49 protein-coding genes and 1 pseudogene (1 of these 50 running past the window's edge) are annotated in these 57671 nt (G+C 70.8%); 17 read left to right on the top strand and 33 right to left on the bottom strand.

Annotated features, from left to right (window positions below):
• The 3 genes from HD594_RS08865 to HD594_RS08855 all read right to left on the bottom strand — a co-directional run.
• Positions 1-1575, bottom strand: the 5' portion of a protein-coding gene (locus tag HD594_RS08865) for a PhoX family protein (protein ID WP_184752716.1). 462 nt of this gene lie to the left of the window's left edge; 1575 of the gene's 2037 nt are visible here — the first part of the coding sequence; it begins with the start codon at positions 1573-1575; the stop codon falls past the left edge of the window.
• Positions 1576-1796: 221 nt separating this feature from the next.
• Positions 1797-3593 (bottom strand): proline--tRNA ligase, encoded by a 1797-nt coding sequence (locus HD594_RS08860; RefSeq protein ID WP_184750624.1) that lies wholly within the window; start codon positions 3591-3593, stop codon positions 1797-1799.
• Positions 3594-3740: 147 nt separating this feature from the next.
• A complete protein-coding gene (locus tag HD594_RS08855) occupies positions 3741-3917 on the bottom strand; it encodes a hypothetical protein (protein ID WP_184750623.1) in 177 nt (58 codons plus the stop codon).
• 98 nt (positions 3918-4015) lie between these two features.
• On the opposite strand from HD594_RS08855, the gene HD594_RS08850 reads away from it, so the two are divergent.
• From HD594_RS08850 to HD594_RS08840, 3 genes are all read left to right on the top strand, one after another.
• Positions 4016-4702, top strand: coding sequence for a GntR family transcriptional regulator (locus tag HD594_RS08850; RefSeq protein ID WP_184750622.1), 687 nt, complete (start codon positions 4016-4018; stop codon positions 4700-4702).
• Positions 4699-5718, top strand: coding sequence for a 1-aminocyclopropane-1-carboxylate deaminase (locus HD594_RS08845; protein WP_184750621.1), 1020 nt, complete (start codon positions 4699-4701; stop codon positions 5716-5718). Before HD594_RS08850 ends, HD594_RS08845 begins: the two co-directional genes overlap by 4 nt.
• Before the next feature lie 128 nt (positions 5719-5846).
• Positions 5847-7292 (top strand): RNB domain-containing ribonuclease, encoded by a 1446-nt coding sequence (locus HD594_RS08840; RefSeq protein ID WP_184750620.1) that lies wholly within the window; start codon positions 5847-5849, stop codon positions 7290-7292.
• Positions 7293-7437: 145 nt separating this feature from the next.
• Here the strand turns inward: HD594_RS08840 and fucO are convergent, their stop codons facing one another.
• Positions 7438-8577: a lactaldehyde reductase gene (gene fucO / locus HD594_RS08835; RefSeq protein ID WP_246413948.1), complete on the bottom strand. Its 1140-nt coding sequence runs from the start codon at positions 8575-8577 to the stop codon at positions 7438-7440.
• 157 nt (positions 8578-8734) lie between these two features.
• Positions 8735-9874 (bottom strand): hypothetical protein, encoded by a 1140-nt coding sequence (locus tag HD594_RS08830; RefSeq protein ID WP_184750618.1) that lies wholly within the window; start codon positions 9872-9874, stop codon positions 8735-8737.
• A gap of 165 nt (positions 9875-10039) precedes the next feature.
• Between HD594_RS08830 and pcp the strand changes: the two genes are divergently transcribed.
• Entirely contained in the window at positions 10040-10678 is a 639-nt protein-coding gene (gene pcp, locus HD594_RS08825) for a pyroglutamyl-peptidase I (RefSeq protein WP_271171213.1), read from the top strand.
• A gap of 257 nt (positions 10679-10935) precedes the next feature.
• Positions 10936-12531 carry an isocitrate lyase gene (locus tag HD594_RS08820; RefSeq protein ID WP_184750616.1) on the top strand — a complete coding sequence of 532 codons (1596 nt, stop codon included), beginning with the start codon at positions 10936-10938 and terminating at the stop codon, positions 12529-12531.
• Between the two features lie 61 nt (positions 12532-12592).
• Here the strand turns inward: HD594_RS08820 and ispG are convergent, their stop codons facing one another.
• Positions 12593-13744 (bottom strand): flavodoxin-dependent (E)-4-hydroxy-3-methylbut-2-enyl-diphosphate synthase, encoded by a 1152-nt coding sequence (ispG, locus tag HD594_RS08815; protein ID WP_184750615.1) that lies wholly within the window; start codon positions 13742-13744, stop codon positions 12593-12595.
• 73 nt (positions 13745-13817) lie between these two features.
• Between ispG and HD594_RS08810 the strand changes: the two genes are divergently transcribed.
• Together HD594_RS08810 and HD594_RS08805 are read left to right on the top strand one after the other, a co-directional pair.
• Positions 13818-15050, top strand: a complete 1233-nt coding sequence (locus tag HD594_RS08810) for a low temperature requirement protein A (protein WP_221446587.1) — start codon at positions 13818-13820, stop codon at positions 15048-15050.
• A 148-nt stretch (positions 15051-15198) separates the two neighbouring features.
• The gene (locus HD594_RS08805; RefSeq protein WP_184750614.1) at positions 15199-17124 is read left to right on the top strand and encodes an anthranilate synthase family protein; all 1926 of its coding nucleotides are present in this window, start codon (positions 15199-15201) and stop codon (positions 17122-17124) included.
• Positions 17125-17140: 16 nt separating this feature from the next.
• On the opposite strand, the gene HD594_RS08800 is transcribed toward HD594_RS08805, so the two are convergent.
• From HD594_RS08800 to HD594_RS08790, 3 genes are all read right to left on the bottom strand, one after another.
• Positions 17141-18409 (bottom strand): RNA polymerase sigma factor, encoded by a 1269-nt coding sequence (locus HD594_RS08800; protein ID WP_184750613.1) that lies wholly within the window; start codon positions 18407-18409, stop codon positions 17141-17143.
• The gene (locus tag HD594_RS08795) at positions 18406-18774 is read right to left on the bottom strand and encodes a YciI family protein (protein WP_184750612.1); all 369 of its coding nucleotides are present in this window, start codon (positions 18772-18774) and stop codon (positions 18406-18408) included. The genes HD594_RS08800 and HD594_RS08795 overlap by 4 nt, the downstream gene beginning before the upstream one ends.
• An 83-nt stretch (positions 18775-18857) precedes the next feature.
• Positions 18858-20192, bottom strand: a complete 1335-nt coding sequence (locus HD594_RS08790) for a M50 family metallopeptidase (protein ID WP_184750611.1) — start codon at positions 20190-20192, stop codon at positions 18858-18860.
• 96 nt (positions 20193-20288) lie between these two features.
• On the opposite strand from HD594_RS08790, the gene HD594_RS08785 reads away from it, so the two are divergent.
• The 3 genes from HD594_RS08785 (at position 20289) to pflA (ending at position 25365) form a co-directional block, all read left to right on the top strand.
• Positions 20289-21956, top strand: coding sequence for a Mur ligase family protein (locus tag HD594_RS08785; protein WP_184750610.1), 1668 nt, complete (start codon positions 20289-20291; stop codon positions 21954-21956).
• Positions 21957-22168: 212 nt separating this feature from the next.
• Positions 22169-24448, top strand: coding sequence for a formate C-acetyltransferase (pflB, locus tag HD594_RS08780; protein WP_184750609.1), 2280 nt, complete (start codon positions 22169-22171; stop codon positions 24446-24448).
• Positions 24449-24453: 5 nt separating this feature from the next.
• Positions 24454-25365: a pyruvate formate-lyase-activating protein gene (gene pflA, locus HD594_RS08775; RefSeq protein ID WP_184750608.1), complete on the top strand. Its 912-nt coding sequence runs from the start codon at positions 24454-24456 to the stop codon at positions 25363-25365.
• Between the two features lie 12 nt (positions 25366-25377).
• On the opposite strand, the gene dxr is transcribed toward pflA, so the two are convergent.
• Both dxr and HD594_RS17850 read right to left on the bottom strand, forming a co-directional pair.
• Positions 25378-26460, bottom strand: a complete 1083-nt coding sequence (gene dxr / locus HD594_RS08770; protein WP_184750606.1) for a 1-deoxy-D-xylulose-5-phosphate reductoisomerase — start codon at positions 26458-26460, stop codon at positions 25378-25380.
• 42 nt (positions 26461-26502) lie between these two features.
• Entirely contained in the window at positions 26503-27447 is a 945-nt protein-coding gene (locus tag HD594_RS17850; RefSeq protein ID WP_184750604.1) for an FKBP-type peptidyl-prolyl cis-trans isomerase, read from the bottom strand.
• Positions 27448-27562: 115 nt separating this feature from the next.
• On the opposite strand from HD594_RS17850, the gene HD594_RS08760 reads away from it, so the two are divergent.
• Positions 27563-28348, top strand: coding sequence for a lysophospholipid acyltransferase family protein (locus HD594_RS08760; protein WP_373877194.1), 786 nt, complete (start codon positions 27563-27565; stop codon positions 28346-28348).
• 15 nt (positions 28349-28363) lie between these two features.
• On the opposite strand, the gene HD594_RS08755 is transcribed toward HD594_RS08760, so the two are convergent.
• The gene (locus HD594_RS08755) at positions 28364-28840 is read right to left on the bottom strand and encodes an OsmC family protein (protein ID WP_184750602.1); all 477 of its coding nucleotides are present in this window, start codon (positions 28838-28840) and stop codon (positions 28364-28366) included.
• A 52-nt stretch (positions 28841-28892) separates the two neighbouring features.
• Here HD594_RS08755 and HD594_RS08750 point away from each other — a divergent pair, with 52 nt between their 5' ends.
• Both HD594_RS08750 and ald read left to right on the top strand, forming a co-directional pair.
• Positions 28893-29882, top strand: a complete 990-nt coding sequence (locus tag HD594_RS08750) for an asparaginase (protein ID WP_184750600.1) — start codon at positions 28893-28895, stop codon at positions 29880-29882.
• A gap of 34 nt (positions 29883-29916) precedes the next feature.
• On the top strand, positions 29917-31020 hold the full coding sequence (gene ald / locus HD594_RS08745) for an alanine dehydrogenase (protein ID WP_184750598.1): 1104 nt from the start codon (positions 29917-29919) through the stop codon (positions 31018-31020).
• A 10-nt stretch (positions 31021-31030) separates the two neighbouring features.
• Here the strand turns inward: ald and HD594_RS08740 are convergent, their stop codons facing one another.
• The 19 genes and pseudogenes from HD594_RS08740 to prmC all read right to left on the bottom strand — a co-directional run bounded on the left by HD594_RS08740 (position 31031) and on the right by prmC (position 51945).
• Positions 31031-33871: an FtsK/SpoIIIE domain-containing protein gene (locus HD594_RS08740; protein WP_184750596.1), complete on the bottom strand. Its 2841-nt coding sequence runs from the start codon at positions 33869-33871 to the stop codon at positions 31031-31033.
• A 66-nt stretch (positions 33872-33937) separates the two neighbouring features.
• Positions 33938-34885, bottom strand: coding sequence for a PP2C family protein-serine/threonine phosphatase (locus HD594_RS08735; RefSeq protein ID WP_184750594.1), 948 nt, complete (start codon positions 34883-34885; stop codon positions 33938-33940).
• A gap of 71 nt (positions 34886-34956) precedes the next feature.
• Positions 34957-36945, bottom strand: coding sequence for an ABC transporter ATP-binding protein (locus tag HD594_RS08730; protein WP_184750592.1), 1989 nt, complete (start codon positions 36943-36945; stop codon positions 34957-34959).
• A complete protein-coding gene (locus HD594_RS08725) occupies positions 36942-38675 on the bottom strand; it encodes an ABC transporter ATP-binding protein (protein WP_184750590.1) in 1734 nt (577 codons plus the stop codon). Before HD594_RS08725 ends, HD594_RS08730 begins: the two co-directional genes overlap by 4 nt.
• Before the next feature lie 116 nt (positions 38676-38791).
• Positions 38792-39784: an aldo/keto reductase gene (locus HD594_RS08720; protein ID WP_184750588.1), complete on the bottom strand. Its 993-nt coding sequence runs from the start codon at positions 39782-39784 to the stop codon at positions 38792-38794.
• A 70-nt stretch (positions 39785-39854) separates the two neighbouring features.
• Positions 39855-40616: a large exoprotein gene (locus HD594_RS08715; protein ID WP_184750586.1), complete on the bottom strand. Its 762-nt coding sequence runs from the start codon at positions 40614-40616 to the stop codon at positions 39855-39857.
• A gap of 150 nt (positions 40617-40766) precedes the next feature.
• Positions 40767-41516, bottom strand: coding sequence for a YaaA family protein (locus HD594_RS08710; RefSeq protein WP_184752710.1), 750 nt, complete (start codon positions 41514-41516; stop codon positions 40767-40769).
• Between the two features lie 57 nt (positions 41517-41573).
• On the bottom strand, positions 41574-41834 hold the full coding sequence (locus HD594_RS08705) for a F0F1 ATP synthase subunit epsilon (protein ID WP_184750584.1): 261 nt from the start codon (positions 41832-41834) through the stop codon (positions 41574-41576).
• 2 nt (positions 41835-41836) lie between these two features.
• Positions 41837-43285, bottom strand: a complete 1449-nt coding sequence (atpD, locus tag HD594_RS08700; protein WP_184750583.1) for a F0F1 ATP synthase subunit beta — start codon at positions 43283-43285, stop codon at positions 41837-41839.
• Between the two features lie 22 nt (positions 43286-43307).
• On the bottom strand, positions 43308-44201 hold the full coding sequence (locus tag HD594_RS08695) for a F0F1 ATP synthase subunit gamma (protein ID WP_184750582.1): 894 nt from the start codon (positions 44199-44201) through the stop codon (positions 43308-43310).
• A gap of 20 nt (positions 44202-44221) precedes the next feature.
• On the bottom strand, positions 44222-45856 hold the full coding sequence (gene atpA / locus HD594_RS08690) for a F0F1 ATP synthase subunit alpha (RefSeq protein ID WP_184750581.1): 1635 nt from the start codon (positions 45854-45856) through the stop codon (positions 44222-44224).
• A gap of 60 nt (positions 45857-45916) precedes the next feature.
• On the bottom strand, positions 45917-46708 hold the full coding sequence (locus HD594_RS08685) for a F0F1 ATP synthase subunit delta (protein WP_184750580.1): 792 nt from the start codon (positions 46706-46708) through the stop codon (positions 45917-45919).
• Positions 46708-47259 carry a F0F1 ATP synthase subunit B gene (locus HD594_RS08680; RefSeq protein ID WP_184750579.1) on the bottom strand — a complete coding sequence of 184 codons (552 nt, stop codon included), beginning with the start codon at positions 47257-47259 and terminating at the stop codon, positions 46708-46710. The genes HD594_RS08685 and HD594_RS08680 overlap by 1 nt, the downstream gene beginning before the upstream one ends.
• Before the next feature lie 28 nt (positions 47260-47287).
• On the bottom strand, positions 47288-47521 hold the full coding sequence (gene atpE, locus HD594_RS08675; RefSeq protein ID WP_271171269.1) for an ATP synthase F0 subunit C: 234 nt from the start codon (positions 47519-47521) through the stop codon (positions 47288-47290).
• Positions 47522-47571: 50 nt separating this feature from the next.
• Complete coding sequence (atpB, locus tag HD594_RS08670) at positions 47572-48288, bottom strand: F0F1 ATP synthase subunit A (RefSeq protein ID WP_373877200.1); 717 nt, start codon at positions 48286-48288, stop codon at positions 47572-47574.
• Between the two features lie 251 nt (positions 48289-48539).
• On the bottom strand, positions 48540-48998 hold the full coding sequence (locus tag HD594_RS08665; protein WP_184750578.1) for a Cg1360 family ATP-synthase-associated protein: 459 nt from the start codon (positions 48996-48998) through the stop codon (positions 48540-48542).
• Positions 48995-50167 carry an MraY family glycosyltransferase gene (locus HD594_RS08660; RefSeq protein WP_184750577.1) on the bottom strand — a complete coding sequence of 391 codons (1173 nt, stop codon included), beginning with the start codon at positions 50165-50167 and terminating at the stop codon, positions 48995-48997. The genes HD594_RS08665 and HD594_RS08660 overlap by 4 nt, the downstream gene beginning before the upstream one ends.
• Positions 50168-50343: 176 nt before the next feature.
• Positions 50344-51021: pseudogene (locus HD594_RS08655) on the bottom strand (L-threonylcarbamoyladenylate synthase); the annotation flags it as partial.
• A gap of 12 nt (positions 51022-51033) precedes the next feature.
• Positions 51034-51945: a peptide chain release factor N(5)-glutamine methyltransferase gene (gene prmC, locus HD594_RS08650; protein ID WP_184750575.1), complete on the bottom strand. Its 912-nt coding sequence runs from the start codon at positions 51943-51945 to the stop codon at positions 51034-51036.
• A gap of 126 nt (positions 51946-52071) precedes the next feature.
• Here prmC and cysK (HD594_RS08645) point away from each other — a divergent pair, with 126 nt between their 5' ends.
• The 3 genes from cysK (HD594_RS08645) to epsC are packed head-to-tail and all read left to right on the top strand — an operon-like array spanning position 52072 to position 54598.
• Complete coding sequence (cysK, locus tag HD594_RS08645; protein WP_184750574.1) at positions 52072-53010, top strand: cysteine synthase A; 939 nt, start codon at positions 52072-52074, stop codon at positions 53008-53010.
• A 56-nt stretch (positions 53011-53066) separates the two neighbouring features.
• On the top strand, positions 53067-54020 hold the full coding sequence (gene cysK, locus HD594_RS08640) for a cysteine synthase A (RefSeq protein ID WP_184750573.1): 954 nt from the start codon (positions 53067-53069) through the stop codon (positions 54018-54020).
• Entirely contained in the window at positions 54017-54598 is a 582-nt protein-coding gene (gene epsC / locus HD594_RS08635; RefSeq protein WP_184750572.1) for a serine O-acetyltransferase EpsC, read from the top strand. The genes cysK (HD594_RS08640) and epsC overlap by 4 nt, the downstream gene beginning before the upstream one ends.
• Positions 54599-54620: 22 nt before the next feature.
• Here epsC and HD594_RS08630 read toward each other — a convergent pair whose 3' ends face one another.
• Entirely contained in the window at positions 54621-55025 is a 405-nt protein-coding gene (locus tag HD594_RS08630) for a hypothetical protein (RefSeq protein WP_184750571.1), read from the bottom strand.
• A 154-nt stretch (positions 55026-55179) separates the two neighbouring features.
• Here HD594_RS08630 and gad point away from each other — a divergent pair, with 154 nt between their 5' ends.
• The gene (gene gad / locus HD594_RS08625) at positions 55180-56574 is read left to right on the top strand and encodes a glutamate decarboxylase (protein WP_184750570.1); all 1395 of its coding nucleotides are present in this window, start codon (positions 55180-55182) and stop codon (positions 56572-56574) included.
• Positions 56575-56580: 6 nt separating this feature from the next.
• On the opposite strand, the gene prfA is transcribed toward gad, so the two are convergent.
• Positions 56581-57660 carry a peptide chain release factor 1 gene (gene prfA, locus HD594_RS08620; protein ID WP_184750569.1) on the bottom strand — a complete coding sequence of 360 codons (1080 nt, stop codon included), beginning with the start codon at positions 57658-57660 and terminating at the stop codon, positions 56581-56583.
• Positions 57661-57671: the final 11 nt, after the last annotated feature.

Here is a 57671-nt window from a genome sequence, read left to right as displayed (position 1 = left end):
GGTCAGCTCGACCACGTGGCCGTAGCGGTTGCCCGTGATGGGGTTGGCCTCGTCGACCGTCGACGTGCTGCCGCGGCGCGAGTTGTTCGTGAGCGCGACGTAGACCTTGCCGGTCTTCGGGTTCGGCTCGACGTCCTCGGGGCGATCCATCATCGTGGCGCCGACCTTGTCGGCTGCGAGGCGCGTGTAGACGAGCACCTCTTCGGTCGTCATGCCCGACACGACGCTCACGCCGTTCTGCGTCAGCGGCAGCCACTCGCCCGAGCCGTCGAACGCGCCGTCGGCAGGCATGGCGCCGGTGCCGGTGATCTCGGCCGCCGGCGAGTCGCCGGTGAACTTCGCGACGTACAGGTCGCCCTCTTCGAGGAGCGTCATGTTCTTCGCGCGCGTCTTCTTGCTGCTGCCGGGCAGGAAGCGGTTCTTCGACACGAACTTGTAGAGGTAGTCGTTGCGCTCGTCGTCGCCCATGTACGCGACCACACGGCCGTCCTCGCCGACGATGACGTTCGCACCCTCGTGCTTCATGCGGCCCATCGCCGTGTGCTTGCGCGGCGTGGAGGTGGGGTCCTCGGGGTCGATCTCGACGATCCAGCCGAAGCGGTTGGGCTCGTTGACGTAGTCGGGGTTGTGTGCGTTGAACCGCTCGTCGTAGGCGGGCCATCCGGTCGAGGTGGAGGTCGAGGCGCTCGACTGGTAGCGCTTCTGCCCGTCGGTGTCGGCGGCCCACGCGAAGTAGCCGTTGAAGTTCTCCTCGCCCGAGAGGATCGTGCCCCACGGCGTGGTGCCGCCGGCGCAGTTGCCGAGCGTGCCCTTCACCAGCCGGCCGGTGGGGTCGGCATCCGTCTTGAGGAGGTCGCTGCCGGCGGCCGGACCCGTCATCGCGAACTCGCTCTCGACGGTGAGACGCCGGTTGCGGCGGCCGTCGACGACATAGCTCCACGGCGTGCGCTTGCGCTTGCGCTCGATCTCCACGACGGCGAAGCCCTGAGCCATCTTGTAGATCTCGCCGCGGCGCTCGAGCTCGGCGGCATCCGTCGTGGGCTCGAACATGATGTTCGGGTTGACGTACTCGTGGTTGTTGACCAGGACGCCGGTCTTGCCGCCGTTGTCGGCGATGATGTCGAGGTAGTCGCAGTTGTAGCCGAACTGCTGCACCTGCGCCTGGGCGGTCTGGTTGTCGAAGTCGAACGCGGGCGCGCTCGAGAACAGCGGGTCGCCCCAGCGGATGATCGGCTTCCACGCGTAGCCGGTCGGCACCGTGAACCGGTCGACCGTGTTGGCGACGGGCGCGATCGCCGAGAACGGCAGCTGCGGCGGCGTCGAGACGCCGAAGGCGGCGCCCGAGCCGACGGCCCCGGCCGCCGAGACCGGCGCGCCCGAGCGCAGGCCGCCGACGGCGACGGTCACCGCGGCCGCGGCGCCGAGGCCGAGGAGCGCCCGCCGCGACATCGCAGCGGACGCGACATCGCGGAAGTGCTCGTTGCCGGACTGGTTGCACTCGGGGCCGATGCAGGCATTGGCGCACTTGTACTGGCACGTCACGGCCGAGCGCTTGCCTCGGACGTGGTCGGCCATGGGCAGGAAACGACGGGGGGAATCAGAGATGGTCACAGATCTTCCTCACTGTCCGGGGACTCCTCGATCAGCCTGTCGGAGCCCTCGTCGACGCCGCGGGGAACGTTCGGTGAACGCTCCCCGTCCACTCGGAGACGCCGCCGCATGAGGTCTCGCGAGAACAGCAGAGATCCCGCGGAATCGTCTTGATTCCCCGGGATCTCCTGTGCTGGCTATGGCGGCTAGGCCATGAGGGCCGCGACCGCGTCGTCGGCGGCCACCGTCTGGCGGTCGCCGGTGCGGCGGTCCCACACCTCGACCTGGCCGTCGGCGGCGCCGCGGCCGACGATGAGGATCTTCGGCACGCCGATCAGCTCGGCGTCGCCGAACTTCACGCCCGGTGAGACCTTCGGGCGGTCGTCGAACATGACGTCCATGCCGGCCGCCTCGAGGTCGGCCGAGAGCTTCTCGGCGAGCTCGAACGCGACGGCGTCCTTGCCCGTGGCCACGACGTGCACGTCGAACGGCGCGACGGATGCCGGCCACACCAGGCCCTTGGCGTCGTTGTTCAGCTCGGCGATGATCGCGAGGATGCGGGTGACGCCGATGCCGTACGAACCCATCGTGACGGTCACGAGCTTGCCGTTCTCGTCGAGGACCTTGAGGCCCAGCGCCTCAGCGTACTTGCGCCCGAGCTGGAACACGTGGCCGATCTCCATGCCGCGCGCGAGGTGGACCGGACCCGAGCCGTCGGGCGCGGGGTCGCCCTCGACGACGTTCGCGACTTCGACGAACCCGTCGGCGGTGAAGTCGCGCCCGGCGGCGAGCGAGTGGACGTGCTTCTGGTCGATGTTGGCGCCGGTCACCCACGCGGTGCCGTCGACGACGCGGGGGTCGAGCAGATAGCGGATGCCGGTGGCCGACTCCTCGCCGAGGATCGCGCCCTCCTCGGACCACGGGCCGATGTAGCCCTTGACCAGCAGGGGGTGCTTCGCGAAGTCCTCCTCGGTCGCCGCCTCGACCTCGGCCGGCGCGAAGGTCACCTCGGCGCGCTTGTCGTCGACGTCACGATCGCCCGGAATGCCGACGATGACGAGCTCGCGCGTGCCGTCGAGGTGCTTGAGCGCCAGCACCACGTTCTTGAGCGTGTGCGCGGCGTTCCACTCCGTCGCGCCGTCCGTCGCCGGACCCGCGATGCCGGACGCCGGGGCGTCGAGGTGCGCGTTGCAGTGGTCGACCAGCGTCTGGATCGTCGGCGTGTTCGGCGAGTCGAAGAAGACCGGCTCGGGCAGCCCGTCGATGGCGATCGGCGCGGGAGCCGTCGTCTCGTATGCCTCGACGTTCGCGGCGTAACCACCCTCGGACCGCACGAAGGTGTCCTCGCCGACGGCGGTCGGGTGCAGGAACTCCTCGGAGCGCGAGCCGCCCATGGCGCCGGCATCCGCCTGCACGATGACGTACTCCAGGCCCAGGCGCTGGAAGATGCGCTCGTAGGCGTCGCGCTGCGCCATGTAGCTCGCGTCGAGCCCGGCGTCGGTGTAGTCGAAGGAGTATGCGTCCTTCATGGTGAACTCGCGGCCGCGCAGCAGGCCCGCGCGCGGGCGCGCCTCGTCGCGGTACTTGTCCTGGATCTGGTAGATCGACAGCGGCAGGTCCTTGTACGACGAGTAGAGGTCCTTCACCAGCAGCGTGAAGACCTCTTCGTGGGTGGGCGCGAGCAGGTAGTCGGCGCCCTTGCGGTCGTGCAGGCGGAAGATGCCGTCGCCGTACTCCTCCCACCGGCCGGTGGCCTCGTACGGCTCGCGCGGCAGCAGCGCCGGGAAGTGCACCTCGTAGGCGCCGGCGGCCGTCATCTCCTCGCGGATGATCTGCTCGACCTTGCCCTTGACCTTCAGGCCCAGCGGCAGCCACGCGAAGATGCCGGGCGCCTGGCGCCGAATGTAGCCGGCGCGCACGAGCAGCCGGTGGCTCGTGACCTCGGCGTCGGCGGGGTCTTCACGGAGCGTGCGGACGAAGTAGTGCGAAAGACGGGTGACCACGAGGGACAAGTCTAGGCGCGCGGATGCCACCGGACCGGCGATCAGCCGCCGAGGACGGCCGCAGCGAGCCTCTCCACGGGGTCTCCTCGCAGCGGCGACCGTCCCGAGCGGCGATCGCTCTCGGCCCCGCAACTTCCGAACGCGGCCTCAGTCGTCGAGCAGCAGCGGCCCGGTCGATGCTGCCGGGCCCGCCGGCGCGTCGGTCGACACCACGGCCGCCGTCGCCGGCGACGCGGCGGCCGGGCTGGCCTCGGCGGATGCCCAGCCTCCCAGGAGCATGACGGCGATGGCGAGGGCGAAGGGAACACGGGAGCGACGGCGCATGGAGCAGACGCTAGCGCCAGGGCGGACGGGGTCCGCGCGCCCTGTGGATAACTGGCGCGGATTTGACGATCCGCCTTCGGGTGTGTGCAATATATTGCATGCCGGTTCCAATCGAGACTCTCGCTCCCCGTCCGCTCCTGCGCGACGAGGTGTTCGCGCGACTGCGCGACGCGATCGTCGATGGAACGCTCGCGCCCGGCGAGCAACTGCGCGACGGGGACGTCGCGACCTGGCTCGGCGTCAGCCGCACGCCGGTCCGAGAAGCGCTGCTCGAACTCGGCCGAGCCGGCCTCGTGCGCGCCCTTCCCGGCCGTTCGACGGTCGTATCGCCTCTCGAGGAGCGGAGCCTGCGCGACGCGCAGGCGGTCGTCGCCGCGATGCACCGGCTCGTCGTGCAGCAGGCGGTCCCCCTCATGACGCCGGCCGACATCGATCGGATGCGCAACGCGAACGACCGGTTCGCCGACGCGCAGGCGGCCGGCGACGCCGATGCCGCCCTCGCCGCCGACGAGGACTTCCACGCGGTCGCTCTCGACGTCAGCGGCAACGCCGCCGCGCGCGCCGTGATCGCGCAGTACGAGCCGGTCCTGCACCGCGCCGAGCGGCTGCGCTTCGCCTCCGTCGAGGGTCGCGACTCCGTCGCGCGCCACGCGAGGCTCATCGACCTGTGCGCGTCCGGCGACGCGGAGGCCGCGGCATCCGTCGCCGAGCAGACCTGGCAGACCCTCACCGTCGAGGCACCCGGATCCGAAGACCCCGAGCCCCGACCCGAGGAGACCCCGTGAAGCTCGAAGAGTTCCCCCGCCATCCGCTGACGTTCGGGCCCAGTCCCCTGCAGCACCTCAAGCGCCTGACGCAGCGCCTGGGTGGCGCTCAGATCTGGGCCAAGCGCGAAGACGTCTCGAGCGGCCTCGCGTTCGGCGGCAACAAGGTGCGCAAGCTCGAGTACATCGTGCCCGACGTGCTGGCCTCGGGCGCCGACACGCTCGTCTCCATCGGCGGCTACCAGTCCAACCACACGCGTCAGGTGGCCGCCGTCGCCGCGCACCTGGGGCTGAAGGCGCGGCTGGTGCAGGAGAAATGGGTGCCGTGGGACGACCCCACCAACGACAGGGTCGGCAACATCCTGCTCTCGCGCATGATGGGCGCGGACTCGCGTCTGGACGACCACGGTTTCGACATCGGCATCCGCGATTCGTGGAAGGACGCCCTCCGCGAGGTCGAGGAGGCCGGCGGCACGCCGTATCCGATTCCCGCCGGCGCGTCCGAGCACCCGCTGGGCGGGCTCGGCTTCGCCAACTGGGCGTTCGAGGTCGCCGAGCAGGAGACGGCGCTCGGGATCACGTTCGACACGATCGTCGTGTGCACCGTGACCGGCTCGACCCACGCCGGGATGATCGCCGGCTTCGCCGCCCTCGAGGACCTCACGGGCGTCAAGCGCCGCGTGATCGGCATCGACGCGTCGGCGACGCTCGAGAAGACGCGCGATCAGGTCGGCCGCATCGCCCGGAACACGGCACAGCTGATCGAGCTCGGCCGCGACCTGCGCGACGACGAGATCCAGGTGCTTGAAGGCTGGGCGGGCGAGCTCTACGGCATCCCGGTCGACTCGACCATGGAGGCGATGGCCCTCGGCGCGCAGCTCGAGGCCATGATCACCGACCCGGTCTACGAGGGGAAGTCGCTCGCCGGGCTCATCGACCTCGTGAAGAGCCGTGATATCCCCGCGGACTCCAACGTGCTCTACGCGCACCTCGGCGGACAGCCCGCGATCAACGCGTATCACTCGCTGTGGTCGTGAGGGCCGCCGGGGCGGCTGCCATCCGAACGTCGGATCCAGGCGCCCTCCGCGCATGAATCCCGCGGGACGCTGCGAACTCGGCGCGCAAGCCCGAATCCCGCAGCGCCCGCGGCCCCTACACTGACGACGTGCCCGCCCGTCGCCCCCGACTCGTCTCCGTCGCGAGCGAAGAACTCGAGCAGGCGTTCGCCGAGCTCCGCCGCACGCTGTCGCTGCCCGGGGATTACCCGGCCGCCGCCGTGGCCGAGGCCGAGCACGCCGCGCGGACGGTGCCGGTGGACCCGGCAGCCTCGGGACTCGCCGATCTGCGCGACATCGAGTTCCTCACGATCGACCCGGAGGGATCCACGGATCTCGATCAGGCGCTGCACCTCGAGCGATCGCCGGACGGCGGCGCCGTGCTACACTACGCCATCGCCGACATCCCCGCCTTCGTCGAGCCCGACGGCGAGCTGGATGCCGAGACGCGCCGACGCGGCCAGACGCTCTACGCCGCCGACGGCAGCATCCCACTGCATCCGCACGTCCTGGGGCAGGATGCCGCATCGCTGCTGCCCGGGCTCGATCGCCGCGCGTACGTGTGGCGGTTCGCGCTCGACGACGGCGCCCGCCCGCTCGCGACGACGCTGACGCGCGCCGTCATCCGCTCGCGCCGGCAGTGGAGCTACGCCGAGGCGCAGGCGGCGTTCGACGACGGATCGGCGCCGCCCAGCATCACCGAGCTGTCGTGGTTCGGGCACGCCCGCCGCGAGCGCGAGAGTGAGCGCGGCGGCGCGAGTCTGAACATCCCCGAGGTCGAGATCGAGGTCGAGGATGGCGGCTACCGGCTGCGTCACCGCGCCATCCGCCCGATCGAAGCGTGGAACGCCCAGGTGTCGCTGCTGACCGGCATGGCGGCAGCCCGGATCATGCTCGACGGCGGCGTGGGGATCCTGCGCACCATGCCCGCCGCCGACGCCGACGACATCGCCGCGTTCCGCGCGAAGACGATCGCCATCGGCATCCCGTGGCGCTTCGACGTCCCCTACGGCGACTACCTCGGTTCGCTCCCCGGTGCGGATGCCGGAGCCCTCGCGATCAAGGACGCCGCGGGCGCGCTCTTCCGCGGCGCCGGCTACGTCGCATTCGACGGCGAGCCGCCCGCGGACCCGGTCCAGGCCGCGGTCGGGGCACCGTACGCCCACACGACCGCCCCCATCCGCCGTCTCATCGACCGCTGGTCGCTCGTCATCTGCGAGGCGCTCGCGAACGGCCGGGAGGTTCCCGCGTGGGCGAGGGAGAGCCTGCCGCAGCTGCCGAAGCTGATGGGACGCGCGATCGAGCGAGCGAACCGCCTCGAGAACGAGTCGGTCGACCGCGTCGAAGCGGCGGTGCTCAAGGGCCACGAGGGCGAGATCTTCCGCGGCACGGTGCTCCGCGAGCACGGCGACGGGGCGCGCGTGCAGCTCTCGCGCCCGCCGTCGGCGATCACCGTTCCCGGCCTCGAGGCGCCCCCCGGCACGGCCGTGCGCGTGCGGCTCACGTCCGCGGACGTCGGCGCCGGCGAGGTCGCGTTCGCCCCGGTCGGCACCTGACGCACGTCCGCCCGGGCACCGAGCGTCGGGAAATCCCGCGTTCGTCGGAGCATCCGGAGTCAGATCCTCCGGCGGAGCGCGGATTCTCCGACGCACGAGGGCGGCACCCGCGGTCGAGGCCGACTCGCGGATGCCGCCCAGCGCCTCAGTACACCGAGGCGTACAGCTCCTGGATCTGCGCGACGGTGACGTCCCGCGGGTTGCCGCCACAGCACACGTCGTCGAACGCGGCCTGCGCGAGCGCGGCGAGGTCCTCCTCCTTCGCGCCGACCGCGCGCAGCGTCGTCGGGCTGTGCAGGTCCTCGACGAGCTGAGCGACGGCGTCGACGGCCGCGGTGCGCGCCTCTTCGAGCGACAGGGACTGGGCGCCGTCGACCCCGAACGCCTCGGCGATGTTGCGGAACTTCTCCCCCGTCGCCTCGGCGTTGAACGCCATCACCGGCGCCAGCAGGATGCCGTTGGCGACGCCGTGCGGGGCGGAGTAGAAGCCGCCCAGCGGGTGCGCCATGGCGTGCACGAGGCCGAGCCCGACGTTGGAGTAGCCCATGCCGGCGATGTACTGCGCGATCGACATCTCCTCCATCGCTGCGGGGTCGCCGGCGACGGCCTTGCGCAGCGAGCGCGCGATCATCTGGATCGCGGTGAGGTGGAACATGTCCGACATCTGCCACGCCGCGGCGGTCGTGTAGCCCTCGATCGCGTGGGTCAGCGCGTCGAGTCCGGTCGCGGCCTTGAGCGCCACGGGCGCGCCCGCCATCATGTCGGGGTCGACGACGGCGAGCACCGGGATGTCGTGCGCGTCGACACAGACGAACTTGCGGTGGTTCTGGGCATCCGTGATGACGTAGTTGATCGTGGTCTCGGATGCCGTGCCCGCCGTCGTCGGAACGGCGATGATCGGCACCGACGGGTTCTTCGTGGGGGCGACGCCCTCGAGCGACCGCACGTCGGCGAACTCCGGGTTCGCCGTGATGATGCCGATCGCCTTGCAGGTGTCCTGCGGCGAGCCGCCGCCGATGGCGATGAGGACGTCGGAGCCGGACGCCGCGAACGCGGCGACTCCCGCCTGCACGTTCTCGATGGTGGGGTTGGGCACGACGTCGGAGTACACCTCGTAGGCGAACTCCGCGTTGTCGAGCAGCGCCGTGACCTTGTCGACGGTGCCGGTGGAGAGCAGGCCCGGGTCGGTGACCACGAACGCCTTCGCGAAGCCCCGTCGGGCGAGCTCCTCGGGGATGACCGAGATGGCGCCTGCGCCGAAGTAGGCCGTCTGATTCCAAATCATGCGGTTGACCATGGCTTCAGCGTACGACTGTGGTCTGACCACATGCGGTTCTTTGTTGTGGAGCGACTATGGACCTGCCGACAGGCGCCTCCGGATTGGAACGTTTCACCAACGCGCGGCCGGTCCGTCGGACCCAGCCCCGATCAGTCGCGCCCCGCTACAGGAGCAGCAGGATCGCTTCCGCCAGCGGAGCGAGAGCGTCCGGGTCGGGAGACGGTGACGGGGACGGCTCGAGCATCAGCGTGTTCACGCCGTCGGTGACCGCGAGACGCCCCCACGACCCCTCGAAGCGGGCGAGGCCGGGCACCCACGCTGATCCCTCGGCACCGGCCACCGAGACCGACGGTGCGGAGTCGACGGCCTCCGCCGTCCAGAAGGAGACCCCTCCGCCGGGGATGACGGTCACCGCGACGCTCGTGCCGGTCCGTCCCTCACCCTCGCCCGAGGAGAAGGAAAGAGTGCAGAGTCTCGTGCTCGTGCCCGGGATCTGCGCGGGGTGGACGGGCGCCTCGGCAGAAGCGGTTTCATCGGATGCCTCCACCCGCTCGTACCCGTGCACCGCCGGATCGATAGCGGCGGCCAGCACCGTGCAATCGGGCAGCTCCCACCAGTCGTCCTGCGGCGTCATCGCGACGCCGGACGGATACTCCCCCATCTTTTCCGCGGCCAGGGCGAAGAGCCCCTCCACCGCATCCGCTTCGACGTCGGCCCCGTAGGCGCTCACGAAGAGCCAGGTTCCGTCGACGACACCGACCGCGACGCACTCCGTCTCGGGGCGATGCTCCGGCTCGCCCGTGGAGCATCCCGCGGGGTTGGCCTCCATGACGGATACGGGGACGACCGCCTCTGGATAGGCGTACACACGGGTGATCGCCCCCATATAGACGCTCTCCGACACCCATACGCAATCGATGCCGCCCAGCACGGGGTGCCAGCCCGGCTCCCAGGGGAAGTCGGTGCGCACCATCGCGAGGCCCGTCACTGCTTCGACCTCGCTCACGGTCAGGACCTCGGCGCAGGATCCGCTGAACGGCTGCGTCCCCTCGGCGGGAGGCTCGGCGGTGGGCGACGGAGACGGCGACGCGTCGGCCGTCGGCGTGGCGACGCCTGCGGGAGTGGAGACGGCCGTCTCGGGTACCGAGGAGCCGGACGCGAGCACGACCGCGGAGACCCCCGCGACCAGCGTGACGGCCACCGCCGCCGCGACGATCCAGGGCCCGCGCCGCGGCGGACGCGTGGCGGCGGCCGCGTGCTCCGACGCATCGGGTGTGGGGTGCTCCGGCGATTCGTCGCTCATACCGCACCACCGGGCAGCGAGGGAGGGGCAGCCGACGGCGCAGTGCGGAACATGCGGACCATTGTGAGCGAATCTCGACGCGGCGATCACTCGGCGGCACGCGGCCTGTGGAGAACCGGTCGCGGGCACTCAAGCTCCCGGGAGTCTCCGCTCTACGCTGGACGGGTGCGCACCGCCCTCCTCACCGGATTCGAGCCCTTCGGCGGCGACGCCGCCAACCCGTCCGGCGAAGCGGTCCGGATCGTGGGCGCCGGCTGGGACGGCCCCGAGACACTCGTGACCGAGGTTCTGCCGGTCACGTTCGCCGGTGCCCGGGCGCGCCTGCGCGAGCTCATCGACGAGCACGACCCCGAGGTGGTGGTCGCGACCGGTCTCGCCGGCGGCCGCGCGACGGTCACGCCCGAACGCGTCGCCATCAATCTCGCCGACGCCCGCATCCCCGACAACGCCGGAATGCAGCTGCTCGATGAGCCGGTGGTCGCCGGCGGCCCCGCGGCCCACTTCGCGGGACTGCCGGTCAAGGCCATCACGGCGGCGATGGCTGCCGCCGGCATCCCGTCCTCGCTCTCGCATTCGGCGGGCACCTTCGTGTGCAACCACGTGTTCTACATCGCCGCCCATGAGGCCGCGACGCGGCGCGACATGCGCGCCGGCTTCATCCACGTGCCGTGGGCGAGGGGAATGGCACCCGGCGGCGAGCCGGAGCTGCCCCTCGGCGACATCGCGCGCGCGCTGCACATCGCCGTGCGCACGTCGCTGGACACGCGCGTCGACATCCGGGCTGCCGGCGGCGCGATCAGCTGACCCGGCCGGCGACGCTCGCCCGCCCCGACAGCGCAAGCCGGCCCTCTCCTCGCGCCGCGGACGGGGAAGATTCGGCGAAGAACGGGCGTCCCGCCGTCTGCTCGATGCGCCACGGCGGGGCGAGTCCTTCCCTTGCGCAGAAATTCCCGCGATCTTCCACCCTGAAACGGTCAGAAGACGGCGATTCCTTGGCACACAGTGGAGTCAAGCAACCGCCCACACGCCGTGAGCGAGAACCCACGACGGAGGAACCACACATGACTGCCTACCAAGACGACATCGAGGCCATCCAGGCGCTCAAGGAGCAGTACGGCTCGCCCTGGGACGCCGTCAACCCCGAGTACGTCGCCCGCATGCGCGCACAGAACCGCTTCAAGACCGGACTCGAGATCGCCCAGTACACGGCCGACATCATGCGCCGCGACATGGACGAGTACGACGCCGACTCGTCGGTCTACACGCAGTCGCTGGGCGTGTGGCACGGCTTCGTCGGGCAGCAGAAGATGATCTCGATCAAGAAGCACCTGAAGTCGACGAACAAGCGCTACCTCTACCTGTCGGGGTGGATGGTCGCAGCTCTCCGCTCCGAGTTCGGGCCGCTCCCCGACCAGTCGATGCACGAGAAGACGGCGGTCCCCGCCCTCATCGAGGAGCTCTACACGTTCCTGCGCCAGGCCGACGCCCGCGAGCTCGACCTGCTGTTCACGCAGCTCGACAACGCGCGTCTGGCCGGCGACGAGACGGCGGTCGAGTTCATCCAGTCGCAGATCGACACCTACGAGACGCACGTCGTCCCGATCATCGCCGACATCGACGCCGGCTTCGGCAACCCCGAGGCGACGTACCTGCTCGCCAAGAAGATGATCGAGGCGGGCGCCTGCGCCATCCAGATCGAGAACCAGGTCTCGGACGAGAAGCAGTGCGGTCACCAGGACGGCAAGGTGACGGTGCCGCACGAGGACTTCCTCGCCAAGATCGCCGCCGTCCGCTACGCGTTCCTCGAGCTCGGCATCGACAACGGCATCATCGTCGCCCGCACCGACTCGCTCGGCGCCGGCCTGACGCAGAAGCTCGCCGTCACCAGCACGCCCGGCGACCTCGGCGACCAGTACAACGCGTTCCTCGACGTCGAGGAGATCTCGGACGACGACCTCGGCAACGGCGACGTCGTCATCAAGCGCGACGGCAAGCTGATGCGCCCCAAGCGCCTCGCGAGCAACCTCTACCGGTTCCGCGCCGGCACGGGTGAGGCCCGCTGCGTGCTCGACTGCATCACGTCGCTCCAGAACGGCGCTGACCTGCTGTGGATCGAGACCGAGAAGCCGCACGTCGCGCAGATCGCCGGCATGGTCGACGAGATCCGCAAGGAGATCCCGAACGCGAAGCTCGTCTACAACAACAGCCCGTCGTTCAACTGGACGCTGAACTTCCGCCAGCAGGCCTACGACCAGCTCGTGGAGCAGGGTGCGGACGTCTCTGCCTACAAGCGCGACGAGCTCATGAGCGTCGAGTACGACGACACCGAGCTCGGCCGCCTCGCCGACGAGAAGATCCGCTCGTTCCAGAAGGACGGCTCGGCCCGCGCCGGGATCTTCCACCACCTCATCACGCTGCCGACGTACCACACGGCCGCGCTGTCGACCGACGACCTCGCGAAGGGCTACTTCGCCGACGAGGGCATGCTCGCCTACGTCAAGGGCGTGCAGCGCCGCGAGATCCGCGAGGGCATCGCGACCGTGAAGCACCAGAACATGGCAGGGTCCGACATCGGCGACAACCACAAGGAGTACTTCGCCGGTGACGCCGCCCTCAAGGCCGGCGGCAAGGACAACACGATGAACCAGTTCAGCTGAGTCCGCTGCAGCGAAAGGGCCCCCGCTTCGGCGGGGGCCCTTTCGCTGTGCGGGGCCGATGTCAGCTGGTGATGACCTGCGCGGTGCCCACCGCCGCGTCGGGGCCCATCTCGTCTGCGATGCGGTTGGCCTCGTCGATGAGCGTCTGCACGATCTCGGCCTCGGGCACGGTCTTGATGACCTGGCCCTTGACGAAGATCTGGCCCTTGCCGTTGCCGCTCGCGACTCCGAGGTCGGCGTCGCGCGCCTCGCCGGGACCGTTGACGACGCAGCCCATGACCGCGACGCGCAGCGGCACCGTCATGTCCTTGAGGCCCTCGGTGACGTTGTCGGCCAGCGAATAGACGTCGACCTGAGCGCGGCCGCACGACGGGCACGACACGATCTCGAGCTTGCGCTCGCGCAGGTTCAGCGACTGCAGGATCTGGTGGCCGACCTTGACCTCTTCGGCCGGCGGCGCCGACAGCGACACGCGGATCGTGTCGCCGATGCCCTCGGCGAGCAGGATGCCGAACGCCGTCGCGCTCTTGATGGTGCCCTGGAAGGCCGGTCCCGCCTCGGTGACGCCCAGGTGCAGCGGCCAGTCGCCGCGCTCGGCGAGCTGCCGGTAGGCCTTCACCATGACGATGGGGTCGTTGTGCTTGACCGAGATCTTGAAGTCGTGGAAGTCGTGCTCCTCGAACAGCGACGCCTCCCACACGGCGCTCTCGACGAGCGCCTCGGGGGTGGCTTTGCCGTACTTCTCGAGCAGGCGCTTGTCGAGCGACCCGGCGTTCACGCCGATGCGCAGCGAGACTCCCGCCGCCTGCGCCGCCTTCGCGATCGCGCCGACCTGGTCGTCGAACTTGCGGATGTTGCCCGGGTTCACGCGCACGGCGGCGCAGCCGGCGTCGATCGCCTGGAAGACGTACTTCGGCTGGAAGTGGATGTCGGCGATGACCGGGATCTGGCTCTTCTTCGCGATGATGTGGAGGACATCGGCGTCGTCCTGGCTCGGCACCGCGACGCGCACGATCTCGCAGCCGGATGCCGTCAGCTCGGCGATCTGCTGAAGCGTGGCGTTGATGTTCGTCGTCGGCGTCGTCGTCATCGACTGGACGCTGACGGGCGCGTCGCCGCCGACCAGGACCTTGCCGACCTTGATCTGGCGGGACTTCCGGCGCGGAGCGAGGGTTTCGGGGACCTTCGGCATTCCGATGTTCACAGCAGGCACGCCCCCCAGCCTACGCCGACGACGGCCAACCGGCGGTGGAGGCGGCGTGCCCGACACGTGTAGCTTGGCGCGCATGAGTCTCAGCCACCGACTCACCCGCATGACGGGTCGGGACCCGAACGAACCGCACCGCCAGGCAACGCCCCTGGAGCTGCTGTTCGACCTGACGTTCGTCGTGGCCTTCAGCCAGGCCGCGACGCAGACCGCGCACCTGCTCGAGCTGGGGCATGTCGGCCCCGCGCTCATGGGCTTCTCGCTGGCGGTGTTCGGCATCTCGTGGGCGTGGATCAACTACTCGTGGCTGGCCTCGGCCTACGACAACCAGGACATCTTCTTCCGTGTCGCGACGCTCATCGCGATGGTGGGCGTGCTGATCCTCGCGATGGGCATCCCGCCCGCCTTCCACTCCATCGACGAGGGCGCGCACCTCGACAACGGCCTGCTCGTCGTCGGCTACGTCATCATGCGCGTCGCGACGGTCGCCCTGTGGCTGCGCGCGGCGCGCGACGACCCCGAGCGGCGGGCGACGTGCCTGACGTACGCCGGCTGGGTGTCGGCCGCCCAGGTCGGCTGGATCGCGCTGGTGTTCGCCGATCCGCCGCTGATGGCGACCTTCACCATCGCCGCACTGCTGGTGGCCGCCGAGATCATCGGACCCGTCGTCGCCGAGCACCGGTACGGCGGTACGCCGTGGCACGCTCACCACATCGCCGAGCGATATGGACTGCTCGTCATCATCACGCTCGGCGAGGTCGTGCTGGGCACCATCCTCATCATCTCGGCCGTGGTCGAGGACGAAGGGTGGTCGCTCGAGGCCGGCATCCTCGCCCTGTCCGGCACGGCGCTGGCGTTCGGCATGTGGTGGGTCTACTTCATGATCCCGTCCGCACGCGTGCTCCGCGTGCACCGCAATCGCGCCTTCGCGTGGGGATACGGGCACATGATCCTGTTCGGATCGATCGTCGGCGTCGGCGCCGGACTCCATGTCGCGGCCAATGTCATCGCGCACGTCGCGCACGTCGATGCCCTCTTCGCGATGTGGTGCGTGGCCATCCCGGTCGCGATCTTCCTGATCTGCGTCTACGTCCTCTACTCGCTGCTGCTGATGGAGTTCGATCCCTTCCACCTCTGGCTGTTCGCCGGCTCCCTCGTCGTGCTCGTCCTGAGCATCGTCGCCGTGGGGCTGGGCGCGACTCTGGGCGTGGGACTGCTGATCGCCGCGCTCTCCCCCGTCGTCACGATCGTCGGCTACGAGACGGTCGGACACCGGCACCAGGCCGAGGCCCTCGAGCGGGCGATGGCGTGAGCACGGGCCGCGAGGGCTGTGGTAGTTTCGGCGCATGTCCGCGCACCCCACCTGGTGGCTCACCGCATAGGCGGTGGGCACGCGTGACCATGACCGCCTCCGGGCGGTCTTCTTCGTTTTGGTGACCGCCCCATGACGAAAGACCGAGATGACCGGGCCCGCTGACACCCTCTTCGACCTCGCCGCGCGCGGCGTCCCCTTCGCCCTGATCGCGCGCGACGACGCCTCTGTCGAGGTCCTCACCGGCGACGTCGTCGACGTCGAGCTGCTCGCCGACATCCCGCTCGCCGATGCAGCCGGAGCCCCGCGCGAGGTGCTCGCGCTGGTGCCGTACCGGCAGGTGCGCGAGCGCGGCTTCGCGTGCCACGACGACGATGCGCCGCTGCGGTGCCTGGTCGTCGACGAGCACACCGCGCTCCCCCGCGACGCCGTGCTGGCGGCCCTCCCGACCGCGCCGGTCCCGCTGACGGATGCCGGCTTCGACCTGTCCGACGAGGACTACGCCGAGATCGTCCGCGACGTGATCACGAACGAGATCGGACGCGGCGAGGGAGCCAACTTCGTCATCCGGCGCGACTTCGTCGCCGGCGTCGACGCCGATCCCGTCACGGCCGCCTTCACCTGGTTCCGGGCCCTTCTCGAGCACGAGCGCGGCGCCTACTGGACGTTCCTCGTCGTCACGCCGGGACACATCGCCGTGGGCGCCAGCCCCGAGGCGCATGTCAGCGCGCAGGACGGCATCGTGACGATGAACCCCATCTCGGGCACGTTCCGTCACCCGGCGGGAGGCGCGACGGTCGAGACCCTCAGCGAGTTCCTGGAGTCGACCAAGGAGACCGAGGAGCTCTTCATGGTCGTCGACGAAGAGCTGAAGATGATGAGCGCCGTGTGCTCCGACGGCGGCCGCATCACCGGGCCGCACCTCAAGGAGATGTCGCGCCTGACCCACACCGAGTACATGCTGCGGGGGACGAGCCGCCTCGACCCGCGCGACATCCTGCGCGAGACCATGTTCGCCCCCACGGTCACCGGCTCCCCCATGCAGAACGCGTGCACCGTGATCGCCCGGCACGAGCGCGAGCCGCGGGGCTACTACTCCGGTGTCGCGGCGCTGTTCACGCCGCGCACGGACGACGTCCTCCCCGGCGAACCCACCCACGACCTCGATGCGCCGATCCTCATCCGCACGGCGTACCTCGTGGACGGGCGGCTGCGCGTGCCGGTCGGCGCGACGCTCGTGCGCCACTCGGACCCGTACGGCGAGGTCGGCGAGACGCATGGCAAGGCGGCCGGCGTCCTCGGTGCGATCGGCGCGATCCCGCGCGACGCCGCCGCCGAGGCGGCACGCGACGAGATCGACGAGGACGCCCCCGCTCCGGTCTCGCGCAAGCTCGCCGACGACCCGGGCGTCGCTGCGCTGCTGATGTCGCGCAACGCGCGCCTGGCCGACTTCTGGCTCAATCCGCAAGACCCCGGCGAGTCGGGGCCGTTCGCGGGCCGGTCGGCGCTCGTCATCGACGCCGAGGACCGTTTCACCACGATGCTCGCCCACCAGCTGCGGCACCTCGGGCTCGATGCCCGCATCGTCCCGTGGGACGCGGCATCCGACGAAGACATCGACGACGCCGAGCTCGTCGTGGCCGGTCCCGGCCCGGGCGACCCGCGCGATGAGACCAGCGCCCGCATCCGCCGCATGCGCGAGATCGTGGCGCGGCGGCGCGCGTCGGGACGGCCGCTGCTGGCGGTGTGCCTGAGCCACCAGATCCTCGCCGACGGCCTCGGCGTGGGCCTGGGACCGCTCGACGCGCCGCACCAGGGCCTGCAGAAGACCGTCGACGTGTTCGGGCAGCCGGCGTCCATCGGGTTCTACAACACGTTCACGGCTCGGGTCGCGCCGGGCACCACGCGCGTGGACGGCGCGGAGCTGTCGACGGATGCCGCCGGCGACGTGTACGCGCTGCGCGGCGCCGGCTTCGCGTCGGTGCAGGGCCACCTCGAGTCGATCCTGTCGCGCGACGGCATGACGACCCTCGAGCGGCTCATCACGCACGCGCTCACGCCCGTCGGCGCCTAGCCGGATCGGCGCACGCTCAGGATTCGGGCGGGCGACCCAGCCGACGCTCGAGGAGGCGCCGCTCGGCGGCGTTCGCCGTCAGCTCGAGCGCCCGCAGGTCCGCGGCGAGCGCCTCGTCCTCGCGCCCGAGTTCGCGCAGCAGCGACGCGCGCACGGCATGCCACAGGTGGGCGCCGGCGAGCGCGGGCTCGAGGTCGTCCACCTCGGCGAGGGCGACGTCAGGTCCGTCCACGCGCGCCAGCGCCACCGCGCGGTTGAGCCGCACGAGCGGCGAGCGGTCGTAGGCCAGCAGCATGTCGTACAGCGTGAGCACCTGCAGCCAGTCGGTGCCGGCGTCGCCCGTCGCATCCGCGTGGCACGCCGCGATCGCCGCGTGCAGCTGCCAGCGCCCCGGCCGCCGCAGGGCCGCCGCCGCACGCAGCGACGAGTGCGCCGCGATCATGAGCGAACGGTCCCAGCGCGACCGGTCCTGGTCGCCGAGCAGCACCAGATCGCCGTCGACCGCGCGGGCACTCTCCCGCGCGCGGTGGAACAGCAGCAACGCGACCAGTCCGTGCGCTTCGGCCTCGTCCGGCAGCGACGCGGCAACCACGCGCGCCAGCCAGATCGCGTCGTCGGCGAGGTCTCGGTCGGCGGCGGCATCCCGCCCGTCCATCAGATGCGCCTCGCTGTACATGACCGACACGACCGTCAGCACGATGTCCAGCCGCTCGCGGCGGTCGTCGCCCTCGGGGATCTGGAGCGGGATGCCCGCAGCGGCGATCTTGCGCTTCGCGCGCACGATGCGCTGCTGTACCGTCGGCACCGGCTGGAGCGTTGCGCGGGCGATCTGCGCCGTGGTGAGCCCGACGATCGTTCGCAGCGTCAGCGCGAGCTGCGCGTCGGGCGCGAGCGCCGGGTGGCAGCAGCCGAACAGCAGTGGGAGCCGCTCGTCCGGCTCGGCGGCATCCGTCCCCGCCTCCTCGCGCAGCGGCTCGGCGAGCAGCGTGAGCTTGTCGCGGTACACCCGGTCGCGTCGCAGCCGGTCCATGGCGTTGTGGCGCGCCGCCTCGGTCAGCCACGCTCCGGGGCGGGGCGGGATGCCGCGCACGCGCCACTCCCGCACCGCCTCTTCGACGGCGTCGGCGACGGCCTCCTCGGCCACGTCGAAGCTGCCCAGCCTCCGTGTGAGGGCTGCGACGATGCGCCCCGACTCGGCGCGCACGGTCTCGGAGAGGAGGAGATCGGATGCCGCGGCCGCCGGCTCGTCGCCGGAGTCGCGGGCCGCGGCATCCGCCCCCGTCACTGCTCGAACTGGCTGTAGTCGACGACCATGGGACGGATCTCGACCGAGACGCCCGGCGTCTCGAGGGCCGGCCACGTCTTCGTCATCGCGATGGCCGCGTCGAGGTCGGGGACGTCGATGACGGTGAACCCGCCCACGACCTCCTTGGCCTCCGAGAAGGGGCCGTCGACGACCACGGGTCCCGTGTCGCCGTGAGCGACGGTCGTCGCGGTGGACACCGGCTGGAGCTCGGCGCTGATGCCGGCGAACTTGTCGGAGTGCTCGCCGAACCACTCGTAGATGCGGCCGTAGACCTCCTGCGCGCGGGCGGGGTCCACGGCGTCGTCGAGCTCGGGCGTGGACGTGAACATGAGGACGTACTTCACGGTGACGTTCCTTTCGTCAGGGGAACCGTTTCATCCCCACAGCGAACGGACAAGCCCCGGATCGACATGCGCCGGCGAATCCGTCACCCGAGCAGCGAGATCGGGTTCACGAGGTCCGAGATGATCAGCACGGCGCCCATCGCGATCAGGGCGACGACGACGACGAAGGTCGCCGGCACGAGCCGCGTCGCGTCGACCGGCTTCGGAGCCGCGCGCCCGGTCAGCTTCGCCCACGCGCGCTTGATGCCGTCCCACAGCGCCACGGCGATGTGGCCGCCGTCCAGCGGCAGCAGCGGCACCATGTTGAACACGAACAGCGCGATGTTCAGGGATGCGAGCAGCGAGAGGAAGCCGGCGACGCGGTTGAGGATCGGCGCGTCGGCGGCCGCCACTTCGCCGGCGATGAAGCCCGCGCCGACGACGCTCAGCGGGCCGTTGGGGTCGCGCTCCTGCCCGGTGATCGTGTCGACGCCCGTCTCCCACACCTTCACCGGCAGCTGCCAGATGAGGTTCGCGACGGCGCCGACGTTCTGCGCGGCGACGACGGGCGCCTCCCACAGCGGGGCGCGCAGGTAGTCGACCTCCTGCCGGATGCCGACGAAGCCGACCTCCTCGGTCACGGTCTCGCCGTTCTCGTCGACGACGACCTGACCCTGCGCGTCGGTGGCGGCGCGCTCGACCGCGAGCGGCGTCAGGGTGAGCGTCTGTTCGGCGCCGTCGCGCTCGATCACCACCGGGATAGGCTCTCCGGCGGATTCCTGGATGATGGCGGATGCCTCGGCGAACGTCTCCACCGGCTCGCCGTCGACGGCCACCAGCACGTCGCCGGGCTCGATGCCGGCCGCCGCGGCAGGAGCGACGGGATCGTCGGCGGTGCACTCGGTGCGCTCGGCGTCGGCGGGGATGATGCACTGGCTGACGCTCTGGACCGTCGTCGTCGCCGTCTGGAGGCCGATGCCGCTGAGCAGGATCGCGAACAGCACGACGGCCAGCAGCAGGTTCATGAGAGGGCCGCCGAGCATGATGACGACGCGCTTCCACACCGGCAGGCGGTAGAACACGCGGGTGTCGTCGCCCGCCTCGAGGGTCTCGTCGTTGGCGGCGCGGGCGTCCTGCACCATCGTCGCGAAGAAGCCGCCGCCGGCGCGGCCCGACCCGGCTCGCGCGGCCTCCTGGGGAGACGGCGGGTACATCCCCGCCATCGAGATGTAGCCGCCGAGCGGGATCGCCTTGATGCCGTACTCGGTCTCGCCCCGGCGGCGCGACCACAGCGTGGGACCGAAGCCGACCATGTACTGGCCGACGCGCACGCCGAACTTCTTGGCGGGCACGAGGTGCCCGATCTCGTGCAGGGCGATCGAGACGGCGAGCCCCACGATCATGAGGACCAGGCCGATGACGAACGCGATCGCTTCCACACGAACACGGTACCCGCGCCGCGCTTTGAGTTCGCCGCGAAGTCGCTCTGCACATGACCGCGGCGGTGCGTCCGCGGGTGAGAAGATGGTTCCGACATGCCGACAGACGCCCCCTCGAATCTGCCCCCCGTGCTGCGCCCGGAGCACCCGCCCGTCCACGCGCTGAGCGATCTCGCAGCCCGCTTCGGGAGCGAGGTGCGCGGCGACGCCGCGGGCGTCGAGCTCACCGGCATCACGCTGGCGACCGCCGATCTGCGGCCCGGTGAAGCCTTCGTCGCGATCCGCGGCGGCACGCGCCACGGCGCCGAGTTCGCGGCCGCCGCCGCCGAGAAGGGGGCCGTCGCGGTCATCACCGACGCCGCCGGCGCCGATCTCGCCGATTCCGCGGGCCTGCCGATCGTCGTGGTGGAGCACCCCCGCGCGCTGCTGGGCGATCTGTCGGCCTGGGTGTACGGCACGGGCCCCGGCGACGACATCCCGCTGCTGTTCGGCACGACGGGCACGAACGGCAAGACGAGCGTGTCGCATCTGCTCGAGGGCATCCTCGAGCAGCTCGGCGTCGTCACCGGCCTGTCGTCGACCGCCGAGCGCCACATCGCCGGCGAGGTCATCGTCTCGCGGCTGACCACGCCCGAGGCATCCGAGTTCCACGCGCTCCTCGCGCTGATGCGCGAGCGCGGGGTCGAGGCCGTGGCGGTCGAGGTGAGCGCGCAGGCTCTCAGCCGGCATCGCGTCGACGGACTCGTCTTCGACGTCGCCGGCTTCACGAATCTCAGCCACGACCACCTCGACGACTACGCCGACATGCGCGAGTACTTCGAGGCGAAGATGCCGCTGTTCCGGCCGGACCGCTCGAAGCGCGCCGTCATCTGCCTGGACTCCGAGTACGGGCCCGAGGTCGCCGAGCGCTGCGAGGTGCCCGCGGTCACCATCGCGACGCCCGCGATCGCGTTCGAGGCGGAGGCCGCGGCGTCCGCGGACTGGATCGTCGACATCATCGACGAGCGCCAGGACGGCACCGAGTTCTCGCTGACGGCGCGCGACGGGCGCACCCTCACGACGGTCGTCCCGGTCATCGGGCGCCACATGGCCGCCAACGCCGGGCTCGCGATCGTGATGCTGCTCGAGGGCGGCTACCGGTGGGAGCGCCTGACCTCGGCGCTGGACGGCGGCCGCATCGAAGCGTACCTTCCCGGGCGCACGCAACTGGTGTCGGGCGAACGCGGTCCCGCGATCTACGTCGACTTCGGCCACTCCCCCGACGCGTTCGAGAAGACGCTCGCCGCGATCCGGCGCGTGACGCCGGGGAAGACCGTCATGCTGTTCGGCGCCGACGGCGACCGCGACGCGACCAAGCGCCACGATATGGGGCGCACCGCCGTCGAGGGCAGCGACATCCTCGTGATCACCGACCACCACCCGCGCTTCGAGGACCCCGACTCGATCCGCGCGACGCTCATCGAGGGTGCACGACGCGCGCGACCCGAGGCCGAGATCCTGGAGTTCTCGCCGCCCGAGCGCGCCATCGTCGAGACGGTGGCGCGAGTGGGCGACGGCGACGCGGTCCTGTGGGCCGGCCCGGGGCACCAGGACTACCGGGACATCCGGGGCGTGCGCACACCGTACTCCGCGCGCGAGCTCGCCCGCCGGGCGCTGCGGGCGGCCGGCTGGCCCGTGCCGGATCCCCATTGGCCGGTGCCGTATCCGGACGATCACGTCGTCATCTCGGATCCGCTGCGACCCTTCGACTTCCCCGCTTCCTGAACCGGCGCGCACCCCTCTCACGCGCGCGCGAGGGCTTTGTGGTCTGACCACAAAGCCCTCGCGCGTATCCCGGCCCGCTGTTGTGGAATCCGTGCATCTTGATATGTGGTCTGACCACATGGAGTAGCCTGAGATCACGGCACGCCGGAAGGCTCCCCACGAGGGCCTGCGAACCGACGCGACCGACCAGTCGACGAAGAAGGAATCGTGTCATGAGCATCGCAGAAGCAGCACCCGCCACCCCCGGGTCGCAGCACGACCAGGTCCCCACGGCATGGGCGGGATTCGTCCCCGGCCCCTGGCAGGACGCCATCGACGTGCGCGACTTCATCCAGCGCAACCTCACGCCCTACGACGGCGACGCGGCGTTCCTCGCCGGACCCACCGAGCGCACGACGCGCGTGTGGGACACCCTGAGCGCCATGTTCCCCGAGGAGCGCGAGAAGGGCGTCTACGACGTCGACCCGCACACCCCCGCCGGCATCACCGCCCACGGCCCCGGCTACATCAGCGATGACGACCACGTGATCGTCGGGCTCCAGACCGACGCTCCCCTGAAGCGGGCCATCATGCCCAACGGCGGCTGGCGCATGGTCGAGACCGCGCTCGACACCTACGGCTACGAGGTCGACCAGACCCTCAAGACGGTCTTCACCGAGTACCGCAAGACGCACAACCAGGGCGTCTTCGACGTCTACCCGCCCAAGGTCCGCGCCGCCCGCAGCGCCCACATCGTCACCGGCCTGCCCGACGCGTACGGCCGCGGCCGGATCATCGGCGACTACCGCCGCGTCGCCCTCTACGGCGTCGACGGCCTCATCGCCGCGAAGAAGCTCGACAAGCTCGACCTCGACACCCGCCCCTTCTCGGACAAGGTCGCGCGCGAGCGCGAGGAGCACGCGGAGCAGCTGCGGGCCCTCGTCGAGCTCAAGCAGATGGCGGCGAGCTACGGCGTGGACATCTCGGGCCCGGCGACCACGGCCGCCGAGGCCGTGCAATGGCTGTACTTCGGCTACCTCGCCTCGGTCAAGGAGCAGAACGGCGCGGCGATGTCGCTCGGCCGCACCTCGACGTTCCTCGACGTCTACATCGAGCGCGACCTCGCCGCCGGCACCCTCACCGAGGAGCGGGCCCAGGAGCTCGTCGACGACTTCGTGATCAAGCTGCGGATCGTCCGGTTCCTGCGCACCCCCGAGTACGATGCACTGTTCTCCGGCGACCCGACGTGGGTCACCGAGACGATCGGCGGCATCGGCGAGGACGGCCGCTCGATGGTCACCAAGAACTCGTTCCGGTTCCTGCAGACGCTGTACAACCTGGGGCCCGCGCCCGAGCCGAACATGACGGTCTTCTGGTCGAGCAAGCTCCCGCAGGGGTTCAAGGACTTCTGCGCGCAGGTCTCGATCGACACCTCGGCGGTGCAGTACGAGTCCGACGACCTCATCCGCTGCCGGTGGGGCGACGACGCGGCCATCGCGTGCTGCGTCTCGCCCATGCGCGTCGGCAAGCAGATGCAGTTCTTCGGCGCCCGCGTGAACCTCGCCAAGGCGCTGCTGTACGCCATCAACGGCGGCCGTGACGAGGTCAGCGGCAAGCAGGTCTCCCCCGCGGCCGCGCCCGTCGCCGACGCGATGCTGGACTACGACGACGTCATGGCCCGCTTCGACAAGACGATGGACTGGCTCGCCGACACCTACGTCGAGGCGCTCAACTGCATCCACTGGTCGCACGACAAGTACGCGTACGAGCGCATCGAGATGGCGCTGCACGACAAGAACGTGATGCGCACGATGGCCTGCGGCATCGCCGGGCTGTCGGTCGCGGCCGACTCGCTCGCGGCGATCAAGTACGCCGCCGTGACGCCCGTCTTCGACGAGCGCGGCATCGTGGTCGACTACGAGACCGAGGGCGAGTTCCCCACGTTCGGCAACGACGACGACCGCGCCGACGACATCGCGGTGGACCTCGTGGAGCGGTTCATGGCGAAGGTGCGCACGCACCCGACCTACCGCGACGCGGTGCCGACGCAGTCGGTGCTGACGATCACGTCGAACGTCGTGTACGGCAAGGCCACGGGCTCGACCCCCGACGGCCGCCGCGCCGGCGAGCCGTTCGCCCCGGGCGCGAACCCGATGAACGGGCGCGACACGCACGGCATGCTCGCCTCGGCGCTGTCGGTGGCGAAGCTGCCGTACAGCGAGGCCGAGGACGGCATCTCGCTGACCAACACGGTGGTCCCCTCGGGCCTGGGCCGCACGAAGGACGAGCAGGTGGCCAACCTCAGCGGTCTGCTGGACGCCTACATCGGCGCCAACGGCTACCACATGAACGTCAACGTGCTGAACCGCGAGACGCTCGAGGACGCCATGGAGCACCCGGAGAACTACCCGCAGCTGACGATCCGCGTCTCGGGCTACGCCGTCAACTTCGTCCGTCTCACCCGCGAGCAGCAGCTCGACGTGCTGTCTCGCACCTTCCACGGATCGATGTGATCCGGATGACCTGCCAGATCACCGCACCGGTTCGGCCGGGCCAGGACGTGCGACTCGACGCTCCGTCGATCCGCCCGGCCCGCCGCGCCGGCGCGGGTCTGGACGGTCTGGCCGTCCGGGACGTCGACCGCGACGAGCGCCTCGCTGCGATGCGCGCAGGTGAGCTCGGATCCGTTCACTCGTGGGAACTGGTCACAGCGGTCGACGGTCCCGGCACGCGCCTCACGGTCTTCCTCAGCGGATGCCCGCTGCGTTGCCTGTACTGCCACAACCCCGACACGATGAAGATGAAGGACGGCGAGCCGGTCACCGCCGACGAGCTGCTGGCCCGCGTCCGCCGGTACCTCGGGGTGTTCTCCGCCACCGGCGGCGGCCTCACGCTGTCCGGCGGCGAGGTGCTCATGCAGCCGGCGTTCGCCGCGCGCATCCTGCGCGGTGCGAAGGAGATGGGCGTGCACACCACGCTCGACACGTCCGGCTTCCTCGGCGCGAACGCCACCGACGCGATGCTCGAGGACACCGACCTGGTGCTGCTCGACGTCAAGTCGGGCGTCCCCGACACCTACCGGAAGGTCACCGGCCGCGACCTCGAGCCGACCCTGGCCTTCGGCCGCCGCATCGCCGAGCGCGGCGCCGACGGTCACGGCCCCGAGGTGTGGATCCGCTTCGTGCTCGTCCCCGGTCTCACCGACGACGCCGAGAACGTCGAGCGGGTGGCGGAGTACGCCGCCTCTCTCAACGAGATCCACGCGGGCACCGTCTCGCGCGTCGAAGTGCTGCCGTTCCACCAGATGGGCCGCGACAAGTGGCACGCGGCCGGCCTCGAGTACGCGCTCGACGACGTCGAGCCGCCCACTCCCGAGCTCGTCGACGAGGTGCGCGCGCGGTTCCGCGCCCACGGCCTCACGACCTACTGACCGGGTCCCGTCTCAGCGGGCCGCGATCGCACGGTCGGCGGCGTCCCGCGCCCAGGCCTCGGCGTCGGCGAGCGTCTCGCGCGTGAGCTCACCCGGCGCCTCGTGCTCGTCGACGATCGCCGCGACGGTCTCGACGATGCCGGGGAACGACAGCTTCCCGTCGTGGAAGGCGTCCACCGCCTGCTCGTTCGCCGCGTTGAAGACGGCCGGGTAGGTCCCGCCCGCGCCGCCGACCTGCTTGGCGAGGCGCACGGCGGGGAAGGCCTCGTCGTCGAGCGGCTCGAAGGTCCACGCCGTCGCGGTCGTCCAGTCCAGCGGCGCGCCCACGCCCGCCACGCGGTGCGGCCAGTCGAGGCCCAACGAGATGGGCAGGCGCATGTCGGGCGGCGAGGCCTGCGCGATCGTCGACCCGTCGACGAACTCCACCATCGAGTGCACGATCGACTGCGGATGCACGACGACGTCGATCTCGTCGTAGGGCACATCGAAGAGCAGGTGCGCCTCGATCACCTCGAGCCCCTTGTTCACCAGCGTCGCCGAGTTCGTCGTCACCACACGGCCCATGTCCCATGTCGGATGCGCGAGGGCCTGCGCAGGGGTCACCGAGGCGAGCTCGTCGCGCGAGCGCCCCCGGAAGGGACCGCCGGATGCCGTGAGCACCAGCCGCCGGACCTCGCCGGGCTCGCCCGACCGGAGCGCCTGTGCGATCGCGGAATGCTCGGAGTCGACGGGCACGATCTGTCCCGGCTGCGCGATCTTGGTCACGAGATCGCCGCCGACGATGAGCGACTCCTTGTTCGCCAGGGCCAGCGTCCGCCCGGCCTCGAGCGCGGCGAGCGTGGGGCCGAGGCCCACCGAGCCGGTGATGCCGTTGAGGACGACATCCGCCTCGACATCGCGCACCAGCTGCTCCGCCTCGACCGCGCCGAGCGCGGTGTGCTCGACGCCGAACTCGGCGGCCTGCGCCGCGACGCCGGCGCGATCCCGGCCGGCGGCCAGGCCCACGACCTCGAACCGAGCAGGGTTGGCGCGGATGACGTCCAGCGCCTGGGTGCCGATCGACCCGGTGGAGCCGAGGATGAGGATGCGGCGCATCCCGTCAGCCTACCGACCGCGGGACGCGCCGCATCGCGCGGGTCACTGGTCGCCGCGCGCGGTCTCGACGATCTCGATGACGAACACGAGCGTCTCGCCGGCGAGCTCGTTGGTACTCGACCCCGCCTCGCCGTAGGCGCAGGCCGGGGGCATCGACACGAGCACGGTGGAGCCGACCGTCTGGCCCTCCAGCGCCCGCTGGAAGCCCGAGACGACGCCGGTCGTGGGGAAGGTCGCCGGCTCGCCGCGCTCGTAGCTGGAGTCGAACGTCTCGCCGTCGCTCCACGTCACGCCCAGGTAGTCGACGGTCACATTGTCGCCGGACTCGACGACCTCGCCGTCGCCCGCCTCGAGCACCTCGACCTCGACGCCCTCGGGGGCGTCGGCATCCGGAATGGTCACGGTCGGGTTGCCGTCGGCGTCGAACTCGACGGTCGGGAAGGCGTCGCCGGGCTCGGAGACCGAGCACCAGGCGTCTGCTGCCGTGACGTCCAGGACGTCGATCACGTAGACCTGCGCGCCGCTGCCGGCATCCGGAATGGTCATCACGAGGCGCGAGCCGGCGGTCGCGCAGCCGAAGAAGGTGTCGGGGCCTCCGCCGACGCTGATCTGCATGGCCGGGAGCGCGGTGCCGCCGAAGCCGGCCTCCTGCAGGCTCTCGCCGGTCGTGGCGTCGAAGATCGCCAGCGCGTAGGAGACGTAGGCGCCCTCGGTGATCTGCGCGCCGTCGCCTTCGACGGCCACGGTGCGCTCGGCGCTGACGATGTCCAGCGGCGCTTCGAACTCGACGGTCGGCGACTGGCCGACCTCACCGCTGACCGAGATCGACTCGGCGGTCTCGCCGGTGGGCGCGGCGACCGCGCACAGGTCGGCGGATGCCGAGGCGGTCGCCTCGGGCGTCGACTCGGTTCCGGCCGATGTGCATCCCGTCAGGACGAGCACGGACAGCGCGGCGACGGATACGGCGGAGAGCAGGCGGATGCGCACGATGAGACCTCGGGGGTGGTGTGTGGGAACACTCCATCCTCCCTCATGTCGGCGGCCCGCGTGCTGAGAGTCGGCTATGCCGAATGTGGTATCGAAGACCCGATAGCCTCGACTGGTGACTTCCGAGGAGACACCCGAACCCCGCGAAGACGAGAACACGGCGCCCGAGCCGGCCACGGTCCACATGGGGATCACGTACGCGCTGGGTCGCGTCGTGATCACGCCGCTCGCGCGCCTCGTGTACCGCCCGCACATCGAGGGGCGCGCGAACGTGCCGAAGTCGGGCCCCGTGATCTTCGCGAGCAACCACCTGTCGTTCATCGATTCGATCGCCATCCCGGTCGCAGCGCCCCGCCCGGTGCACTTCCTGGCGAAGGCGAGCTACTTCGAGGGCCCCGGCTTCTCGGGCTGGGCGCAGCGCGAGTTCTTCACCGCGATCGGGGCGATCCCCGTCCAGCGCGGCGCCGGACAGGCGGCGCTGGACGCACTCGACCAGCAGCGGCGGCTCCTCGACTCCGGGAGCGCCGTCGCGCTGTACCCCGAGGGCACGCGGTCGCTCGACGGGCGTCTGTACAAGGGCCGGACGGGCGTGGCCTTCCTCGCCCTGCAGACCGGAGCGCCGGTCGTGCCGGTGGGGCTGATCGGCACCGACAAGGTCATGCCGGTGGGACAGCGGATGCCGTCGCTCAAGCACCGCATCACGGTCAGGTTCGGCGAGCCGCTCGACCTCGCGCACCACGGCCCGGCGACGTCGGGGCGCGCCCGCCGGCTCGCCACCGACGACATCATGTCGGCCATCCACGCGCTGTCCGGCCAGGAGCTCGCCGGCGCCTACAACGAGGTTCCGCCGCACGGCGCGATCGACCGCATCAAGCAGGCGCTGCCGCACGAGCGGCGCTGACGCTCCGTCCCGCCGTCAGCCGGCGACGATCTCGATCACGGGTTCGTGCCGCACCGGGAAGTTCACCGAGTTGGCGATGAAGCACCAGCCGTGCGCCGTCTCGTGCGCGGCGAGCGCGGCGTCGCGCATCGCCGCGTCCGCGATCGTGACCCGCGGGCGCAGCACGACCTCGTGGAACCGGCCGGCGCCGCTCCCGTCCTCGCGCATGAGCCCGGATGCGTCGTCCTCGTACGCGAGCACGACGACGCCGGCCTGCACGCACGCGTGGAGGTACGACAGCAGGTGGCACTCGCTCAGGGCCGCCACGAGCATGTCCTCGGGGTTCCACCGCGCCGGGTCGCCGCGGAACGGCTTGTCGGCGGACGCGAGCAGTTCGGGCTTGCCCTCGACCGAGATGCTCACCGCGCGGTCGTAGTCGCGGTAGCCGCTGGTGCCCGTGCCCCGGTCACCGGTCCACACGCTCCGGACACGGTATCGATGCTCGCCGAACATAGAGGACAGTCTGTCACGCGGTTCGGCGCCCGCCCGGCGATAGGCTGACCTGGTGCCGCACACGTTCGCCGTCTCGCAAGCCGTCGAACTCGCCGTTGTCGAGCGCAGCGGATTCGTCGAGTCCCGCCACGCCGGATCGGCGGTCGTCATGACCCCCGACGGCGCGATCGCGGAGTCGCTCGGCGACCCGTCAGCGCTCATCCTCCCCCGTTCGACCCTCAAGCCCCTGCAGGCGCTCGCGATGCTCTCGGCGGGTGCGCCGCTGGAGGGCGAGGCCCTCGGTCTCGCGACGGCGAGCCACTCGGGCACCGACCGCCACGTGGGCGTCGTCCGCGACATCCTCGGCGCGGCCGGCGTCGGCGAGGACGACCTCGGCTGCCCGCCCGCCTGGCCGCTCGATCGCGCCGCCCGGGACGAGCTCGTGCGCGATCACGCCGAACCGGCCCGCGTGCGCATGAACTGCTCCGGCAAGCACGCCGCGATGCTCCTGACGTGCGCGACGGCCGGCTGGAGCACGTCGGGCTACCTCGACCCCGAGCATCCTCTGCAGGTGCACATCCGCGACGTCGTCGAGCGGCTCATCGGCGAGAAGGTCGCCGCGACCGCCGTCGACGGCTGCGGCGCCCCGGTCCACGCCATGAGCCTGTTCGGTCTCGCCAAGGCGATCCACCGCATCGGCACGTCCTCGACCACGTCGCCGTTCGCCCTCCACCGCAGCGCGGGGACCCTGGTGCAGACGGTCCGCGAGCACCCGTGGACGATCCATGGTCCCGGGCGGCCCGACACCGTCGTCATCGAGCGCCTGGGGGTCTTCGCCAAGCACGGCGCCGAAGGCGTGCTCGCCGTCGTCGCGCCCGACGGCACGACGGTCGCCCTCAAGATGCTGGACGGCAGTCCGCGGGCCGCCCACGTGGTCGCCCTGCGCCTCCTCGAGCGGGCCGGCGCACTCGCGGCGCCGGACGTCGCCGACGCGGTGACAGGGCTCGGCACGACCGTCATGGGCGGCGAAGAGATCGTCGGGGCCATCCGCCCCGTCTTCTAGAGCGCTCCCCACCCGGGGGCGGAAAGGAAATGCGATGAGGATCGGCGTCCCCACCGAGGTGAAGAACAACGAGTACCGCGTGGCGCTCACGCCCGCCGGAGTCCACGACCTGGTCACGTCCGGCCACGAGGTGCTCGTGCAGCGCGGCGCCGGCGACGGATCGTCGATGCCCGACGCCGAGTACGTCGCGGCGGGTGCGACGCTGTGCGAGGACGCCGAGACGGTGTGGTCGGGCGCCGAGCTGCTGCTGAAGGTCAAGGAGCCGGTCGCGAGCGAGTACGGCCACTTCCGCGAGGACCTGGTGCTGTTCACCTACCTCCACCTGGCCGCCGATCTCCCTCTCACCGAGCGTCTGGTGGCCAGCCGCACGACCGCGATCGCGTACGAGACGGTGCAGCTGCCGACCGGCGGACTGCCGCTGCTGGCCCCGATGAGCGAGGTCGCGGGTCGCCTCGCCCCGCAGGTGGGCGCCGCGACCCTCATGCGCTCGGCCGGGGGCCTGGGTCTTCTCATGTCGGGGGTTCCGGGCACGCGCCCGGCACGCGTGACGGTCATCGGCGGCGGCGTCGCCGGCGCCAACGCCGCCGTGATCGCCGCGGGACTCGGCGCCGACGTCACCGTCTTCGACACCAACGTGCAGCGCCTGCGCTACCTGGACGACCATTTCCAGGGGCGCGTCAAGACGGCCGCGTCGAACCCGCTCGATCTGGACCGGGCGGTCGTGGACTCCGATCTCGTGATCGGCTCGGTGCTGATCCCCGGAGCGAAGGCCCCGAAGCTCGTCACCAACGAGATGGTGAGCCGGATGCGGCCGGGCTCGGTGCTCGTGGACATCGCGGTCGACCAGGGCGGATGCTTCGAGGACACGCGGCCCACCACGCACGCCGACCCGACGTTCCCGGTCCACCAGAGCGTGTTCTACTGCGTCGCGAACATGCCCGGCGCCGTGCCGAACACGTCGACGTCGGCACTGACCAACGCCACGCTCCCCTACATCCGCAGGATCGCGCGTGTCGGGTGGCAGGAGGCCCTGCGCTCGGACCCGGCGCTCGCGGCCGGTCTGAACACGGTGGCCGGAACCGTCGTGAGCGCCGGCGTCGCGGCGGCGCACGGGATGCCGCTGGCCGCCTGGAGCTGAGCCGAGCGCGTCACCGATGCGGTGGCGCTCCGCCCGCTCCCGCTCCTCCCGCCTCCGCGTCCGCCGCCGGGAGCGGGATGCGGACGGCGTCGTCGCCCGCGGCCAGGAGCCACGCACGAGCGCGCCCCGGCTCGGCGTACGGCGGCAGCCGACGCGATCCGGTGAGCGCGCGCAGCTCGCCCGCGCACGGCGCGTCGACGACGAGGTCGTGGTCCGCGCGGATGTCGCCGAGGACGCGCCAGTGTCGCTGCCACTGCTCGGGATCGCCCGCCACCACGACGGGCTCCCCCGGGTGCCCATCGGCCGCGAACGCGTCGAGGCCGATGACGCGATGACCGCCGCGCTCCCAGGCCGCCATCGCCTCGCGCGCAGCCGCCGATCGGCGCGTCACGAACCCGGTGAGCGCCGCGCGCGGGTGCCACGGCGCCGCGGGGGCCTGCGATCCGGGTATCACGCCGGGCGCCAGCGCGACCTGGACCGCGACGCCGTCGAGCGTGCCCCGTCCGGGGGCGGCAGCCGCCGAGAACTGCGCGGGATCGCCGCCGGCGGCGAAGTGGTCGGCGCGTGACGCGGTGCGCAGCAGCAGCCGCCGCGGGAACAGGTCGGCGATGCGCGCGACGGGACCCGACAGCCGCTGCACCGAGGCCGCGACGAGGATCCCGTGGCGGCCCGCCGCGCGCGCGACGCGCTCGAAGCGCGCGGCGCACTCCTGCGCGTACTCGGGAGGGAATCCGCCGATGACCGCGTCGACGTCGTCGGCGAGCACGAGTGAGCCGGCGGCGGGCGGCTCCTCGTCCAGGCGCTCCAGCGCATCCCAGGCATGCTCGGCCGCGGGGCCGATCCGCACGACGTGCGGCGCCTGCCGCGCGAGGGTCTCGAGCGCCGTCGTCCGCCCCGAGCCGGGCCCGCCGATCACGAGCACGCCCCGGTCCGCCGCCGACAGACCGATCCGCCGCTGGCGCTGGCGGTCGGGTTCGTCGGAGAGCCCGATCACGAGCGTGCCGGTGTCGCGGCCCGCGACGACGTCGTCGAGCACGACCCGGTCGGGAAGCGGCGGCAGCCACGGCCGCCGCGGCGCCGGGCCCGACGCGCGGGCCGCGACGGCCGTGATGTCGTCAGGCGCCGACAGCGCGATGCGCACGCGGTGCGGCGATGCGTCGGATGCGCGGCGCACCAGCGCCACACCTCGCCCGCCAGGGCCCCCGTCGAGCTCAGCCGCGTCGTCCGTCCCCACGACCGCCCTGCTGTCGGCCCGGTCGGTGACCCGCAGCGAAACGCGCAGCGGGCAGTTGGCCAGCAGCGCGTCGCGGATCACGCCCGCGGCGCGCTGCGTGCCCAGGATCAGATGCATCCCGAGCGCGCGTCCGCGCGCGGCGACATCGGCGAAGACCGCGTGGAGCTCGGGCTGGGCGGCCAGCAGCGCCGCGAACTCGTCGACCACGACGACCAGCCGGGGAAGCGCGACACGCGGGTCGGCGATGTCCCGGGCGCCCGCCGAGGCGAGTGCGCTCTCGCGCCGGCGGAGTTCGGCGCGCAGACTGTCGATGGCCCGCCGGGCCCCCGCGCCGTCCAGGTCCGTGATGACTCCGGTGACATGCGGCAGCGTGCGCAGCGCGTCGAACGCCGTGCCGCCCTTGAAGTCGGCCAGCAGGAAGCTCACGTCGTCGGTGGAGCGCGCGGCACACAGCGCGAGAATCCACGTGATCAGCAGCTCGCTCTTGCCCGATCCGGTCACGCCGGCCACGACCGCGTGGGGGCCGTCGTCCACGAGGTCGACCGAGACCGGCCCGCGGTCGCCCACGCCGATCGTCGCCGGAAGCCCGCCGCGCGTCGCATCCGCCGTGCGATCCAGCGCATGGAAGGGCACCGCCTGCGTCACGACGCCGAAGGCCGCCCCGGCGCGCGCCTCGAGCATCGCCGCGATCGCCGCCGCCTGCGCGTCCCCAACGGCTTCCAGGCCCACCTCCTGCACGCGTCCCGCGTGGTCGATCGTGCCCGACGTGAGGCCGCGCACCTCCAGCAGCGCCCCGCACCGTGGCGGCGGCGGTTCGCCGGGCCCGACGCGCGCGAGCACCACGTCGGCCTCCGCGGGCACCGGCTCGCCCGGCGCGACCAGGGCCAGGGCGCGCCCGCGCGAGGCTCGACGATGCGGGACGGCCTCGATCCACTCATGCTCGGAACACGACCCGAGAACGCGCAGCTCGCCGGGCGCGGCCGACAGGCACAGCTGGACGGCGAGCGCGCGGAGAACGGCGCGCGCGACGAACGCGTCCCCGGTCACGGCGACGCCGGCGTGGGCGGGGACGGTGACCGGCGCGTGCGCGAGCCACGAGGCGTCCGCTCGCACCTGAGCGGCTGCGGGATCGCCCTGCCCGCCGAGGACGCGCACGGCGCTCGGCTGCTCGCCCGCGCCCACGACGATGGCCTCGGCGCGGGTCGAGTCGATGCGCCACAGGCCGGCATCCGACGTCAGCATGCGTGCGACGTCGGGATGCTCCGCCCACCGCGCCGCGCGCTCGTGTTCATGGCGACGCGCGACCTCGGAGACGACGGCTGCGCGTGCCCGCCGCGCCTCGTCGTCGGCCTTCCGGCGGTCGCGCCGCGCCGTCCTGCGGGCGTCGAGGATCGAGCCGATCGCCAGCAGCGGACCGAGGGCGGCGAGCCAGAGCGCCGGCGTCGAGCCGGTCACGAGCCACATCACCACGCCGCCGGCGACCGGCACCACGGCGGCGACGAGCGGGAAGCCCGGCCGCGCGGGAGGCGTCCAGGCGTCGGGAAGGCTCAGCGGATCGTCGGGCGCGAGGGGCGCGGTGCGGACGAGGCCGGCGGTGACGGGGATCTGATCGGGCACGACCCCAGTGAAGCCCGGGCTCCGCACGCCGCGTCGCGGTCCGCGACGATCCGGGGAGAAGCGCCGTCAGTCGTCCTCTGGGGAGGAGACCCCGTCGTCGTCGGCCGCTTCAGGCGCGTCCTCGCCGTCGCCGGCTTCGGGGGCGTCCGTCCCCGGCTCCGGGGCGATCGCCTCTTCGGCATCTTCTTCGCCGTCGGCCTTCACCACCTCGGCCGCCCGGCCGTCGACCGAGCCCGCACCGGCCGCGTCGTGCTCGCCGACGTTGAGCACGATGATCGTGATGTTGTCGCGTCCGCCGTTCTCGAGCGCCGCGTCGAGCATCGCCGAGACGGCCTCGGCAGGATCGGCGTGCTCGGCGAGGAAGTGCTTGATGCCGAAGTCTGTGAGCTCCTTCGTGAGACCGTCGGAGCAGATCACGAAGCGGTCGCCCTCGATGACATCGAGGCGGACGTAGTCAGGGGTGACCGACTCCGTCGGGCCCACGGCGCGCGTGATGACGTTCCCGTAGGGGTGATTCTCGGCCTCCTCGGGGCTGAGCCGGCCGGCCGCGACGAGCTCCTGCACGACGGAGTGGTCGGTGGTGATCTGCACGATCGCGTCATCGCGCACGAGATAGACGCGGGAGTCGCCGATGTTCAGCGTGACCCAGTGCGGCTCCTCCGACGAGCTGTCGAGGAACACGCCGGTCACGGTCGTTCCGGTGCCCTCATCGGTCGTCTCGGGGTGCGACGCGATGTCCCTCACGGCACGCTCGAGAGCCTTCTCGATGGTCTCCGGCGACACCGATCCGCTCTCGGCGACGGCCTGGAGGCGCGCGATGGTGCGATCGCTGGCGATCTCGCCGCCCAGGTGGCCGCCCATCCCGTCGGCCACGACGAAAAGCGGGAACCCGGCATAGACCGCGTCCTGATTCACCTCGCGGCGTCGCCCGACATCGGTGACGGCGGCCCACGCGAGCGTGAGGGGTCGCCCGGGGGCGTTCACCGCGTAGGTCTCAGTGGATACCTCGGGCACGCCCTTGTCCTCCCCTGGGCCGACGGCGGGCCGCCGGTGAGGACCGGTCGGCGTCCTCACATCCTAGTGGGTCAACGCGGCGCGTCCGGCGACATTCCGGGGGCGGCGGACACCGGCGACAGATCCTCGTCGTCGAGCGGCGCCTCGAACTGCGCGTTGTACAGCCGCCAATAGGCGCCCCGCGTCGCGAGCAGCGCCGCGTGGTCGCCCTGTTCGACGATCGATCCGTCCTCCATCACCAGGATGAGATCGGCGTCCCGGATCGTCGACAGACGGTGGGCGATCACGAACGCGGTCCGATCCTCGCGCAGACGCGACATCGCCCGCTGGATCAGCAGCTCGGTGCGGGTGTCGACGGAGCTGGTGGCCTCGTCCAGGATGAGGATGCGCGGATCGGCCAGGAACGCACGCGCAATCGTCACCAGCTGCCGCTCGCCCACGCTGAGATTCGCCGCGTCGTCGTCGAGCATCGTGTCGTAGCCGTCGGGCAGAGCGTGCACGAAGCGGTCGACGTACGCCGCCGTCGCCGCCGCGACGATCTCCTCCTCGGTCGCACTCGGCCGGCCGTAGGCGATGTTCTCCCGGATCGTCCCGGCGAACAGCCACGTGTCCTGCAGCACCATGCCCGTGCGGGAGCGCACGTCGTCGCGCGTCATGCGCCGCGTGTCGACCCCGTCGAGGGTGATCGCGCCCGCGTCGACGTCGTAGAAGCGCATGACGAGGTTCACGAGGGTCGTCTTGCCCGCGCCGGTCGGCCCCACGATCGCGACGGTGCTGCCGGGCGTCGCAGCCAGGGAGAGCCCGTCGATCAGCGGCTTGTCGGGGCTGTACCGGAACGACACGTCCTCGAACGCCAGGTGCCCGGCGTCGTCGGGCGCGGTGGGCGCCGGGTCGTCGTCGGGCTCCTGCTCGGTCTCGTCGAGCAGCTCGAACACGCGCTCGGCGCTGGCCACGCCCGACTGCAGGAGGTTGGCCATCGAGCCCAGCTGGCTCAGCGGCTGGGTGAACTGGCGCGAGTACTGGATGAACGCCTGCACGTCGCCGATCGACATGAGCCCACCCGCGACCTGCAGACCCCCGACCACCGCGATGGCGACGTAGACGAGGTTCCCGATGAACATCATCGACGGCATGATGATGCCCGACACGAACTGGGCGCCGAAGCTCGCGCGGTACAGGTCCTCGTTCTCGGCGCGGAACAGCTCCTCGGCCTCACGCTGGCGTCCGAAGGTCTTGACGATCGAATGCCCCGAGAAGGTCTCCTCGACCCGGGCGTTGACCACGCCGGTGGCCTTCCACTGCTGAGCGAACAGCTTCTGCGAGCGCCGCGCGACCAGCATCGTGATGACCAGCGTGAGCGGGATCGTCACCAGCGCGATGACCGCCAGCAGCGGCGAGATGATGAACATCATCGTCAGCACGCCGATCACCGTCAGCAGCGACACCACGACCTGCGACAGCGTCTGCTGCATCGTCTGCCCGATGTTGTCCACGTCGTTGGTCACACGGCTGAGGAGCTCGCCGCGCTGCACGCGATCGAAGTACGCCAACGGCAGGCGGTGGATCTTCTCCTCGACCTGCATCCGCAGACGGTGCATGGCCCGCTGCACGATGCCGTTGAGGATGCGGGCCTGGAGCCAGCCGAAGATGCTGCCGAACACGTAGATCGCGAGCACGGCGAGCACGATGCGCGACAGCGCCTCGAAGTCGATGCCGGCGCCGGGCGTGAACGCCATCGCGGAGAGCATGTCCGCCTGCTCCTGGTTGCCCGACGCGATCAGCCCGTCGATGACCTCCTGCTTGGTGGCGCCCGCCGGGACCTGCATCGAGATGAAGCCCGAGAAGATGATGTTCGTGCCCTCGCCGAGGACCTTCGGACCGGTGACGGTCAGCGCCACCGAGATGACCCCGAAGACGACGACGAGGATGAGCCGCGGCAGGTCGGTGCGCAGCGTCCCCAGCAGCCTCTTGGCGCTCGGCCCGAAGTTCCGCGCCTTCTGCACCGGCGCCTGAGGTCCCCCGCGGCCCATGGGCCCGCCCATCGGGCGTCCGTGGCTCATGCCGCCTCCTCCGCCGCGAGCTGCGACTCGACGATCTCGCGATAGGTCTCACAGGACGCGACGAGGTCGTCGTGGACGCCGATGCCCACGATGCGGCCGTGGTCGAGCACGACGATCTGATCGGCGTGCTGGATCGTCGAGACGCGCTGCGCGACGATCAGGCGCGTGGCACCGGGGAGTCTGCGGTCGAGCGCCCGGCGCAGGGCTGCATCCGTGCTCAGGTCGAGGGCCGAGAACGAGTCGTCGAAGATGTAGACCGGCGGCCGCTTCACCAGCGCGCGCGCGATCGCGAGCCGCTGGCGCTGGCCGCCGGACACATTCGTCCCGCCCTGGGCGATGGGTGCGGCGAGTCCCTCCGGCATCGCGCGCACGAACTCCGCACCCTGCGCGATCTCGAGCGCCTGCCACAGGTCGTCGTCGCTCGCGTCGGCATCCCCGTACCGGAGGTTCGAGGCGATCGTTCCCGAGAACAGGAAGGCCTTCTGCTGCACCAGCCCGATGCGCCCCCACAGCACGTCGGGGTCGTAGTCGCGCACGTCCACGCCGTCGATGCGCACGGCGCCGCCGGTGACGTCGAACAGGCGCGGCACGAGCCCGATCATCGTGCTCTTGCCCGCGCCGGTCGATCCGATCACGGCGGTGGTCGTTCCCGGCTCGACCGTGAAGGTGAGGTCGTGGAGGACCGCGTCCTCGGCCCCGGGGTAGGCGAAGTCGACGTGGTCGAACTCGATGCGCCCCACCGGCGGCGGCGGATCGACGGCGTGCGCGGGCGGCGCGACCGACGGATCGGCGCCCAGCACCTCGCCGATGCGATCGGCGCACACGGCAGCCCGCGGGATCATCACGAACATGAACGTGGCCATCATGACGCCCATGAGGATCTGCATGAGGTACGTGAGGAAGGCGAAGAGCGTGCCGATCTCGACGCCGGCATCCTGCACCTGGAAGGCGCCGAACCAGATGACGGCGACGCTCGACACGTTCAGCACGAGCATGACGACCGGGAACATCATCGCCATGAGGTTCCCGGCCCGCAGCGCCGTGTCCATGACGTCGTCGCTCGCGCGGTCGAAGCGCGCGTGCTCCTCGCGCTCGCGCACGAAGGCCCGTACGACGCGGATGCCGGTGAGCTGCTCGCGCATGATCTGGTTCACGCGGTCGATGCGCTTCTGCATCTGGGTGAACGCCGGCACCATGCGCGAGACGATGAGGCCGACGGCGATGAGGAGCACGGGGATCGCCACCGCCATGAGCCACGACAGCCCGGCATCCTGGCGGACGGCCATGATGACGCCGCCGATCGCGAGGATGGGCGCCGAGATCATCAGCGTCGCCGACACCTGGACGAGCATCTGCACCTGCTGGACGTCGTTGGTGTTGCGCGTGATCAGCGACGGCGGGCCGAACTGCCCGACCTCCCGCTGCGAGAACGCGACGACGCGGTGGAACAGGTCCGATCGCACGTCGCGACCCATTCCCATCGCCAGCCGCGACCCGAAGTACACGGCGATGATCGCGCACACGATCTGCACGAGGCTCACCGCCAGCATGACGCCGCCGGTCGACCAGATGTACGGGATGTCGCCGGTGACGACGCCCTCGTCGATGATGTCGGCGTTCAGCGCCGGCAGCCACAGCGACGCGATCGACTGGGCGAACTGGAAGACGACGACCGCCACGATGAGCGGCCACGCCGGCGAGAGATAGCGGACCAGGAGCTTGCCGAGCACGACATCCTTCCCGTGCCCGGGGACGACGCCAGGGCGCACCGCGCACGCGGTGACACGCTACGCCCGGGGGCGGCGGCGCGACAAACGCGGCGGTTACGCCTCGGGCGAACCGGCCGTCAGGCCCCTGTCGCCGGGTCCGCGGGAAGCGGCAGGATCGCGTCGATCGCCGCGACCTCGTCGGCCGTCGGCTGCCACGCGGACGCGGCCGCCGCGTTCGCGCGCACCTGATCGGGCGTGGTCGCCCCGGCGATGACGCTCGCGAGCTCCGGTCGCGCCAGCAGCCACCCGAAGGTCGCCTCGAGCATCGTGATGCCGCGCTCGTCGCAGAAGGCGCGATACTCCTCGAGCGCGTCCCACGGCGCGTCGCGCCAGATGTGCTCGCGCTGGCGCATGATGCGCGTGTCGGCCGGCGCCTGGTCCCGTGAGAACTTTCCCGTCAGCAGGCCGTTGTGGAGCGGGAAGAACGGCAGGAATCCGAGGCCGAAGCGCCTCACCGCCGGCAGCACCTCCCGCTCGGCGGCGCGTGCGAGCAGGCTGTAGTGGTTCTGCGCGGTCACGAACGGGATGCCGGCGCGTTCCGCCGCGGTGAAGTGGGCCTCGGCGATCTGCCACCCGGCCAGATTCGAGTGTCCGATGTAGCGCACCTTGCCCTCCCGCACGAGGTCGCCGAGCGCGTCGAGCGTCTCCGCGATGGGCGTGTCCGCGTCGGGCACGTGCAGTTGGTACAGATCGATCCAGTCGGTGCGCAGGCGCGTCAGCGACCCCTCGACCGCGCGGCGGATGTACGAACGCGACGCCTTCGCGCCCGACGGGACGTAGCCCATGTCGCGCCCGGGGTGCCCGAACTTCGTCGCGAGGACGACGCTGTCGCGACGACCCTCGAGCGCCTGGCCCATGAGCGTCTCGGACAGACCCGGCTCGCCGCCGTACATGTCGGCGGTGTCGAGGAACGTCACGCCCGCGTCGATGGCGGCGTCGAGCACGTCGCGCGTGCCCTCGAGCGTCTCGGTGCGGGTCCCGGGCCGCCCGAAGTTGTTGCAGCCGAGGCCGACGGCGGAGACGAGAAGGCCGGATGACCCGGCGCGGCGGAGCGGAACAGACGCTGTCATGCCTTCACGCTATCCCGCCCGGCACAGGCGACGGCCCCCGCCGGTCGGAGAGGGCCGTCGTCGTCGTGACCTACTGCTTGGGCGGCTCGGGCGCGGCCGGCGGCTCGGTGGCCGGCGGCTCGGGAGCGGCGGGCGGCTCGGGCGCGGCCGCGGGCGGTGCGGCCGGCGGTGCGGGCGGAGTCGTCGGCGGTGCGGGCGCGGCAGCCGGCGGGGCCGGCGGAGCTGCCGGGGGCGCGGGGGGCGGCGTGTAGCCCGCCGGAGGCGCCGGGTAGCCGGCGGGCGGCTGGGTCGGCTGTGCGGGCTGGGCCGCGGCGGCGGCATCCGGCTGGACCGGGATGCCGTCCCACACGGTGGTGTCCTTGAGGAAGGTGTTGCGCCACGGCGACGGCGCGACCGCCGGGTTCCACTGCTCCTTGCCGAAGGCGAGGATGCCGAGCCAGACCAGCGTGCCGACACCCGGGATCAGCCAGATCAGCAGATAGGGCCAGTCCTTGCCGAGCTTGAGCCCCAGACGCCAGCCGGACATCACCCAGGCGGCGATGCCGAGCAGCCCGAGGAGCCAGCCGATGACCGGGATGTTGCCGAGGACGGCCGACGCGGCGATGGCGCCGAGCATGACCCACGGCGACAGGTCGCCGAGCTTGGCCACGACCATCGAGTTGTAGATCGGGATCCACGCCCGCCACTTGCCCTGGACGCCGGCCTTGTCGAAGACCTTCATCAGGAACCACGCGCCGATGATGTAGCCGGCGATCGCGAGGATGAACAGGATGGGGAGAAGCACGAGCCACACGGCGACCCAAGCGCCGTAACCGTAGTCGTAGTCGTACACGAAGCAACCTTCCGGGTTTCTGGGGACATCGAGACGAGCCTCGCCCCAGTGCCGCGGGCCCGCCCGCTCATGCTAGCGACGGCGGGGCCCATTTGTCAGCGTTCTCCCAGCATTGCGCGAGATTGTTCGCCGGATGTTCTTCCCGGCGGTCTAGGCGAAGAGCAGGAGCTCCTCGTCGGGGCCGCCCTCGACGCGGAACCCTGCCCCCTCGGCCCATCCGGCGAAATCCGCCAGCGATCGGACGCGCGGCCGCTGCTCGGCGAGGGCGCGCACCAGCGCGCCCTTGGCGTGCTTGTTGAAGTGGTTCAGCGCTCGCACCGCTCCCCCGCCGGCATCCGTCACGACGCGCACGTACGCGCTGCTCACATCGGACGGGATGGGCCCGAGCGCCCGGTAGGCCTCGGACCGCAGATCGAGCACGAAGGCGGGCTCCGCGGTGGCCAGGGCCCCCGAGACCGCCTCTGCCCACACCTTCTTCAGCGACGGCAGGCCGGGAAGCGAGGTTCCCGCCGCCAGCCGGTACGCAGGGATCCGATCGAGCGCCCCCACGGGACCGAACGGCGCCGAGTGGATGAGCACGTGGCGCCCGAGCCACCGCCGCGCCGCGCCGTCGAGGGCGTCCGCCGCGAGGGCGTCGAAGAGCACCCCGGTGTAGCGGTCCACGGCGGGCATCGTCGGCGCGGTGCGCAGCGCGACGTTGGCCGCGATGTCGCCGCGCTGCTTCGCGCTGAGCTTGAGGACACGCGCGGCGGCGACCTCGTCGCCGCTGAGCGCGATCAGCGCGTCGGAGACCGCGGAACGCTGCGGCGCGAGCACCGGCAGCGCCAGGGTGTCGAAGGCGACGGGGGCGCCCTTTCCGCCGGGGCGCTTGGTCTCGGAGGGAGGAAGGAGGAGCAGCATGTCAGCGGACATGCGAATGCGCCGCCCGGCGGACCGGACGGCGCATGCGCGATGTCGTCAGGAGATCAGCGCCGCGTTGCCGGCCACGATCGTCAGCTCATCGCCCTCCATCGACAGGAACCCGTCCTGCGCGTTGGCGATGATCTTCGACCCCGAACTCTGGGTGATGCGCACCTGGCCCTCGGCGAGGATCGCCAGCACCGGCTCGTGACCGGGCATGAAGCCGATCTCTCCCTCGACGGTCTTGGCGACCACGAGTGAGGCCTCGCCCGACCAGACCTCCGCGTCGGCGGAGACCAGACTCACGATGAGCGGCATGATCAGCCGTTCTCCTTCTGGATCTTGGCCCAGTTCTCCTCGACGTCGGAGATGCCGCCGACGTTGAAGAACGCCTGCTCGGCCACGTGGTCGAAGTCGCCCTTGACGATGGCGTCGAACGACTCGATGGTCTCCTTGATCGGAACCGTCGAGCCCTCGACACCGGTGAACTTCTTCGCCATGTAGGTGTTCTGCGACAGGAACTGCTGGATGCGGCGCGCGCGGGAGACGACGACCTTGTCCTCTTCGGACAGCTCGTCGACACCGAGGATCGCGATGATCTCCTGGAGCTCCTTGTTCTTCTGGAGGATCTGCTTCACGGCGGTGGCCACGCGGTAGTGGTCGGCGCCGATGTAGCGGGGGTCCAGGATGCGGCTCGTCGAGGCGAGCGGGTCCACGGCCGGGTACAGACCCTTCGACGCGATCTCACGCGAGAGCTCGGTGGTGGCGTCGAGGTGGGCGAACGTGGTCGCCGGCGCCGGGTCGGTGTAGTCGTCGGCCGGCACGTAGATCGCCTGCAGCGAGGTGATCGAGTGACCGCGCGTCGAGGTGATGCGCTCCTGCAGGATGCCCATCTCGTCGGCCAGGTTCGGCTGGTAGCCCACCGCCGAGGGCATGCGGCCCAGCAGCGTCGAGACCTCGGAGCCGGCCTGCGTGAAGCGGAAGATGTTGTCGATGAACAGCAGCACGTCCTGCTTCTGGACGTCGCGGAAGTACTCCGCCATCGTCAGCGCCGACAGGGCGACGCGAAGACGGGTCCCCGGCGGCTCGTCCATCTGGCCGAACACGAGGGCGGTCTTGTCGAAGACGCCCGCCTCGTCCATCTCGTGGATCAGGTCGTTGCCCTCACGGGTGCGCTCGCCGACACCGGCGAACACCGACACACCGCCGTGGTCCTGCGCGACACGCTGGATCATCTCCTGGATGAGGACGGTCTTGCCGACGCCCGCACCACCGAAGAGGCCGATCTTCCCACCCTGCACGTACGGGGTCAGCAGGTCGATGACCTTGATGCCCGTCTCGAACATCTGGGTCTTCGACTCGAGCTGGTCGAACGACGGCGCCTGGCGGTGGATGCCCCAGCGCTCGGTGACCTCGATCTTCTCGCCCGGCTCGGCGTTGAGGACATCGCCGGTCACGTTGAACACGCGGCCCTTGGTGACGTCGCCGACGGGCACCGAGATCGGGCCGCCGGTGTCGCGCACCTCCTGGCCGCGGACGATGCCGTCGGTCGGCTTCAGGGCGATGGCGCGGACGAGGTCGTCGCCGAGGTGCTGCGCGACCTCGAGCGTGATCTCGGTCGACTCGCCGTCGATCGTGATGGTCGTCTTCAGCGCGTTGTAGATGTCGGGGATCGAGTCGTGCGGGAACTCGATGTCGACGACCGGGCCGGTGACGCGGGCGACGCGCCCGGCGACCGCGGTCTCGGTCTTCTCAGCGGTGAGGCTCATGGCTTCTTCTCTTTCGTGTGGTCTACTTGCCCGACGCCAGAGCGTCGGCGCCGCCGACGATCTCGGCGATCTGCTGCGTGATCTCGGCCTGGCGCGCGTTGTTGCGCAGGCGGGTGTAGTCGGTGATGAGCTTGTCGGCGTTGTCGCTGGCGGACTTCATCGCCTTCTGCGTCGCGGCGTGCTTGGCCGCCGACGACTGCAGGAGCGCGTTGAACACGCGGCTCTGGATGTACACCGGCAGGATGGCGTCGAGCACCGTCTCGGCATCCGGCTCGAACTCGTAGAGCGGGTACACCTGGCCGGTGCCCTCCTCGGCCTCGACGACCTCGAGGGGCAGCAGGCGGACGCGCTCGGGGAGCTGGGTCATCATGCTGACGAACCGGTTGTAGACGAGGGTGATCTCGTCCACGCCGCCGTCGACGCCACCGCGGTCGTACGCGTCCAGCAGGGACGCCGCGATCTCCTCGGCGGTGTGGAAGTGCGGCGTGTCGGTGTCGCCGGTCCACTCGGCGGCGCTCTCCATCTTGCGGAACTGGAAGTACCCGACGGCCTTGCGCCCGACCAGGTAGTAGACCGGCTCCTTGCCCTGCTGACGCAGCAGCTCGCCCAGCTCGAGACCCTCGCGGAGGATCTGCGAGTTGAACGCGCCCGCGAGTCCGCGGTCCGACGTGAAGATCACGACGGCGGACCGGGTGATCGTCTCGCGTTCCGTGGTCAGCGGGTGGTCGACGTTCGAGTGCGTCGCCACGGCGGAGACGGCGCGCGTCACGGCTCGCGCGAAGGGTGCCGACGCGCGGACGCGCGCCATCGCCTTCTGGATGCGCGAAGCCGCGATGAGCTCCATCGCCTTCGTGATCTTCTTGGTCGTCTGAGCAGAAGAGATCTTCTGCTTGTAGACCCGCAGTTGTGCGCCCATGGTTCCTGTCCGAGCGCGCCTTAGCGGCGACCCTTGACGATCTGCTCCTGGGTGCCCTCGGCGCCCGCGGCCGCGACCTCTTCGTGGCCGGGCTTGGCGATGGCCTGACCCTTGCCCGAGCGGAACTCGAGGATGAAGTCGTCGGTCACCTTCTCGAGCTCGGCGACGGTGTCGTCGTCCAGGACGTTCTTCTCGCGCAGCGTCTCGAGGATCGAGGTGTTGCGACGCAGGTAGTCCAGCAGCTCGCGCTCGAACGCCAGCACGTCCTCGACCTCGATGGTGTCGAGCTTGCCGTTGGTGCCGGCCCAGATCGAGACGACCTGCTCCTCGACCGGGTACGGCGAGTACTGCGGCTGCTTGAGCAGCTCGGTCAGACGCGCGCCGCGGGCGAGCTGACGACGCGAGGCCGCGTCGAGGTCCGAGGCGAACATCGCGAACGCCTCGAGCGAGCGGTACTGCGCGAGCTCGAGCTTGAGCGTTCCCGAGACCTTCTTGATCGACTTCACCTGGGCGTCGCCGCCGACGCGCGACACCGAGATGCCCACGTCCACCGCGGGACGCTGGTTCGCGTTGAAGAGGTCGGACTGCAGGAAGATCTGACCGTCGGTGATCGAGATCACGTTGGTCGGGATGTACGCCGAGACGTCGTTGGCCTTGGTCTCGATGATCGGCAGACCCGTCATGGAACCGGCGCCCAGCTCGTCCGACAGCTTCGCGCAGCGCTCGAGCAGACGCGAGTGCAGGTAGAAGACGTCACCGGGGTACGCCTCGCGGCCCGGCGGGCGGCGGAGGAGGAGCGACACGGCGCGGTAGGCCTCGGCCTGCTTCGACAGGTCGTCGAAGATGATCAGGACGTGCTTGCCGCCGTACATCCAGTGCTGGCCGATGGCCGAGCCGGTGTAGGGGGCGAGGTACTTGAAGCCCGCGGGGTCCGAGGCGGGAGCGGCCACGATCGTCGTGTACTCCATGGCGCCGGCCTCTTCGAGCGCGCCCTTCACGGAGGCGATCGTCGAGCCCTTCTGGCCGATCGCGACGTAGATGCAGCGCACCTGCTTCGTCGGGTCGCCGGACTCCCAGTTGTCCCGCTGGTTGATGATCGTGTCGATCGCGATCGCCGTCTTGCCGGTCTGGCGGTCGCCGATGATCAGCTGACGCTGACCGCGGCCGACGGGGATCATCGCGTCGATGGCCTTGATGCCGGTCTGCATCGGCTCGTGCACGCTCTTGCGCTGCATGACGCCGGGCGCCTGCAGCTCGAGGGCGCGACGGCCTTCGGTGGCGATCTCGCCCAGACCGTCGATCGCGTTGCCGAGCGGGTCGACCACGCGGCCGAGGTAGCCGTCGCCGACGGGGACCGAGAGGACCTCGCCGGTGCGGGTGACGGACTGACCGGCCTCGACGCCGGAGAAGTCGCCCAGGACGACCACACCGATCTCGTGCTCGTCGAGGTTCAGCGCGAGGCCCTCGGTGCCGTCCTCGAACCGCACGAGCTCGTTCGCCATGACGCCGGGCAGTCCCTCGACGTGGGCGATGCCGTCGGCCGCGTCGATGACCGTGCCGGTCTCGGTTGCCGCCGCGCCCGTGGGCTCGTAGGCGGCGACGAAGTCCTTCAGCGCGTCACGGATGACGTCGGGGCTGATAGAGAGTTCTGCCATTGTCTTCCTTCGTTCGGTGGGGCCTCGGCCCCGAAGTCTCCGCCTGCGGCGGGAAGTCTGTCAGCCCGCCAGTCGCTGGCGCAGGTCCGCCAGTCGAGCCGACACGCTCGCGTCGATCACGTCGTCCGCGACCTGCACGCGCAGGCCTCCGACGACGGTCGGGTCGATCACGGTGTTCAGCGACACGCCCGTGCCGTAGCGCTTCGCGAGCGCACCGGCCAGACGGTCGGTCTGCGCGGCGCTCAGAGGCGCAGCGGCGTACACGGTCGCGACGGTGCGGCCGCGCTGGTCCGACACGATGTTCATCGCGCGGCTCAGCAGCTGACGCACGCGGCGCTCGCGGGGGTGCTGGACGACGGATGCCGCGATCAGCGTCGCCGCCGCGTTCGCGCGCCCCGCCAGCAGCGACTCGACGAGCGAGCCCTTCGCCGAGGCCTCGCCCAGACGGCTGCCGAGGGCGAGTTCGAGCTCGGGGTTCTGGGCGACGGTGCGTGAGAAGCCGAAGAGGTCGCCCTCGACGTCCGCGTTCGGCTCGGCCTTGGCGGCCGCCCGGATCGCGAGCTCCTCGATCGCGTCGACCAGGTCGGCCGGCGACGACCAGCGCTGCTCGACCGCGGTGGTCAGCAGCGACAGCGTCACGGGCGTCACCGCGCGGGCGAAGACGTCGGCGACGACCTTGCGCCGCGCCTCGGTCGACGCCGCGGAGTCGGCGAGCGCGCCGCTCAGGTGCGACGAGCCGTCGACGGCCCGGGCCGCGGCGAACAGCTCGCGGGCGACCGCGAGATCCACGCCGGACGCCACGGTGAGCGCCGACGTGGTCTTCGCGAGCGCCTGAGTGGTCGCGCTGCCCATTACTTCGCCGCCTCGGTGGCCTCGAGGTCCGCCAGGAAGCGGTCGACGACGGCCTGGGCCTTCTTGTCGTCGGACAGCGTCTCGCCGATCACGCCGCCGGCGAGATCGAGGGCGAGCGTGCCGACCTCGCTGCGCAGCGACACGAGCGCCGACTGACGCTCCGCCTCGATCTGCGAGTGCGCGGCGGTGGTCAGGCGAGTGGCCTCAGCCGAGGCGCTCTCCTTGGCTTCGGCGACGATCTTCCGGCCGTCCTCACGGGCGGCGTCGCGGATCTCACCGGCCTCCTTGCGGGCGTCGGCGAGCTGCGAGGTGTACTCCTCGAGGGCCGCCTCGGCCTTGCGCTGGGCCTCGTCCGCCTTGGCGATGTTGCCCTCGATGGCCGCCGAGCGCTCGTCGAGCAGCTTCTTCATGCGCGGAAGGGCGACCTTCCAGAAGATGAAGAGGATGACGACGAAGCAGACCGCCGACCAGATGATGTCGTACCACGCGGGGATGAGGGGGTTGTGAACCTCCCCCTCCTCCGCGGCGTACGCGACAAGAGCGTTCAGCATCCTGTCTCCTTTGGACTGGTGTCAGCGATCAGACGAAGATGAAGCCGGCGGCGATGCCGATGAAGGCGAGCGCCTCGGTGAAGGCGATACCGATCCACATGAGCACCTGCAGGCGGCCTGCGAGCTCGGGCTGGCGGGCGACGCCCTCGATGGTCTTGCCGACGACGATGCCCACGCCGATGGCGGGGCCGATGGCGGCGAGGCCGTAGCCCATCGTCGCGACGTTGCCGGAGACGGCGGCCAGAACCGTAGTTGCGTCCACGGGTGTTTCCTTTCGGTTGGGTGTTTGGGCGCGGCAGTGAGCCGACCCGCTCAGTGCTCCTCTGCGACCGCGAGCTGGATGTAGACCGCGGTGAGAAGGGCGAAGACGTAGGCCTGGAGGACAGCCACCAGGATCTCGAACAGGGTGAAGACGAATCCGAAGGCGAGGCTTCCGGCCGCGAGGACCGAGAACCAGCCGCCGAGCTCGAAGAGGAAGAACTGCGTCGCCGCGAAGAAGAGCACGAGCAGCAGGTGTCCCACCATCATGTTCATCAGCAGTCGCAGCGTGAGCGTCACGGGGCGGATGATGAACGTCGAGATGAGCTCGATCGGCGTGACGATGATGTAGATCGGCCACGGCACGCCCGAGGGGAACAGCGAGTTCTTGAAGAAGTTCTTCGGGCTCTTGCGGATGCCGGCGTAGATGAACGTCACGTAGCTGACGACCGCCAGCAGCAGCGGAACCGCGATGATGCTCGTGCCGGCGATGTTCAGGAACGGGATGATGCCCGTGATGTTCATGAACAGGATCATGAAGAACAGCGTCGTGAGGATCGGCAGGAACCGGTCGCCGTCCTTCTTGCCGAGCAGATCGTGGGCGATGTTGACGCGCACGAAGTCCAGGCCCATCTCGACGATGCTCTGGAAGCGGCCGGGGACGACCTTCATGCGGCGCGTGCCCAGCCAGAAGACCAGGACGAGGACGATCGTCGCGAGGAACTGGATCAGGGTGATGCGGGTGATCGACAGCGGCTCGCCGAAGAGCACGATTCCCGGGAAGGTGATGAGCGCTTCAGGGAAGAACTCTTCGATCGACGGGCCGTGGAACTCCGGCGCATCTGCGGCGATGGGGGCGATCAGGGTCGCAGCTTGAGTGAACAGCGCTGACTCCAGCTTCGGGGCATCGGTGCGGGACCGTTGCGACGATGGTCGGTGAGTCGCGCTCCGCAGGCGCTCACAGGGCGAGCGGGCGGGCGCCGGACCAGCCTATCAAATCTGAGAGGCACCCGAGTGCGCGCTCAATCCTCGCTGGATTCGGTCGGCAGAGCGACGTCGCTGGCGTGCGGTACGCGCATGCGCAGCATGACCACGACGTCGATCGCGAGCGAGGCCAGGACGCTGGCGACCAGCGCCACGAAGAACACCGTGGGCTCGACCCAGTCCTGCCCCCGGAGGACCACCAGCACGACGAGGAAGACGACGAACTTCAGCAGCCAGCCGCCCAGCACGATGCCGAAGAACAGCGGCACGTAGAGGTCGTCGCCGTACCAGCGGTTCGCGATGAGGATGCTGGCGCCGGTGATCGCGAGGAAGAGGGCGGCGACGAGGATCCCGACGAGCGCGCTCCACAGCCCCGGCATGCCGGCGACGGCATATCCGATGACGGCGCCGGTGACGGCAAGCGCGGCGGTGACGACGGCCGACCACACGAGGGTCGTGCGCAGGATCGGCGTGCTCGAGACGGATGGGCGGCTCATGAGGCCTCCTGGGGGGTGTGCTCGGGGGCGGATGATTCGGAGCGGGCGGGTGTCGGCGGCAGGAGCGTGACGACCAGGCAGGCCGCGATGCCGACGACGCCGAACACGACGCCGGCCAGGTACTCGCCGGGCCAGTCCTGCCCCGTGCCGATGTACATCAGCAGGACCGAGAGGCCGACGATGGCGGTCCACGCGTAGAAGATCAGCACGGCGTCCCGGTCGCTGTGCCCGAGATCGAGCATGCGGTGGTGCAGGTGCTTGCGGTCGGGCGCGAAGGGCGACTTGCCCGCACGCATGCGGCGGATCACCGCGAGGCCGAAGTCCAGCAGCGGCAGGAAGACGATCACAACCGGCAGGATGATCGGGATGAAGGCACCGAGCAGCTGCGAGCGGCCGAACGCGTCGTTGTCGCCGATGATGGCGGGGTCGAGCTGGCCCGTGATGGCGATGGCCGAGACCGCCATCAGCAGGCCCAGCATGAGCGCGCCGCCGTCGCCCATGAACAGCTTCGCGGGGCTCCAGTTCATCGGCAGGAACCCGACGCACGCGCCGATGAGCACGGCGGCGATGAAGCTGGCGAGCGTGAAGTAGGTGCTGGCGCCGGTGTCGCGCACCAGCAGGTATGAGTACGCGAAGAAGATCACGTTGGCGATGAGCGCCACTCCCCCGACCAGTCCGTCGAGTCCGTCGATGAAGTTGACGGCGTTCATGACGATCACGATCGAGAAGACCGTCAGCAGAAAGCTCACCCAGCCCGACCACACGGTCATCCCGCCGATGGGGAGCGCGTAGATCTGCAGCTCGCCGAACCAGGCGATGATCCCGGCCGCCAGGAACTGCGCGCCGAGCTTGATCATCCAGTCCAGGTCCAGCAGGTCGTCGGCGACGCCGACGATCACGATGAGCGACGTCGCCCCCAGGATCGCCAGCGGCTGCTGCGGATCCGTCCAGATGATCGAGAAGAACGGGTGCGCCGCCGACACCGCGAACGCGGCGACGACGCCGAGGTACATCGCGATGCCGCCCAGCCGCGGCGTCGGGGTCTTGTGGACGTCGCGCTCGCGGATGCCCGGATACAGCTTGTACTTGAGGCTGATCCGCCAGATCGCCCACGCCAGGACGAGCGTGAGCGTCGCCGTGAACAGCGCGATGAAGACGTACTGCTTCACGCGCCCGCGCTGGGCGACGGCGACTGCGCCGCAGCGTCGTCCTCCGTCGCCGAGCCCTCCTCGGTCGTGGCGTCGCCGGTCTCGGGCACGGCCGGCGCCGCCGGCTCGCCGACGGCCGTGTCGGCGACCGCATCCGCGGTCGCGCCGGGGGCGGGCTCCTCCACCGCGCCGTCGTCCGCATCCTCGGTCGCCTCGGGCTCGAGCAGCTCGCCCAGCACACGGCCGAGGCTCTCGCGGTCGACGGCTCCCTCGCGCAGGATGCGCGCCGTGCCCGACCCGCCCGTCGCCAGGCCCGTCGCGTCGATGATCGTCGACGAGACGCCGGTCTCGCACGGGCCCGCCTCGAGGTAGACGGCGACCGAATCGCCCAGCATGGTCTGCGACTCGGCGGCCGTGACCCCGGGCGACTTGCCGGTCAGGTTGGCGCTCGAGACGGCCAGCGGGCCGGTCTCCTCGAGCAGCTCGAGGGCGATGCGGTGGGCGGGCATGCGCACCGCGACCGTCCCCTGCGTGTCGCCCAGATCCCACGACAGGGTGGACATCGCCGGCAGCACGATCGTCAGGCCGCCGGGCCAGAACTGCTCCACGAGGCGTTCGACGGGCTCGGGCACCTCGGCGACCAGCGCGCGCAGCGTCGTGACGCCGGCGACGAGGACGGGCGGCGGCGACTGGCGCCCGCGCCCCTTGGCATCGAGCAGGCGCTGGACCGCCGCCGGCGAGAAGGCGTCGGCCGCCACGCCGTACACGGTGTCGGTGGGCATGACGACGAGGTCGCCGCGGCCGATCGCCTGGCGCGCCTGGCGCATGCCGGGAAGGAGCTGAGCCTCGTCACGGCAGTCGAAGAGGGGGGACATGTCGCCGACAGTCTAGTCGTGAGCGTGCGCCGGAGCCGATGGGCGCGGCGGGCGGATCGCGGTGGTGACGCGGTCGCGCAGGGTCAGATCGGAGAGCGTCGCGGCGGCGAGCCAGCCGTCCGCCGTCAGCAGCTCGCGGATCGGGCCGCCCTGCCATTCGCCGTGCTCGATCGCGAGCACGCCCCCGTCGTGGGCGAGCCGCATCCCGACATCGCTGAGGATCCGGACGACGTCGAGGCCGTCCTCGCCCCCGTACAGAGCCGCCGGCGGGTCGAAGAAGCGCACCTCGGGGTCGCGCGGGATCGCGGCATCCGGCACATAGGGCGGGTTGGACGCGACCACCGAGACCGTTCCGTCGAGCTCGGGGAAGGCCGTCGCGAGATCGATGAACGCGACGCGGGCGTTGTCGCCGCCGTAGCGGTCGAAGTTCTCGCGCGCCCAGACGAAGGCGTCCACGGAGTTCTCGGCCGCGTGCACGCGGGCGTGGGGCACCTCGGTGGCCATGGCCAGGGCGACCGCGCCGCTGCCGGTGCCGAGGTCGACGGCGACGGGCGAGGCGGATGCCGCGGCGCGCAGGGCGTCGATCGCGACCTGCGCCAGGACCTCCGTCTCGGGACGCGGGACGAAGACGCCGGGCCCGACGCGCAGCTCGAGGTGGCGGAACGGCGCCGTCCCCGTGATGTGCTGAAGCGGCTCGCGCGTCGCGCGTCGCTCGAGCAGCTCCCCGATCACGTCCGCCTGATCGCGCGTGACGGCGTCGCCTCGGAAGGCCGCCGCCTGCACGCCCCCGCGTCCGGTGCCCAGCACGTGGGCGACGAGCAGTTCGGCGTCGACGGCCGGATCGGCGATGCCGGCGCGCGAGAGACGCTCGACGGCGCGGTCGAGGACCGCGGCGAGCGCGAGGGAGGGGAGGGATGTTGCCATGAGCGCCTTCCACCATAAGCGGTCGCGCGTGCTCCCCCGTTGCCTCACAGCGTCACAAACCGGCCTCGGAATACCCGCGCGCCTAGGCTGGTTGGCCGTCAGCAGACCCATCCGGAAAGGCCCGACATGACCGGCATCCACTCCGACATCACCTCCGCCTTCGGCAACACGCCGCTGGTGCGCCTGAACCGCATCGCGGAGGGCGTCGAGGGGAACATCCTCGCCAAGCTCGAGTTCTACAACCCCGCCTCCAGCGTCAAGGACCGCCTCGGCATCGCCATCGTCGACGCCGCCGAGGCCTCCGGCGCGCTGCAGCCCGGCGGCACGATCGTCGAGGCGACGAGCGGCAACACCGGCATCGCGCTGGCGATGGTCGGCGCCGCCCGCGGCTACAAGGTGATCCTCGCCATGCCGTCCTCGATGTCGATCGAGCGCCGTCTGCTGCTGAAGGCCTACGGGGCCGAGCTCGTGCTCACCGATCCCGCCGGCGGCATGAAGGGCGCCGTGGCCAAGGCCGAGGAGATCGTCGCCGAGACCCCCGGCGCAGTCCTGGCCCGCCAGTTCGAGAACGAGGCGAACCCCGCCATCCACCGCAAGACGACCGCCGAGGAGATCCTGCGGGACACGGACGGCAAGGTCGACTACTTCGTCGCCGGCATCGGCACCGGCGGCACCATCACGGGTGTCGGCCAGGTCCTGAAGGAGCGCGTCCCCGACGCCAAGGTCGTCGCCGTCGAGCCCGCCGACTCGCCGCTGCTGACCAAGGGCACGCCCGGACCGCACAAGATCCAGGGCATCGGCCCCAACTTCATCCCGGCGATCCTCGACCAGGGCGTGATCGACGAGGTCATCGACGTGGAGTTCGCCGACTCGATCGCGACGGCCCGTGAGGTCGCCACCACGGACGGCATCCTCGTCGGCATCTCGTCCGGCGCGGCCATCTGGGCGGCTCTCCAGGTCGCGGCGCGTCCCGAGGCCGCGGGCAAGAACATCGTCGTGATCATCCCGTCGTTCGGCGAGCGGTACCTCTCGACCCCGCTGTTCGAAGACCTGCGCGACAACTGACACCCGCGCGGCGGGGGCCGACTCCCCCGCCGCGCCACCCGAGAGAAAGGCCGACGTTGCCCGGAATCCACCCCGACATCACCACCGCATTCGGCGGAACGCCGCTCGTGCGGCTGAACGCCCTGACGCGCGGGCTCGAGGCGGAGGTGGTCGCCAAGCTGGAGTTCTTCAACCCGGGATCGAGCGTCAAGGACCGCCTCGGCGTCGCGCTGATCGACGCGGCCGAGGCCGCGGGCGAGCTGGGCCCCGGCGGCACGATCGTGGAGTCGACCAGCGGCAACACCGGCATCGCCCTCGCGCTGGTCGGCGCGGCACGCGGCTACCGGGTGATCCTCACGATGCCGGCGTCGATGTCGAAGGAGCGCCGGACGCTGCTGCGGGCGTACGGCGCCGAGCTGGTGCTCACCGACCCGTACAAGGGGATGACCGAGGCCGTCCGCACCGCGGAGCAGATCGCGGCCGAGACCGAGGGCGCCGTCCTCGCCCGCCAGTTCGAGCACGAGGCCAACGCGGCGATGCACCGCCGCACCACGGCGGAGGAGATCTGGACCGACACCGACGGGGAGATCGACTGGTTCGTCGCGGGCTCCGGCACCGGCGGCACCGTCACCGGTGTGGGTCAAGTGCTCAAGGAGCGCAAGCCGGACGTGAAGATCGTCGTGGTCGAGCCGAAGGACTCGCCGATGCTCAGCGAGGGCCGCGCGGGCGGGCACCGCATCCAGGGCATCGGCCCCAACTTCGTGCCCGACGTGCTCGACCGCTCCGTGATCGACGAGGTCGTCTCCGTCGAGTTCGACGACGCCATCCGCGTCGCGCGGTCGCTGGCCACGGACGAGGGCATCCTCGCGGGCATGTCCGCGGGCGCCGCGGTGTGGGCCGCCCTCGAGATCGCGAAGCGCCCCGAGGCCGCTGGGAAGCGTATCGTCGTAGTGATCCCCGACGCGGGTGAGCGCTATCTCAGCACGGCGCTGTACGCCCACCTGCGCGACACAGAGGAGAAGAGCGCATGAGCAGCAGCCTGCACCCCATCGAGAGGCTCCGCGAGGACCTGGCGACGGCGAAGCTGTGCGACCCCGCCGCGCGGTCCTCGCTCGAGATCGCACTGCTGTACCCCGGGCTGCACGCGATCTGGGGGCACCGCCTGTGGCATGCGCTGTGGGTCCGGGACTTCCGCTTCGTGGCCCGCGCCGGCTCGCAGATCACCCGCTGGCTGACGGGGATCGAGATCCACCCCGGCGCCACCATCGGACGGCGCTTCTTCATCGACCACGGCATGGGCGTCGTGGTCGGCGAGACCGCCGAGATCGGCGACGACGTCATGCTCTACCACGGCGTGACGCTCGGCGGCCGCACCCGCAACGGCGGCAAGCGTCACCCCACCATCGGCGACGGCGTCGCCGTGGGCGCCGGCGCCAAGGTCCTCGGCCCGGTCACGATCGGCGCCGGCTCCGCCGTCGGAGCGAACGCCGTCGTCACGCGCGACGCGCCCGCCGACAGCATCCTCGTCGGGATCCCGGCCAAGGCGCGCGCCCGGAGCGAGAACGTCGACAAGCGCAAGCTCCTGACGACGCCCGAGTACATGATCTGACGGGCCCCGCGCAGCCCGCGGGTCACTTGTCCTCGCGGCGCTCCTCGACCTTGTTCTTGACGAAGAGCATCGGCAGCAGCATCGTCGCAAGCGCCGTGATGAGCCACACGATCACCGGCCCGAGCAGCCACGCGAGCAGGTCGGTGATCTGAAGGCCCCCGATCGGCAGCAGCACGACGATCAGCAGGGCGATGAAGGTCGACACGATCCCGACGCCGCCCAGGAGCGCCGGCGCGTTCCTCTTCGCGAACTTCGCCGTCCACGGCGCCAGCACGCTCTGGAGGATCGCGAAGATCACGACCGCGAGGACGAAGCCCCACCAGTCCGACCAGACGATCGTGAACCCGTCGAGGAGCAGGTCGGCGACGATGAGCCCGAGGGCCGCCGACACCAGGAACACCAGGGTCCGGATGAGGAACATGATCATGGCGCCAGACTAGACCCGCCCTCGCCGGGCGGCCAGGACCCGCGCACGACACGCGGCGAGCGAGTTCGGGCCGCGCTCGCCGATGAGCCGCCGGGGGCCGTTTTCATGCGGGCCGCATGAGGCGGACACGCGCGATCGGGTGCATGATCGGGCCATGGCCCTCCACTCGATCGACGTCCTGGAACTCGAACGCCTCGCGATCGCCCCCGTGTACGCACGGCCGGGCATGCGCCACGGGATCCCGAAGGACGAGCTGCCCGCCGACGGCATGGACCCGCGGGTCGCCTACCGTCTGCTCCACGACGAGCTCATGCTCGACGGCAACGCACGCCAGAACCTCGCGACGTTCGTGACGACGTTCATGGAGGACGAGGCGACGGCGCTCGCCATGGAGTCCCTCGACAAGAACATGATCGACAAGGACGAATACCCCCAGACCGCGGCGATCGAGGGGCGCTGCGTCGGGATCATCTCCAAGCTGTGGCACGCGCCCGGCGACGCGAGCCCGACGGGGACGTCGACGACCGGCTCGAGCGAGGCCGTCATGCTGGCGGGGCTCGCGCTGAAGTGGCGCTGGCGTGAGCGGCGCCGCGCGGCGGGACTGCCGGCGGACCGCCCCAACCTCGTCATGGGGATGAACGTCCAGGTCGTGTGGGAGAAGTTCTGCCGCTACTGGGACGTCGAGCCCCGCTACGCCCCGCTCGAGGAGGGGCGCCTCCACCTGACGGCCGAGGAGGCGCTGAAGCTCTGCGACGAGAACACCATCGGCGTCGTCGCGATCCTCGGCTCCACGTTCGACGGGTCGTACGAGCCCGTCCTCGAGATCTCGCACGCCCTCGACGGGCTCGCGGCATCGGGCGGACCGGACATCCCCATGCACGTCGACGCCGCGTCGGGCGGCTTCGTGGCGCCCTTCATCGACACCGAGCTCGAGTGGGACTTCCGCGTGCCGCGGGTGCGCTCCATCAACGCCTCGGGCCACAAGTACGGCCTGGTCTATCCCGGGGTCGGCTGGGTGATCTGGCGCGCCGCCGAGGATCTGCCGGAGGACCTCGTCTTCCACGTCAACTACCTCGGCGGGGACATGCCGACGTTCGCGCTGAACTTCTCGCGACCGGGCTACCAGGTGATCGCGCAGTACTACAACTTCATCCGGCTCGGCTTCGAGGGATACCGCGAGATCCAGCAGGCGTGCCGGGACGCCGCGATGTACACGGCGTCGGAGATCGCGAAGATCGGACCCTACGAGCTGCTCTCGGACGGGTCGGAGCTGCCGGTGTTCTTCTTCCGGCTCAAGGCGGATGTGACCCGCTTCACGGTGTACGACGTGTCGGCGAAGATGCGCGAGCGCGGCTGGCAGGTGCCCGCGTACTCGCTGCCGGACGACCTGTCGGACGTGTCGGGGCTGCGCGTCGTGGTCCGCAACGGATTCGGCCGGGACCTGGCCGACCTGTTCCTGGCCGACCTCCGTCATGCGACGGAGTTCTTCCTCGGCCTGTCCGGCCCGATGCCGGACGACCCCGATCACACGGAGTCGTTCCGCCACTGAGGTGCGTCAGCCCTCGGCGCCGATGGCGGCGAGGCGCTCCTCCTCGTCGGCGGAGACGCACGACTGGATGATCGGCTCGAGCGCGCCGTCCATCACGTGGTCGAGGTTGTACGCCTTGTAGCCGGTGCGGTGATCGGCGATGCGGTTCTCGGGGAAGTTGTAGGTGCGGATGCGCTCGGAGCGGTCCATGCCGCGGATCTGAGACCTGCGGGCGTCGGCGGCCTGCGCGTCCAGCTCCTCCTGCTGCTTGGCGAGCAGCCGCGCACGCAGCACGCGCATGCCCGCCTCGCGGTTCTGCAGCTGCGACTTCTCGTTCTGCATCGACACGACGATCCCCGTCGGCACGTGCGTGATGCGCACCGCCGAGTCGGTGGTGTTCACCGACTGGCCGCCGGGGCCCGACGACCGGAAGACATCGATCTTCAGGTCGTTCGGGTCGATGTGGATCTCCTCCGGCTCGTCGACCTCGGGGAAGACGAGCACGCCCGTCGTCGACGTGTGGATGCGTCCCTGCGATTCGGTCGCGGGCACCCGCTGGACGCGGTGCACACCGCCCTCGTACTTCAGGTGGGCCCACACCCCCTGCGACGGATCGTTCGTGGATCCCTTGATCGCGACCTGGACGTCCTTGTAGCCGCCGAGGTCGGATTCGTTGCGCTCGAGCAGCTCGGTCTTCCACCCCTTCGAGGCGGCGTACTGGAGATACATCCGCAGCAGATCGGCGGCGAACAGCGCCGACTCGGCGCCGCCCTCGCCCTGCTTGATCTCCATGATCACGTCGCGGGCGTCGTCGGGATCGCGCGGGATCAGCAGGCGCCGCAGCCGCTCCTGCGTCTCTGCGAGCCGCTGCTCCAGCGACGGCACCTCCTCGGCGAACGCGTCGTCCTCACGGGCGAGTTCGCGTGCGGCGGTCAGATCGTCGGACGCCGCCAGCCAATCCTCATGGGCCTTCACGATGCGCGACAGCTCGGCATAGCGCCGGTTGACGCGCTTGGCCAGCGCCGCGTCGGCGTGCACCGCGGGGTCGGACAGCTGCTGCTCGACCGCGCGGTGCTCGTCGATCAGGCCCCTGACGGACTCGAACACGTAGCTCGCCG

The organism is Microbacterium thalassium, from assembly GCF_014208045.1.
Lineage (GTDB): Bacteria > Actinomycetota > Actinomycetes > Actinomycetales > Microbacteriaceae > Microbacterium > Microbacterium thalassium.
The sequence above is the reverse complement of the archived record's forward strand: the minus strand, read 5'-3'. Positions and strand labels throughout refer to the sequence as shown.

Coding starts and splice junctions, on each gene's coding strand:
- HD594_RS08855 (WP_184750623.1), bottom strand. CDS start 3,917: ATGCGCCGTCGCTCCCGTGTTCCCTTCGCCCTCGCCATCGCCGTCATG.
- HD594_RS08850 (WP_184750622.1), top strand. CDS start 4,016: ATGCCGGTTCCAATCGAGACTCTCGCTCCCCGTCCGCTCCTGCGCGAC.
- fucO (WP_246413948.1), bottom strand. CDS start 8,577: ATGATTTGGAATCAGACGGCCTACTTCGGCGCAGGCGCCATCTCGGTC.
- HD594_RS08830 (WP_184750618.1), bottom strand. CDS start 9,874: ATGAGCGACGAATCGCCGGAGCACCCCACACCCGATGCGTCGGAGCAC.
- HD594_RS08820 (WP_184750616.1), top strand. CDS start 10,936: ATGACTGCCTACCAAGACGACATCGAGGCCATCCAGGCGCTCAAGGAG.
- HD594_RS08810 (WP_221446587.1), top strand. CDS start 13,818: ATGAGTCTCAGCCACCGACTCACCCGCATGACGGGTCGGGACCCGAAC.
- HD594_RS08805 (WP_184750614.1), top strand. CDS start 15,199: ATGACCGGGCCCGCTGACACCCTCTTCGACCTCGCCGCGCGCGGCGTC.
- HD594_RS08785 (WP_184750610.1), top strand. CDS start 20,289: ATGCCGACAGACGCCCCCTCGAATCTGCCCCCCGTGCTGCGCCCGGAG.
- pflB (WP_184750609.1), top strand. CDS start 22,169: ATGAGCATCGCAGAAGCAGCACCCGCCACCCCCGGGTCGCAGCACGAC.
- pflA (WP_184750608.1), top strand. CDS start 24,454: ATGACCTGCCAGATCACCGCACCGGTTCGGCCGGGCCAGGACGTGCGA.
- dxr (WP_184750606.1), bottom strand. CDS start 26,460: ATGCGCCGCATCCTCATCCTCGGCTCCACCGGGTCGATCGGCACCCAG.
- HD594_RS08755 (WP_184750602.1), bottom strand. CDS start 28,840: ATGTTCGGCGAGCATCGATACCGTGTCCGGAGCGTGTGGACCGGTGAC.
- ald (WP_184750598.1), top strand. CDS start 29,917: ATGAGGATCGGCGTCCCCACCGAGGTGAAGAACAACGAGTACCGCGTG.
- HD594_RS08730 (WP_184750592.1), bottom strand. CDS start 36,945: ATGAGCCACGGACGCCCGATGGGCGGGCCCATGGGCCGCGGGGGACCT.
- HD594_RS08720 (WP_184750588.1), bottom strand. CDS start 39,784: ATGACAGCGTCTGTTCCGCTCCGCCGCGCCGGGTCATCCGGCCTTCTC.
- HD594_RS08710 (WP_184752710.1), bottom strand. CDS start 41,516: ATGCTGCTCCTCCTTCCTCCCTCCGAGACCAAGCGCCCCGGCGGAAAG.
- HD594_RS08705 (WP_184750584.1), bottom strand. CDS start 41,834: ATGCCGCTCATCGTGAGTCTGGTCTCCGCCGACGCGGAGGTCTGGTCG.
- atpD (WP_184750583.1), bottom strand. CDS start 43,285: ATGAGCCTCACCGCTGAGAAGACCGAGACCGCGGTCGCCGGGCGCGTC.
- HD594_RS08695 (WP_184750582.1), bottom strand. CDS start 44,201: ATGGGCGCACAACTGCGGGTCTACAAGCAGAAGATCTCTTCTGCTCAG.
- atpA (WP_184750581.1), bottom strand. CDS start 45,856: ATGGCAGAACTCTCTATCAGCCCCGACGTCATCCGTGACGCGCTGAAG.
- HD594_RS08685 (WP_184750580.1), bottom strand. CDS start 46,708: ATGGGCAGCGCGACCACTCAGGCGCTCGCGAAGACCACGTCGGCGCTC.
- HD594_RS08680 (WP_184750579.1), bottom strand. CDS start 47,259: ATGCTGAACGCTCTTGTCGCGTACGCCGCGGAGGAGGGGGAGGTTCAC.
- HD594_RS08665 (WP_184750578.1), bottom strand. CDS start 48,998: ATGAGCCGCCCATCCGTCTCGAGCACGCCGATCCTGCGCACGACCCTC.
- prmC (WP_184750575.1), bottom strand. CDS start 51,945: ATGGCAACATCCCTCCCCTCCCTCGCGCTCGCCGCGGTCCTCGACCGC.
- cysK (WP_184750574.1), top strand. CDS start 52,072: ATGACCGGCATCCACTCCGACATCACCTCCGCCTTCGGCAACACGCCG.
- epsC (WP_184750572.1), top strand. CDS start 54,017: ATGAGCAGCAGCCTGCACCCCATCGAGAGGCTCCGCGAGGACCTGGCG.
- HD594_RS08630 (WP_184750571.1), bottom strand. CDS start 55,025: ATGATCATGTTCCTCATCCGGACCCTGGTGTTCCTGGTGTCGGCGGCC.
- gad (WP_184750570.1), top strand. CDS start 55,180: ATGGCCCTCCACTCGATCGACGTCCTGGAACTCGAACGCCTCGCGATC.